Source organism: Nisaea sp. (assembly GCF_040217065.1).
In the GTDB taxonomy this organism is placed as follows: Bacteria; Pseudomonadota; Alphaproteobacteria; order Thalassobaculales; family Thalassobaculaceae; genus Nisaea.
Genome location: NZ_JAVJNX010000004.1, coordinates 112,762 through 170,432 on the forward strand (window position 1 = coordinate 112,762; position 57,671 = coordinate 170,432).

Below are 57,671 nucleotides of genomic sequence, written 5' to 3' on the forward strand. Positions count from 1 at the left end.
GACTGCAATGCCTGCAGGCGGTTGCGCTGCTGCAGCCGGAGCGCGGCACTGCTCGGCGCACCGGGAGCCACAACGAACCCGTCCCAGCGGCACAGCCCGCCGTCCCGGCTGACCAGGCGCTGGCCATCGCGCAGGGCCGGCTGCAGCGCCCGCGCGGCCGCGAAGTCGGCGACCACGCCGATCGAGGCCAGACGCCGAGCCAGCGCGGCGGGGCCTGTGACACGCTGCGCCAGCGGCTCGACGCTGTCCGGTAGCGCATTACCGATATCGGCGCCGGATTTCCCGCTCCAGTACCGCACATGGTCGCCACCCGATTCGGCCAGCGGCGCCGTCAGGTCATCGCCAAGGGCAGCGCCGAGCGCGGCCTCGTAGCCCGGTTCCGCCGACACGGAATCGAGGATCGGCGCGGCGGCCCCGGCTTCGCCGTCACCGGCGAGCAGCTGTTCGAGTGCTCCGGCCTCCGCCGTCAGTTTCGCCAGTCCGGCCTCGACCGCCTGCAGAGCCGCCCGCGCGGCGCTTTCCGCTTCCGTCGCGGCTTCCCGCGCCGCTTCCGTTCCGTCCGCCGCCGCCCGGGCCGCTTCCAGCGCCGCTTCGGCCGCCGTCACCGCCTGTTCCGCCGCCTCGATCTCCCCCGGGCCGGCCGCCGAATCCTGCAGGCGCTGCCGGTCGCTTTCCAGTCCTTCGATCTGCCGGGTCAGGCGCTCCAACTGCTCCCGCGCCATCCGGGCCTGACGCTGCAGGCTGGCCCGCCGCGCCTCCGTCGTCGCGATATGTTCGGTCATCTCGGAGAGTCTGGTTTCCAGCGCATCGGCAGCACGGTTGATCCCGGTAAGCGCCGCGGCGGCCTCCGCCTGGGCTTCCGCCTCGCCTTCCCGGGCCGCCGAAATCCCGGCATGCTCGGCCTTCAGCCGTTCCAGCGCCTCCTCCGCATCGGCGGACAGCAGCTGCTCGCGCTCAAGATCGTCGGCGATCTGGCGCAGGCGCAGCTCCGCCTCGCTCTTCGCGGTGACGATCCGGCGTTCCTCATTGTCGAGTTCCGCCCGGGCCAGGGTCAGGCGCTGCAGTTCGGCCGCCGCCTTGGCCTCATCCTCGCGCAGGGACGGCAGGCTGGCCGCCGTCTCGCTCTGGATCGTGCTTGCCTCGGCCGCCTTCCGGGTTGCTTCCGCCACCGCGTCACTGGCCTCGGCCAGAGCCTTTCCGGCGGCCGCGCGCTCCTGCTTGGTTTCCTCCCAGCGCCGGTGCAGCAGCACCGATTCCGCCGAGCGCATCTGCTCGGCGACCGTGCGGTAGCGCTGGGCCTGCTTGGCCTGCTGCTGCAGACCGTGCAACTGGCCCGCCAGCGCCTTCAGCACGTCTTCCAGCCGGTCGAGATTGGTTTCCGCCGCCCGCAGCCGCAGTTCCGCCTCGCGCCGCCGGGTGTAGAGACCGCGGATATTGGCGGCCTCTTCCAGCAGGATGCGGCGTTCCGAGGGTTTGGCATTGATGATGGCGCCGATCCGGCCCTGGCTGACCAGCCCGGCGGAGCGGGCGCCGGTGCCGGCATCGGCGAACAGAAGCTGCACATCGCGGGCCCGCACTTCCCGGCCATTGACCCGGTAGGCGGAGCCCTTGTTGCGTTCGATGCGCCGGATCACTTCCAGCTCCGGCGCATCGTTAAGGGCCGCGGGCGCCTTGCGGTCCTCGTTGTTCACCAGGAGGCCGACCTCGGCGAGATTGCGGGCCGGGCGGCCGGTCGTGCCGCCGAAGATCACGTCGTCCATCTCGCCGCCGCGCATCTGCTTGGCGGAGGTCTCTCCCATCACCCATCTGAGGGCTTCGACGAGATTCGACTTGCCGCAACCGTTCGGCCCGACAACCCCCGTCATGCCCTCCTCGATGACCAGTTCGGTCGGATCGACGAAGGACTTGAAGCCCGAAAGACGAAGCTTAGAAAGATGCACCCGTTAGACGCTCCTTGCCCGGCCCCAATACGCGGTCAGCGGAGATGCCCTAGAGGGCGTCCGCGATCACCTCTTCGAAGGACTCAAAACTGAACACATCCTCCAGCTTGCGTCCATTCATGACAAAGGACGGGGTGGACTTGATGTCGTGATCCTTCGTCGCCTTCAGCCGTTCGTTCAGGATGAAGTCCAGCAGCTTCTCGTCGGTCATGCATTCCTGCACGCGCTCTTCGGAAAGCCCGGCCAGCCTGGCAAGTTTCACCAGTTCGACAAAGGGATTGTCGCTGCGCGCCCAGTCCGCCTGCTTCTTCATCAGCAGGTCGACCATGGCGACATAGCGGTTGCCCTCCAGGCAGCGGGCCATGGCGGAGGCCCGGAGCGCCCACTGGTCGAGCGGAAAATCCTTGAACTCGATCTTCACCTTGCCGGTATCGACATAGGCTTCCTTCAGCTTCGGAAGCACTTCGGTATGGAACCGGGCGCAATGCGGGCAGGTCATCGAGAAATACTCGGTGATGGTGATCTTGGCATCGGGATCGCCGATCACCCGGGGCGCCATCGCCATCTCCAGATCCACCCCGGCTGCCACGGCCGGCAGCGGCAGGGCGGCCGCGAAGGGCGCAACCAACCCAAGACCCAACACAAGATTTAGTGTTCTACGGCGCAAGATATCTCTCCTGTTACAATATGTTGATACATTAATGCGACTCTGTGCGCGCCGCAACAACCGGACCGACAGCCACCATATCCCGGCCGTCAAACCCACTGGTCCGCAAAGTCTGACGATGAATCATGTCAGGAATGGGTCCGTTTCTTACCGTCGGCGGCGGTCACCGCCTTGCCGAGATCCTCGAGCGCCTGCCGCAAATCGCTCCGCTCGATTCCGGCGACGCTCTCGGCGACCTGCTTGACCTCTTCCGGCTTCAGCACCCGCAGCTTCGGGCGCAGGCTTTCCCGCCGTTTCGGCAGCGGGCCCTGCTTCAGAGAGATGCGGGCAATGGCGCTGTAGCCGAAGACGGCGTTGATGCGTTCGATCAGGACCGGGACCTGATGCTGGATTTCCAGCGCCGCCGCCCCGGCAACGCGCAAATGCAGGGTGCCGCCACCGGTGGCGCCCCTGGCGAAGACAAGCTTTTCGGGGGCGCATTGCAGGGCCAGAACCTCGCCGACGATGGCCGGCCAGTCGCTGACGATACGCGATTCGGCAAAACCGCGGCGGCGCAGCGCCTTGTCGCCGAGCGTCGGCGCCACGGCGGCAAGCCGGGCAAGCCCGCCGATACGGCGGCGCCACGATGCCGTTGGTGCTGTTTTCCCTGCTGCCGTCTTCTCGGACATTGCCGCGCTCCCCATGCGCTCTAATGTAAGGGCTCCCGCGCGAGTCCCAACGGAAAAAATAGACACGTGACCCCGCCCGAAATCCTGCCCGGCCTTCTGCTCGACTGGTACGACCGGCATCGCCGCCGCCTGCCCTGGCGCGCGGCGCCCGGAACACATGCCGATCCCTACCATGTCTGGCTCAGCGAAATCATGCTGCAGCAGACCACCGTGGTCGTCGTCGGGCCTTATTTCACGCGGTTCCTGGAGCGCTGGCCGAGCGTTGTCGCGCTGGCCGATGCGCCACAGGAAGACGTCCTCGCCGAATGGGCCGGGCTCGGCTACTACGCCCGCGCCCGCAACCTGCATAAATGCGCGGGCGTGGTCCGCGATCTGCATGGCGGGCGCTTCCCCGACACCGAGGACGCCCTGCTGGCGCTGCCGGGAATCGGCGCCTATACCGCCGCCGCCATCGCGGCCATCGCCTTCGACATCCCGGCAACGCCCGTGGACGGCAATTTCGAGCGGGTCATGGCCCGGATGCATGCGGTCGAAATCCCGCTGCCGGACGCCAAGCCGGAACTGAAACGCCTGTCAGCCGCGCTCACGCCGCAACACAGGCCCGGCGACTATGCCCAGGCGGTGATGGATCTCGGTGCCACCATCTGCACCCCGCGCAAGCCGAAATGCCTGACCTGCCCGTGGAGCGCGTCCTGCACAGGGCGGATCGCCGGGATCGCCGAAGACCTGCCGAGAAAGAAGAAGAAGGCGCAGAGGCCGACCCGCAAGGGCGTCGCCTTCTGGATCGTCAATGGCCGCGGCGAAATCCTGCTCCGGAGGCGGCCGCAAAAGGGCCTGCTCGGCGGCATGGTCGAGATCCCGTCAAGCGACTGGCGCGAGGAAGACCACCCGCTGCACCGGTCCCTCGCCGAAGCCCCGATCCGGGCGGAATGGACCGCCCTGCCGGGCATGGTCCGCCATACCTTCACGCATTTCCATCTGGAACTGACGATCTATCGCAGCCGGGCCACGGGCACCCGCCCGCCGGACAGTTTCTGGCATCCGGTGGAAAAGATCGGGGAAGCGGGACTGCCGTCGGTGATGGCGAAGATCGCTAAACACGCCCTTCGCCACCAGTGAGCCCTCAATGCCGGAAGTGGCGCATCCCGGTCATGACCATAGCCAGCCCCTTCTCGTCCGCCGCCGCGATCACTTCATCGTCGCGCATGGAGCCGCCCGGCTGGATCACCGCCGTGGCGCCGGCCTCTGCCGCTGACAGCAACCCGTCGGCAAAGGGGAAGAAGGCGTCGGAGGCGACGACGGAGCCAATGGTTCCCGGCTCTGCCGCACCGGCGGCTTCGGCCATGTCGCGGGACTTGGAGGCGGCGATGCGGGCGCTATCGACGCGGCTCATCTGGCCGGCACCGATGCCGACCGTGGCGCCGTTCTTCACATAGATGATCGCGTTCGATTTCACATGCTTGCAGACCCGGAAGGCCATCAGCATGTCGGCCAGCTCCTGCTCGGTCGGCTGGCGCCTGGTGACGATTTTGAGGTCGGCAGCGGTGATGCGGCCATTATCCTTGTCCTGCACCAGATAGCCGCCGGCGACGTTGCGCACGGTACGGGCGGCGGCGGTCACGTCCGGCAGGCCATGGGTCAGCAGGAGACGCAGGTTTTTCTTCGCCGCCAGCACCTTGCGGGCGTCTTCATCCGCGTCAGGCGCGATGATCACCTCGGTGAAGATCTTGGAGATCTCTTCCGCCGTGGCGCCGTCGAGCGTCCGGTTGGCGGCGATGATGCCGCCGAAGGCGCTGACCGTGTCGCAGGCGAAGGCACGCTTATAAGCAGAGACCAGATCGTCCCCGACGGCGACGCCGCAGGGGTTGGCGTGCTTGATGATGGCGATGGCGGGCTGGGCATCGAACTCGGCCACCAGCTCGAAGGCGGCGTCCGTGTCATTCAGGTTGTTGAAGCTCAGCTCCTTGCCCTGGATCTGCTCCGCATTGCCGACGCCGGGGCGTTTGTCGCCGCTGCTGTAATAGGCGGCGGACTGATGCGGGTTCTCGCCATAACGCATGATCTTCGGGGCGGCGCCGGAGAAGGTGATGCGGCGCGGATATGTGTCGCCGATCTCTGCCGCCAGCCAGGTGGAGATGGCGCTGTCATAGGCGGCCGTGCGGGCATAAGCGATCGAGGCGAGCTTGCGGCGCAGCGCGTAAGTCGTCGCGCCCTTGTGCGCCTCCAGCTCGGCGATCAACTCCGCGTAATCTTCCGGATCGACCACCGTGGCGACATGGCCGTGGTTCTTGGAGGCTGCGCGGATCATGGCCGGGCCGCCGATATCGATATTCTCGACGCAGTCGTCATAGTCGGCACCGGAGGCCAGGGTCGCCTCGAACGGATAGAGGTTCACCACCAGCAGATCGATCGGCGCGATATCGTGCTTTTCCATGGCTGCGACATGGTCCGGATTGTCGCGCAGGGCCAGCAGGCCGCCATGGATCGCCGGATGCAGGGTTTTCACCCGTCCGTCCATGATTTCCGGGAAGCCGGTATGGTCCGCGACCTCCTTGACGGGCACGCCCGCCGCGGCCAGCGCCTTGGCGGTGCCGCCGGTCGAGAGGATTTCGACATTGTGCGCGGCCAGCGCCCGGCCGAGTTCGATCAGGCCGGTCTTGTCGGAAACGGAAAGCAGTGCGCGGGAAATACGGACGAGATCGTCAGCCATCTTTCGGGACCCGTTCTCAGAAAGAGTTGCGGAAATTCGGCCTGCTTATGCGCGGGATGGGCGCGCCGGTCAACCGGACGCCTTGTCGCTGGCCGGTACCGCCTGCTTTTTCAGCCGCGACTCGCGGATGGCGATATAGGTGGTGCTGAAGAAGATCATGGCCCCGCCGATCCAGGTATAGAGCCCCGGCAGCTCGCCGAAGATGAAGAAGCCGAGCAGGGCCGCCCAGATCATCTTGCTGAAATCCATCGGCAGCACGACAGAGGCGTCGGCGAGCTTGAGGGACTGGTTCATCGCGGTCTGGGCGATGGTGCCGAGCACGGCGATCAGACAGAGCCAGCCCGCCTCCTCCAGCGTCGGCCAGCGCCAGAAGAAGACGGCGGCGGCGAGAGAGAAGGGCGACAGGAAGATGGAGGCATAGACGGTGATGGTGACGCTGGATTCCGTCCGGGTCAGGAACTTGATGATGATCAGGGCCACCGACCAGACCACCGTCGCCGAGAGGATCAGGATCGGGCCGAGCCCGACCTCGCCGACACCCGGCTGGATGATCACGAGCGTGCCGGCAAAGCCGATCAGGATGGCGATCCAGCGCCGCATCCGCACGACCTCGCCGAGGAACAGCATGGCCAGCAGGGTGGCGAAGAGCGGTGCGGTGAAGCCGAGCGCCGTGGCCTCGGCCAGCGGTGTGATCGAGAGGCCGTAGAAGAACATCAGCATCGCCGCCGCATTCACCGCGCCGCGCAGGAACAGCAGCTTCATGTTGTTGGTATGGAGCGGCCGGAAGCGCTGCCGGATCAGCAGCGGGGCGAGAACGAAGAGGCCGAGGAAGGAACGGAAGAAGGCGATCTCGAACGGATGCAGCTCGGCATTCTTGCCGAGATCCCGGATGATCGCATGCATGCAGACGAACATGGCCGCGGCAAGGGCCATGAGGAGGACGCCGCGAACCGGGGCCGGCAGGCGGGCGACATAAATCTTGAAAACAGCGAGTTTGGACACGGGTTTAGGCTATGCCCGCGGGCTATCTCGCACAAGCGAACAGGCGGCACAGTAATGGTGCCGCGCCGCCGTGAATTCATGCCGCGCCGCAGGACTCAGAACGTCGCCCAGTCCGGCTTCACCGGCAGGATCGTGCTGCCGCCGGCGCTGAGCACGGCATGCTCCAGGTCCTCCAGCACAGCCACCCGCAACATGGCCAGCGCCATGGTTCCCGAACCGGAGCGGATCTCGCCGACCTCGCGCTCGTCCCGCATCACGGGCGTGCCGGGTGCGGGCATTTCGCCGTCGAGGATGCGCACCGGCATCAGCCGCCGCTTCACCAGCCCGCGATACTTGGTCCGGGCCGTCAGTTCCTGGCCCATGTAGCAGCCCTTCTTCCAGTCGACGCCGTTCAGCTCGTCGAACCCGGCTTCCAGCAGCACCGTCTTCTCCAGCTGCATGTCCCGGCTGCCGTCCGGCACGCCGAGCTTGATGCGGGCGAGGTCGTAGGTCTCAAGCGTCCCTTCGGTCAGACCGGAGGCCGCGATGAAACCGGCCAGCTTTTCCGTCTCGACGATGGCGCGGGCGCCGAGCCCGGCATGGCGCGGATCGGTGAAGACCGCGCCGCCATCGACCGCTTTCGCCGCCCCGGCCTCAGCCGCAATGCCCAGCGCTTCGGTGGTGTCATCCCCGGTCATGGCAAGCACGGTGAAGGTCGCGCTCACGTCCTCGACGGTGACGTCGGAGCGCAGCTTGTAGAGCTTCAGCCGCTTCTGAAAATCAACCAGCCGGCCCGCCTCGCAATCCAGCAGCAGGGCGTCGCCGACTTCGGCGATCATGAAATCAAACAGGTATTTTCCCTGGGCGGTCAGGAAGGCGGCATGGATGGCGCGCTCGGGCGAGACCTTCTCGACATCGTTAGAGATGAGCCCCTGCAGGAATTTCCGCGCGTCCGGTCCGGAGACAGACAGCACGCCCCTGCTCTTAAGCTCGATATATTCGGCCATGACCGGTCCCGACTTTCAAAATGAACTGATGAACAGGTGCGTCCGCGCCGCAGCTCTGTCAAGCGGCAGACGCCGCAAGTCGAGGATCTATGAGCCCTGGTCGGCCATCTCCAGTCCGGCGATCACCTCGTGCGACAGCGCGCCAAGCTTCGGCATCAGATCGAGCAGATGCTGTGAGTATTCATGCTGCGGCGACTCGAACAGGGCTTCGGTCTCCGCCACTTCCAGCAATTTGCCGTGCCGCATTACCCCGACCCGGTCGCACATCTGCCGGATCACCGGCAGGTCGTGACTGATGAAAAGCATGGTGAGCCCGAGTTCTTCCTGCAAATCCTTCAGCAGATTTAGGATCTGGGCCTGGATCGAGACGTCGAGCGCGGATGTCGGCTCGTCGCAGATCAGGAAGCGCGGGCGCGTGGCAAGGGCACGGGCGATTGAAATGCGCTGACGCTGACCGCCGGAGAATTCATGCGGATATTTCCGTGCCGCCTCGGCGCCGAGGCCGACATGCTCCAACAGATCCATGACGATCTGCCGGGTCTCTGCCCCGCCCGAAGCCAGGCCATGGAAACGGATCGGCTCTGCGACGATATCCAGCACCTTCATGCGCGGGTTCAGCGATGAAAAGGGGTCCTGGAAGATCATCTGCATTTGCCGCCGGTAGCGATCCATCTCGGTCTCGGTCCTGACCTCGATGAGATCAGCACCGGCGAAATGAATGTGACCGCCAGCCGGCCTGTAGAGTCCCGCGATGGCCCGGGCGATGGTCGACTTCCCGCTACCGCTCTCGCCGACAAGACCGAACACCTCGCCTTGCCGGATATCGAAGGATACCCTGTCGACCGCATCGAGATAGATCCGGTTCTTCTTGAGGAAGGAGAATTTGGTGAGAAAGCGAACGTGCAGATCCTCGACACGGAGCATTGTCTCGCCGCCCGACTCCGTCCGCCCGGCGCCGAGCCAGTGGGTGGCGACATCGATACTGTCCCGACGGTCACCGGCGCTCTCGATATATTCGACCACCGGGAACCGGGCGAGACGCACATCGGGCCGGGGCACGGCGCTGATCAGGCTCTTGGTATATTCGTGGTCGGGGTTTCCGAGGATTTTTTCCGTCGGGCCTTCCTCGACAAGGCGGGAGCGGTACATGACCGCGACCCGGTCGGTCACATCGGCGATCACCCCCATATCGTGGGTAATCAGGATCATGCCCACGGACCGTTCCCGGCAAAGCTCGCGCATCAGCTCCAGGATCTGCGCCTGGATGGAAACGTCAAGCGCGGTTGTCGGCTCGTCGGCGATGATCACTTCCGGGTCCGCGCACAGGGCGAGCGCGATGACAACGCGCTGGCGCATGCCGCCAGAAAACTGGTGCGGGTACTGCTTGATCCGGAGCCCGGGATCGGGGATGCCGACACGATCGAGCAGGCTCACGGCGCTCGCCCGCGCCTCCTCGTCACCCTGCTTCAAATGCAGCTGGATCGTTTCCATCAGTTGCTGCTCGACTGTCTGCAGCGGGTCGAGAGATGTCAGCGGGTCCTGGAAGATCATGCCGATCCGCTTGCCGCGGATTGCACGCAACGCGTCCTCGTCCAGATTGTCGATCCGGCTGCCCTTGAGATAGATCTCGCCGCCCGCGAGACGGCCCGGCGGCTCCAGCAGACCGATGACCGCGTTTCCGATGGTCGATTTTCCGGCACCGGATTCCCCGACCACGCCAAGGATCTCACCCGGATCGACCGAGAGGCTCACGTCCCGGACAGCGGTGAAAACACCCCGCCGGGTCGGAAACTCCACGGTCATATTCTTGAATTCGAGCAGGCTCATCGGGCGATCACCGGAGTTTCGGGTTGAGCGTATCGCGCAGCCAGTCGCCGAGCAAATTGACGGCGAGGACAAGCACGACCAGCGCGATGGCCGGGAAGAAGGTGATCCACCAGAGGCCGGAGAACAGATACTCGTTGCCGACCCTGATCAGCGTCCCGAGCGACGGCGTCGTCGGCGGCACACCCTGCCCGAGAAAACTCAGCGTCGCTTCGGCGATGATCGCGAGCGCGAGACCGATGGTCGCCAGCACCAGCACCGGGCGCATCACGTTCGGCACAATATGGCGTACCATGACCAGCGCCGGACGCAGGCCGATAACCCGGGCTGCCTGGATGTATTCCTTCCGCGCCTCGACCATTGTCGCGCCCCGGGCAACCCGGGCGAACTGCGGCCAGTCACTGAGACCGATGGCAAGAATGACGACATAGATCGCCATTTCGTCGCGCAGCTCCGGCGGCAACACGGACCGTAGAATGCCGTTGATGAGGATCGCGGTCAGGATTCCCGGAATGGTCAGCTGGATATCGGCAAGCCGCATGATGACCGTCTCGAACCAGCCGCCGACATAGCCGCTGATCACTCCAAGCGCGACACCGAGAAACATTCCGAGAAAGACAGCGGCAAACCCGACCATCAGGGAAATCCGGCCGCCATAGAGAATGGTCGAGAGCATGTCCCGGCCCTGATTGTCCGTACCGAGCAGGTAGGCCGGATCCCCGCCCTCTTCCCAGGCAGGCGGTTTCTTGCCGTCCCAAAGCGAGATCTGCGCCGGGTCGAACGGATCGAACGGCGCGATCAGCGGCGCACCGAAGGACGACAGCACGATCAGCGCCGTGACCAGTGCGGCCGCCATCGCCAAGGGCGAGTGGAAGAAGGAATAGAGGATGTCGTTGTCGTTCAGACGCGCCCAGAGGCTTTGTTTTTTGTCGTCCTGTTGAACCGCCATGGGTTAGTGCCCTCCCTCGGCGCGCAGGCGCGGATCGATGATGAAATAAAGGATATCGACCACGAGATTGATGGTGACGAAGATCAGGGCCACGAAACAGAGATAGGCGGCCATGATCGGCACATCGACGAAATCCACCGCCTGGATGAACATCAATCCCGTGCCCGGCCACTGGAACACCGTCTCGGTGATCAGGGAAAACGCGATCAGGCCGCCGATATTGAGACCGATGATCGTGATGACCGGCACCAGCGTATTCTTCAGTGCGTGGTTATAGTTGATCCGGTTTTCCGGCAGGCCGCGCGCACGGGCGAATTTTATGAAGTCGGTCCGCATGATCTCCAGCATTTCGGCCCGCACAAGCCTGAGTATCATGGTCACCTGGAAGAGGCTGAGAGTGATTGCCGGCAGCAGGATGCTGCGCCATCCATCAATGGTCAGCAGACTTGTCTTCCACCCACCGAGTTCAACGGTTCCGGCCCGGCCGGAAGATGGCAGAACGCCCATATGCACGGCGAATATATAGATCAGGCTGATGCCTATAATGAAAGTCGGCAGACTGACCCCGACAAGGGAGATAGTCAGCACCGCCTTGCTGATCCAGCTGGTCCGGTTGATACCCGTAAACACGCCGAGCGGGATCCCCAGGCCGAGCGCAATCAATGCAGAGACAAAGACCAGCTCCAGCGTTGCCGGGATCCGTTCGGCGATCATCTCCGTCACCGACCGCTTGGTCCGGTAGGAAAGACCGAACTCGCCTTGCAGGGCATTCTGCATGAAGCGGGCGTACTGAACGAAGAACGGGTCTTCGAGACCGAGGACCTCGCGGATCCGCTGCCGGTCCTCAAGCGTTGCTTCCTGGCCGACCATATTGTCGACCGGATCACCGACATAATTGAAGAGCGAAAAGGAAATGAAAGACACCGCAGCCATGACCACAAGGGCCTGCAACATGCGGCGCGCGATATAAGTGATCATGCGCGTGAAGCTCGCCTGAAACTGTTTTTAGGTGCCCGGAAGGTCGAGGGCGGCGGATACACCGCCGCCCCCGAAACCCGGCAAGCTGCTACTGCAGTTTCGCCCAGCGGAACTGCGGCGAGTCGTTCGGGGTGATCGGAAGCGAAAGCTTCGTCGACATGCCCCAGCCGATGACCTGATGATGGATCGGAAGATATACGATCTCGTCCTTCACGATCTTCCAGGCTTCCGCGATCATCTCGTCACGCTTTGCAAGGTCTGTTTCGACAGCGAATGCATCTGTCAGCTCATCGACCTTGGCATTGGCGAAGCCGGTCGCGTTCCAGCCGCCATTGCTGTGGAACAGATAGCTGAAGACATAGTGGGAATCGAGCGTCGGCACGCCCCAGCCCAGCATGTAGAAGTCGCTGGCCCGGTTTTTGATTTTCGGGAAATGCTGGCTCTTCGGAATGGCGTCGAGCTTCACCGTGACGCCTATCTTGGCCAGCATGGCCACCGCCGCCTGACAGATTTTCTCGTCGTTGTTATAGCGGTTGTTCGGGCAATCGAGCTGGATGCTGAAACCGTCCGGATAACCGGCGTCGGCGAGCAGCTTCTTCGCCGCAGCAGGATCGAACGGGCGCCGCTTGTCGAGTTCCTTCGTGAAACCGTGCACGCCCGGAGACGTAATTATACCGGCCGGGAAGGAAAGCCCTTCCATGACAACACGCTGGATGGCGGCAACGTCAAGTGCCTGATAGAAGGCCTGGCGCACACGCTTGTCCTGCAAAGGGTTCTTGCCCTTGACGTCCGAACTGCGCAGCTCGGCAATGCCCTGGTCCATACCGAAGAAGATTGTCCGGATCTGGTTCACCGTCACGGTCTTCAGATCGGCGGAGGAATCGATGCGCTTCAGATCCTGCAGCGGCGGGTCGAGAACGAAATCGACTTCACCGGAAAGCAGGGCCGCCACGCGGGTCGCCGCATTCTTGATCGGGCGGTACTCGATCTTGTCGATATTGTGCTCGGCATCCGCCGCGCCCCACCAGTTGGGATTCTTCACCAGAACCGTCAACTCGTCCGGCAGACGCTGGTCTACGATGAACGGCCCGGTGCCGTTGGCATTACGGACCGCGAAGGTTTCCTCTCCAGCAGCGAAGTCCTGAGGCACCAGAACGTTGTTCTTCTCAGCCCAGCCTTTGTCCATCATGTAAAGGTTGGTGATTTCGTTCGGCAGGATCGGATTCGGCCCGTCGGTCAGGAACTGGACCGTATGGTCGTCTACGATCTTGACCTCTTTGATCGACTTGACCTGCTCCTTGAAATCGGAGCTTTTCGCCTGTGCGCGCGTGACACTGAAGGCGACGTCTTCAGCGGTAAAGTCCGCGCCGTCGTGGAACTTGACCCCCTTGCGGAGCGTGAACTCCCAGCCGGTCGCCCCCAGCGGCTTCCAACTCTCGGCAAGTCCCGGCTCCAGAACCATGTCCCGGTCGCGGTTGACGAGCGGCTCGTAGATCTGACCGTTCATGCTGTTGGTCGGGCCTTCATTCTGGCCCATGGGATCAAGCGTGAGGGCATCTCCCTGGCTTGTCCAGCGCAGCACATTCTCTGCGTGGGCGGCGCCGACCAACATCGTCGTCGACATCATCGCGGCAATCGCGATTGTGCGAATACTCATAAGGATAATCTCCCGTCTCTGATGCAAATGCGTCCCTGCGATGTCCGGAATGATTTTTCGTTATCCGCAATGCGGTCTTCCGGATCATCAGAGAGGAAATCTAGCAGGCACCGGACGGAAGAAAAGAGCTAAAGCGCAACCGGGCATTGTCGAACGCCCGGTTGCGATCACATTTCGATCAGGATTTCAGCGCTTCGTTCTCCGGGTCGTACGGGCTTTCCGCGACGATGCGGGCCGGGCGGAGCTGGTCCAGCACACGGACCTGGCATTCGGCGCCGATCACCGCCTTGTCGGTGCGGATATAGCCGAGCATCAGGGACTTGCCGACATAATGGCCATAGCCGCCGGCGGTACCGCGGCCGACAACCTCGCCATCCATGAAGACCGGCTCATTGCCGAACGGATCGGCATCGTCCGCGTCGATCTCGATGGTGCAATAGGTGTTGGGAATGCCCTCTTCCTGCTGCCGCACCAGTGCATCACGGCCGGTGAACTCGCCCTTGTTCAGGCGCACGAAGCGTTTCAGCCCGGCTTCGAGCAGGGAGTTTTCCGCGTTCAGGTCCGTGCCCCAGAGACGATAGGTCTTCTCAAGCCGCATGGAATCCATCGCCCGCATGCCCACGAGGCCGATATCGAACTCCTTGCCGGCTTCCATCAGGGCATCGAACAGGTGCAGTTGGTATTCGATCGGGTGATGCAGCTCCCAGCCCAGCGAGCCGACGAAGTTCACCCGCAGGGCCCGCACGCTCGGGCAATAGCCGACCGGGATGTCCTGCATGGTGAGCCACGGGAAAGCCTCGTTCGAGACATCCGCGTCGGCCAATTTCTGCAACACCTTGCGGGAATCCGGCCCGGCCAGCACGAAGACGCCGTATTGAGTGGTGATATCCCTCAGGAAAACGGAGCCGTCGCGCGGCAGGCGCTTCTGCAGGAAATCGAGGTCGTAATCGTGCCCGGCGCCCGGGCCGATGACGAAGAAGCGCTCGCCATAGAAGCTGTCCGGCATCCTTGTGATGGTGAATTCGGACCGGATCGAGCCCGACGGGTTCAGCGCATGGCAGAGATTGATCCGGCCAAGCCCTTTCGGAATGGCATTGGCGACCATGCGGTCGAGCCATTCCCGGGCCCCCGGTCCCTCGACCTCGTATTTGGCGAAGGAGGACAGCTCCAGCAGACCGACCCGCTCGCGCATGGTGCGGACTTCGTTGCCGACATGCTCGAACCAGTTGGACCGGCGGTAGGAATAGATGTCCTTGCGCTCGACGCCCTTCGGCGCGAACCAGTTCGGCCGCTCCCAGCCGAAGCGCGCGCCCCAGACGGCGCCCGCCTCGTCGAGGCGCGGATAGGCGGGGGTGGTCTTGGCCGGGCGGCCCGCCTCGCGCTCTTCCATCGGGAAGTGATTGAAGAAGACGTGCTCGTAGGCTTCCTCATTCTTGATCTTGGCGAAATTCTTGGAAACGACACCGAAGCGGCGCGGGTCGACGCCGATCATGTCGACGGACGGCTCGCCGTCGACGATCCAGTTCGCAAGCTGCCAGCCGGCGCCGCCGGCGGCGGTGACGCCGAAGCTGTGGCCTTCCGAGATCCAGAAATTCTCCAGACCGAAAGCCGGCCCGACCATTGGATTTCCGTCCGGCGTGTAGGAGATCGGGCCGTTCACGATGTCCTTGATGCCGGCATTCTCGAAGGACGGCACGCGGGCCATGCAGGCCTCGACATGGGGCATCAGGCGCTCGAGGTCGCCCGGGAACAGATCCTTCTCGAAGGAGGACGGCACGCCGTCCACGAAGCAGGCTGGAGCATGACGCTCGTAGGGGCCGAGAATCCAGCCGTGGCGTTCTTCGCGGAAATAATATTGGGAGTCGGATTCGCGCAAGACGGGCAGCTCGTGATTTCCGGCTTCGCGGTATTCCTTCAGAGCCGGGTCGATATCGGTGACGATGTACTGGTGCTCGACAGGGATCGCCGGAATCTCCAGTCCGACCATCTTTGCCGTGGTCCGGGCATAATTGCCGGTAGCGCAGATCACATGCTCACAGCGGATATCGCCCTTGTCGGTCTTGACGATCCACTCGCTGTTCTCGCGCTCAATGCCGGTGACCTGGGTCTGCTGATAGATCTCCGCACCGTGCATCCGCGCGCCCTTGGCCAGCGCCATGGTCAGGTCGACCGGCGCGATATGGCCGTCGGACGAATGCCAGAGGGCGCCGACAAGATCATCCGTCATCGCCAGCGGCCAGAGCTTCTTGATCTCGTCGACACCGACCAGGTGCGCCTCGACACCGATGGTCTCCGCCGTGCACTGATAGTTCCGGTATTCGTCCATGCGCTCCCGGTTGGTGGCGAGGCGCAGGTTGCCGGTCTGGTGGAAGCTGACGGCCTGACCCGTCTCTTCCTCGAGCGTCTTGTAAAGCTCGACGGAATATTGATGCAGCTGGCCGACGCTGTAGCTCATGTTGAACAATGGCAGCAGGCCGGCCGCATGCCAGGTCGAGCCGGCGGTCAGCTCTGTCCGTTCCAGGAGCACCACATCGCTCCACCCCTTTTTGGCGAGATGGTAGAGGGTGCTGACCCCGACCACGCCGCCGCCGATCACCACTGCCCGTGCCTGCGTCTTCATTTACCCAATCCCCCGTAAACCGGCCCGCCGGTTGAATTTCCTTGCCCGAGCATGGATCGCATCAATTCGGTGCGCGCAATTCACGAAAAGCGACCGGGTGATGTCGGATTCGGGACGTTGGGAATCGCGACATTCCGGCGGATTATGTCCATATCGACGCGAGCACTTTGACAAGTGGGAACGAGCGTGGTTAGGGTTATGACCAGATCGTGACAACACGACGCTAAGCCGGTTTGCGAGAGGAACACGCAACCGCAAGGGCAGAACAGGGGCGCAAAATCAATGTCAAACGGCAACCAGCCGTTCGTTCAGTTTAAGAACGTTCAGAAGACGTATGATGGCGAAATTCTCGTCGTCAAAAATCTCAATCTAGATATCGCGGACGGCGAATTCCTGACCATGTTGGGCCCGTCTGGCTCCGGGAAGACGACCTGTCTGATGATGCTGGCAGGCTTCGAAACGGCGACCCACGGCGAAATCTTGCTCGACAACAAGCCAATCAACCGGATCCCGCCGCACAAGCGCGGGATTGGTATGGTTTTTCAGAACTACGCGCTGTTTCCGCATATGACAGTCGCCGAGAACCTCAGCTTTCCCCTTGAGGTTCGCAAAATGAACAAGGCCGATCGCGAGAAGAGCGTCGCCCGCGCACTGGACATGGTCAAGATGGCCGAGTTCGGCGGACGGCGTCCGGCGCAGCTGTCGGGCGGCCAGCAGCAGCGGGTCGCTCTGGCGAGAGCGCTCGTCTTCGAGCCGAAACTGGTGCTGATGGATGAACCGCTGGGCGCACTGGACAAGCAGTTGCGCGAGCACATGCAGTTCGAAATCACCAATCTCGCGCACGAACTGGGCATTACGACGGTCTATGTGACCCATGACCAGACCGAAGCGCTGACCATGTCGGACCAGATCGCGGTCTTCAACGACGGAAAAATTCAGCAGCTGTCAAAACCGGCCGATCTGTATGAAAAACCCGAAAACGCGTTCGTTGCCCAATTCGTCGGCGAGAACAACACGCTGGAAGGCGTGGTCAAGTCGATCAACGGAGAGACCTGTGTCGTCACCCTTGATGACGGCAGCGAGATCGACGCCCAGCCGGTCAATGTCAGCAAGCCGGGTGAGCGGACCCTGGTATCGATCCGGCCGGAGCGCGTGGAATTCAACAAGGACCGGCTGCACGCCGACGCGCATACGCTGAAGGCAGTGGTCAAGGAATTTTACTATATGGGCGATATCTTCAGATTTCGCCTGTCCGTGGCGGGCAATGACGAATTTATCGTCAAGGCACGCAACGCCCCGGATGCCGTTCGCTTGAAACCTGGTGAAGAGATCGAGATCGGATGGCTGCCGGCCGATTGCCGCGCGCTCGACGCGTAACGGAACGGATTGCCGGCATATTTTCGGGATAACAGTAGGCGGGGCCAAAGCCCGTGACACCGACCTGCGAGTTCAAAACAACGGGTGAAGAACAGGAGCAACTATGAAATTCGCCAGAGTTTTGGTCGCCACAACGGCGTTTGGATTAGCCGTTGGCGCTGCCCATGCGGCCGATATGGCCAATGATATGACCCTCGTGAGTTGGGGTGGAGCGTATCAGAAATCACAGAATAGCGCCTATACAGAGCCCTACATGGCCAAAAATCCGGGCGTGAACGTGGTCTGGGACGAAAGCTCCGCAGAGGCCGTCGCAAAGCTGCGGGCCATGAATGAAGCCGGCAATGTCACTTGGGATCTCGTTGACGTCGTCGCGGCGGATGCCATTCGCCTTTGTGACGAAGGCCTGGCAATGGAGATCGATCCGGACACCGACCTGGCTGCGGCACCGGACGGCACGCCGGCCTCGGAAGATTTCGGGGACCTGCTGGTCAGCGACTGCTTCATTCCCCAGATCGTTTATTCGACAACCTTCGGCTATCGCACGGACCTCGTCGGCAGCACACCGCCGACCGATATTTGCGCCGTCTTCGATCTCAAGGCATATCCGGGCAAGCGCGCCCTCGAGAAGCGGCCGATCAACAACATGGAATGGGCACTGCTTTGTGACGGTGTGGCAAAGGACAAGGTTTATGACGTCCTGGCCACCCCGGCCGGACAGGAACAGGCGCTGAACAAGCTCGCCACCATCAAAGATCAGGTGGTCTGGTGGTCTGCTGGCGCCGATACGCCGCAGCTCCTGGCTGATGGCGAGATTGTCATGGGCTCCACCTATAACGGCCGTCTCTTCTCTGTGATCGAAGAGCAGAAGCAGCCGGTCGCCATGCTCTGGGACGCCCAGGTGTTCGATCTGGACGGCTGGATCATCCCTGCCGGCCTGCCGGCTGACCGTCTGGCCCGCATCAAGGACTTCGTGAAGTTCGCGACCGACACACAGCGTCTCGCAGACCAGGCAAAGTACATCTCCTATGGTCCGGCACGTGCCTCTTCGGCACCGCTGGTGGGCAAGCATGCCGATCTCGGGATCGATATGGCGCCGCATATGCCGACAGACCCGAACAATGCCAAGAACACGTTCCTCTACAACTACGAGTTCTGGGCCGACTATCGGGACGACATCGACGCCAAGTTCCAGGCATGGTTGGCTAAGTAATCGACGCATAATGGAACCCGGGGCCGCATCTGCGGCCCCGGCCCCTTTCTTGGCGGAGACAGTGAATGAGTGACGGAGCAACCAATATGTCCGGGCAAGCGATGCCAGAAGAAGGTCCGATATTGGCCTCTGACGGAACACCGCTGAAACAGCGGCTTGCTCGTTCTCTTCGCATGCAGAAGCTCCGTGCACTGGCACTTGTTGCGCCGTTGCTGATCTTCGTGCTGGTTGCATTTATCGCCCCGATCGCGGACATGCTGTTCCGTTCGGTGGAAAACCAGATCGTCGCCGGCACCCTTCCGGATACCGTCGCCGCAGTCTCGGACTGGGATCCGAAATCCGGGACACTTCCCCCCGAGCCGGTTTATCAGGCACTTTATTTTGACATGTTCCTGGCTGCGGAAGCGAAGGAACACACCAAGCTCGGAACGCGTCTGAACTACGAGCAGGTGGGGATATCCTCCCTGTTCCGTACCTCCGGCCGCAAGCTCGACGATATCGGCAAAGTCTACCAGAAATGGGTGGTCGGGCTGAATCCGACCTGGAAGAGCGGGGCATTCTGGAACGCGCTGATGCGCGGCTCGGAGAGCGCTGCTTCCGACACAGCTCTTCTGAAAGACCAGCGCGCACGATTGACTGCGCTCACCGACGACCCCATGACGGAAGATATCGGTTTCGAGCCAGGATCGGAGATCGCCCGTATCCTTCCCCTGACGACGGGCGAATATACGGCCTATGCGCTTTTCACCGCGATCGACAAGAAACGGGATTTCGCCAAGAAGGCTCCCTGGGAGGCGGTCTACGTCGCTCTCGTGGTTGAGCTTGCTGACCCGGATATCCAAAGCGCTCTGACAGACTACAAGGGTCCCGGCGGCGATGAATTGAGAGCCGCCGCAGCGGCGATCGGCACGGCGCCCGCGCGCGACTTTACCGCGGCAATGATCAAGGCCGACAAGGACTGGGCGAACCCGGCGAACATTCAGGCCATCAAGGTCTATTCGTCGAAATACACGATCGGGTATTACCTGAATTCCATCGATATGAAGAAGACCCTGGACGGTATCGCCCAGCGGCCGGAGAACCAGCAGATCTACATGATGCTGTTCGGCCGCACGCTGTTCATGTCGATGATGATTACCGTTTCCTGCATCCTGCTCGGGTATCCGATCGCGTGGATCCTCGCGAACCTCCCGCTTCGGACATCCAACCTTCTGCTGATCTTTGTCCTGCTGCCCTTCTGGACCTCGCTGCTGGTTCGGACCTCGGCCTGGAAGGTCATGCTGCAGCAGCAGGGAGTCATCAACGATACCCTGGTCTGGCTCGGGCTGATCGACGACGCCAGCAGGCTGATCATGATCAATAACCAGTTCGGCACGATCGTGGCGATGACCCATATCCTGCTGCCCTTCATGATCCTGCCGCTCTATTCGGTGATGCAGACGATTCCGCCCTCCTATCTGAGGGCTGCGAAATCGCTCGGCGCGACCAACTGGACGGCCTTTTGGCGAGTCTATTTCCCGCAATCGATCCCGGGGATCGGGGCTGGATCGATCCTCGTCTTCATTCTGGCCATCGGTTACTACATCACGCCTGAAATCGTCGGCGGCACCACCGGGACCTTCATCTCGAACCGGATCGCCTTCCACATCTCCAGTTCGTTGAACTGGGGCCTGGGCGCCGCGCTGGGGACCATCCTCCTGGCGGCGGTTCTGACCCTCTACTGGGCCTACGACAAGATCGTCGGCATCGACAACGTGAAGCTGGGAGGCTGATTTATGGCACAGATCACTTATGTGTCCCGTTCCTTGCCGAGCTTCTATGTTCCGGTTTCCGCCGCTGCCGGCGGTTTCGCCGGCCTGCTCGTCGGCACCGCCCACGGAAGCTCTCTGATCGGCTTGATAGTGGGAGCGGTGCTGTTGGCAATCACCGCCTATGTGGTAACGAAGTTCGTTTCCCAGGAACGCATCGCCCGTTGGGCGATTCTCGGGATCGTCACGCTAGGCGGCCTCTATCTTGCCGGTGTGCCGGGCCTCGTCGTCGGCGCAGGCTTCGGGTGGTTTTTCGGCTGGTTCATCTTCTGGCTCTACGAGTCCAGGTATCGCAAGAAACTGCCGCCCTATCTGACGGCCGCTCAGGTACTCTGGCATTACAGCTTCCGGGTCATCTGCGGGCTGATCTTCTTTTTCCTGATCGCGCCCATCGTGGTGGTCATGCCCCTCAGCTTCAACGCGGAGGACTTCTTCACCTTCACGCCGGAGATGCTGCGGTTTGATCCCGCCGGCTATTCGCTCAAGCACTATCGCGACTTCTTCACCAGTTCCGACTGGCAGCACTCGCTGTGGAATTCCATCACCATCGCACCGGCAGCAACGCTGCTGTCGGTCAGTTTCGGCACCTTGGCGGCCATCGGGCTCAGTTCCGAACATGTACCGTTTCGGCGCACGATCATGGCGATCCTGATCTCGCCGATGATCGTGCCGCTGATCATTTCCGCCGCTGGTATGTTCTTCTTCTACAGCCGCATTGGCCTGCAGGGGACCTATTTCGGCGTGGTGCTGGCGCATGCGGCCCTCGGCATTCCGTTTGTGATCATCACGGTGACGGCGACGCTGGTCGGGTTCGACCGCTCCCTGACCCGCGCGTCGGCGAATATGGGCGCCGGTCCGATCCTGACCTTCTTCAGGGTGCAGATGCCGCTGATCCTGCCTGGTGTGATTTCCGGCGGCCTGTTCGCCTTCATCACCTCCTTCGACGAAGTCGTGGTGGTGCTGTTTGTCGGGTCGGCCGGGCAGAAGACCCTGCCGTGGCAGATGTTCACTGGCCTGCGCGAACAGATCAGCCCGACGATCCTCGCGGTGGCGACCATCCTGGTCGCAATCTCCATCCTGCTGCTCACGACGCTGGAGTTGCTAAGGCGGCGGTCGGAGCGGCTGCGGGGTATGAGCCCGGGTTGAATTTTCGCGAGTCCCCTTTACATCTGCGGCGACTAGCCCCATTTTAAGAATGGCTCGCAAAAACACCACGTGAGGCGAAATATGTACCGCGATAATTCACTGATCCCGAAGGAAGCAATCCGGATGGCGGCGCTGGGTGCGCTGGCCGGTGGTCCGCGGCCATATGCGGATGTCGCTGGTGAAGTCCGGCAGTTTGCGGCCCGGATCGTCGGTCCGTCCCTCGACCTGCTGGGCAGTTCCATCGAGCTGCTGAAGTTCGAGGGACTGATTGCACCGCTTGCCGGTGAAGGTTTCGAGGACAACGCGCGCCTGCAGCTGACCGATGCGGGTTGGGTCGCTCTCAGGGAGTATCTGTCCGCGCCCGTCCGCCCCGGCGCGAACGACCTGAACAAGCTGGTTGTCGCCCTGAAGCTGCGTTTCCTGCATCTGCTGGAGAAAGACGAGCAGGTCGAGCAGATCGAGAATCTGCGCGGTCTGCATCAGGGGGAGCATGCCCGCCTGTTCGACCTGCTGAGCCATGAGGAATGGCAGCATGGGCATCTCAGGGCCTGGATCGAAATGGAAATCGCTCAGGTCGAGGATCGCATTGCCTGGTGCGACCGAATTGCCGCCAGCCTCTGATCTCCATAACCCATTGACATAGTTTGACTTCGCAGACGTGGATGGGGCTGCAGCCCTACAGTACGTCCCATTTATATTGAATTTTATTTACTTTTGATTTACATTTTTCTGGTTAGAAAGAGCGGGGATCAAATCAGCTTTTGCTGAGAAAGGAGGCACATAATGATGGCCTTTCTGAAGCACCGCTTCGAGACACCAGCTCCGGCAAACGCTTCCAGAGCGATGACGACCTTGTCGCCCCGTGGCGATTCCTACGTTCGCATAGACAACCGGGATTATCCCATCCACCAATGGTCGCCCGCCGGTTTCACCTCGGCGCCTTACAACGGGTCCCTGATCCGGCGCCAGAAAGCTCGCGTTTCCATGACCCTGCGCGACATCCAGGATCCCGACGGCCCGCTGCGGGTTGACGGGGAGGTTCTGGTCGACGTGGCCGCGGACGGTATCCTGTCCGCCCGCTGGATCGGCCTGCCGAAATACAAGATCGCCGCGATGGCGGCCTATTTCGCCAGGAAACTTGGCGCCTGAGACAGGCGGAGGGCACCGCCGCACGCCCCTCCGCCGCCCGATCAGAACATGTGCTGTCCGCCCGTCACGAAGATTTCGGTACCGGTCACATAGCCGGAATCCTCCGAGCAGAGATAATGGATCGTCGACGCGACATCTTTCGGCGTGCCGAGCCGGTTCAGCGGTATTCGCGGAATCAGCATCTCGTATTCCGGGGACAGCATTGCGGTCTCGATTTCCCCCGGCGCCACCGCATTCACCCGCACCCCGAGATCCGCGAACTCGTTCGCCATTTCCCGCGTGAGCGAAGACAATGCGGCTTTGGAGGTGCTGTAGGCAGACCCGGCAAACGGGTGAATGAAATGCCCGGCGATTGATGTGATGTTGACGATCGCGCCATTGCCCCGGTGCAGCGCCGCGGCAAAGCCCCGGGCCAGCCGGAGCGGCGCGAAGAAATTCAGCTCGAACACCCGTCGCCACTCATCGAGATCGCCATTCAGACAGCCAAGCCGCTCCTTGAACGGCGTCTTCGGCGACCAGCCGGCATTGTTCACCAGGGCATGCAGAGGCCTGTCACCGAGCAACTCGTTGGCTTCCACGATGAAATTGTCGAGGCTGTCGGAATTCGTCAGGTCCGCGGTGATATGATGGCTCCAGTTCGGGTCGCGCCGGCATTCCTCCGGCGGCGCGTCGCGCGAACAGGTGATGATTTCCCAATTCCGTTCACTGAAGAAGCGGACTGTGGCGTGGCCGATGCCCCGGCTGGCGCCGGTCAGCAGCATGGTTTTCTGGATCGTGCTCATGGCGCCGGAGTGTAAGCAAATACGGCGGCCCGAGAAAGGCCGCCGCACGCATCAAGTCAGTTTGTCACCCAAGCCTATTTTACGCCGACGACCTGAAAGGTGCGCTGCACACCGTCATGCTCGGTAATGGAGACATATTCCCCCTCGACGAAATGGTGCCGGTCGAACTTGAAGATCGGCTCGTCATCCTCTTCGCCGTCCCTGTAGCTGAAGAGCCAGCGCCGGCCCCGGGTATGGAGAAGATGGCCGTTTTCATCCGGCTCTCCCTGCCAGAAACGGCGCACGGTACAGTCGTTTTTTGATTTCTTCCAGGCATCGAGATCGAGGGTGCCATCCTCCGACAAAGGCGCCCTGAACTCATAACCATGGTTGATACTGCCTTCCGGAAAGTCCGGATTTCTCGCCAGTTCAAGACGAACGGTACGCAGACTCACGAGCTTCACTCCTTTGTTCGAACAGGGGGATTCCAATCGCTCAGTGAGCCATCAGAACCGGGATCCTTGCCGCTGACAAAATATCGTCGGTAACACCACCGAAGATCGACTCGCGGAACCGGCTGTGGCTGTATGCGCCAAGCACCAGCAACTGCGCATTCACCTCGCGCGCTTCAGCCTGCAACCGTCCGGAAATGCTGCCAGAGGATGCGTCGAAAGCCTTTGCATCCGCCTTGACACCGTGCCAGCGCAAGGAGTCTACAAATGTTCCAAGCTGTTCCTTGGTCAGATCGTCATCGGTCCCCGACATAACAAGTACTTTATCGGCAGATTCCAGCAGCGGCATGGCATGAGCGACGGCGGCCGCGGCCTCCTTGGACGCATTCCAGCCGATGGCGATGCCGGTGATCTCCGGCATCGTGACATCATGCGGCACCACCAGGGTCGCCTTGCCGCTCTCCAGGATCGCCGCCTCGGCGATCGCCAGCGCGTCATTGCTCTCGCGGTCGGCTGGCGCAACCACACAGATCACGTCAACCATGCGGGCCCGACGCGTGACAAGGGTTGCCGGCTCTCCCACCATGGTCTCGAAGGAAACCGTGACGCCATCTGTCTCGGTCGGCTTCTCGACAACAGGAAGATTGTTGGCCTCGCGCCAGCGATCAAACGCGGCAAGCGACGCAGCCCGCGCCTCCTTCGCTGCATTTTCCGCCTGCTCTACGATCGTTTCGATCATGGACGCACTCATGCCCATGCCGATCTGCGGGACAAGCACATCCCGGGGGTCGCGATGCACATGGGCGACGAAGATGTGGGCGCCGTGTATCGCGGCGATCGAGCGGGCCGCGTTCAGAATTGCCGTGTCGGCATCGTCGCCGAGCAGCGGCGCAAGGACCGTTTTAAGTGACATGGTGTGCACCTCAATGTGATTGGGCTTATTGCATTAACCCTATCCCCCCCTCAAAGGTTCCCACATTGACCTAGGTCAAGTTCTCAAAACGAGCCCCTTGTCGTGCATATGCCTGACACAACACGGATTTACGGGGTCAGGGGAAGAGTCGAGTCACCGACCAGGTTTCGCTCTCGCTGGCGCGGCGGAAACAGAAGCGGTCATGCAGGCGGAACTCGCCATCCTGCCAGAACTCTATGGAGAGCGGCGTAAGACGCCATCCGGACCAATAAGGCGGACGGGGAACCGGTTCGCCCGGATGTGCACGGTCAGCATTCTCCACGGCCGCCATCAGCGTTGCCCTGTCGGCAAGCGGGCGCGACTGCTGCGAGGCCCAGGCTCCGACCCGGCTGCCGCGCGGCCGTGAATCGAAATAGGCATCAGCCTCGGCGTCGCTCACCCGCGTGACCGGGCCGGTTACACGCACCTGGCGGCGCACCGACTTCCAATGAAAGCACAGTGCGACAAATGGATTGATCGTGAGTTCCCGCCCCTTCTGGCTTTCCATGTTCGAATAGAAGACAAACCCCTGCTCATCGAACCCCTTCAGCAACAGGATCCGGGCCGAGGGCCGACCATCTGCATCGGCGGTCGCGACAGTCATCGCGTTGGGGTCGTTCGGCTCGGTTTCGGACGCGGCCTGAAGCCAGCCTGCGAAAAGTTCAAAAGGGTTGTCTGTATCCGGCTCGAACATGGCTTTACCTCAATCTGAAGATGACGAATCACACGGAAAGCGCCTCTCCGGTCTTTTCATTGCCTTATTTGTAGCCAATTAAGAATCGGAGAATAACTATCACTAGCGAGCGGCAGCTTGATCTGTCCAGCGCCGTAAGGTCGCAGCCAGACAATGCGGTGCCGCATGTGAGGAGCATCCGGAACCTTCACGCATGACAGGTGTTTTTGTGTAAGCGACGGATTATCAATCGATGGATTCACCGGCCCCGGAGGTTGTCCTTTCGGGCCGATGTAAAGTGAAGGAACGAGACATGAAAACTCCAGCCGTATTTGTCGTTGTCGCCGCCCTGGTGCTCGGAGCCTGCGCGAACAATGGCCAACAGCTCGGCGCCAAGCAGACCGCTGGCGGCCTGTTCGGTGCTGTCGGCGGTGCCGTTGCCGGCTCCCAGGTCGGTGGCGGTAAAGGAAAGCTCGCAGCTGTCGCCATCGGCACCCTGCTGGGCGCTTTCGTCGGCAGCGAAATCGGCAAGTCTCTCGACAATGCCGACAAGGCGGCCATGGCCCAGACGACGCAACAGACTCTGGAGACACAGCCGGTCGGCACGACGTCGACCTGGCGCAATCCGGACAGCGGTCACTCCGGCACCGTCACCCCGACCAGCACCTACCAGACCCCTTCCGGTCAGCATTGCCGCGAATATTCACAGACGGTGAATATCGGCGGCAAGATCGAGGAAGCATATGGCACAGCCTGCCGTCAGCCGGACGGAACCTGGCAAATCAAGAACTAGGCACAGGCCTCGGGCTCTGCGATGATCGGGTCCGGCGGTTTTTTTGCCGCCGGTCCGATTGCTTTTCCATATACTCCCGAGTCATGAGCGATCCTTACAAGATACTGGGTGTAAAGCCCAACTCCTCGCAGGCCGAGATCAAGAAAGCGTACCGGACGCTGGCCAAGAAGCTGCATCCGGACCTCAATCCCGGCGAAACGAAGATCGAGCAGCAGTTCAAGGAAGTCACGGCGGCCTACGATCTGCTCTCTGACGAGACAAAGCGCGCCAAATACGATCGCGGCGGCATGAATGCCGGCGCCCGTCCGGGCGGTGGGTCAGGCGCGTCGGCCAAGACCTCCAGTGGTTTCTGGAAAGCATGGACCTCGGCGCGCAAGAAGCAGAGCAGCAATTTCTCCGATATTTTCGACGATGACGACGCCGACATGTTCGACGATATCCTGCGCCGGCACGGCCAGGGAGATGGCGGCGCGGGCCGGGGAGGCAACGCCTATACGGTCGGACCGGACGTCAATTACAAGCTCAAGGTCAGCTTCGTCGAGGCCGCTGCTGGGGGTACAAAGCGGGTCACGCTTTCCGACGGCAAGACTCTCGACCTGAAAATTCCGCCGGCAACGGAAAGCGGCAAGACCCTGCGTCTGAAAGGCCAGGGCCGCAAGGGCAGCAGCAGCGGGCCTGCCGGCGATGCCTTTGTCGAGATCACCGTGGAGCCGCACGATTACTTCCACCGTGACGGCCAGACGATCAAGGTCGAGATCCCGGTCACGCTGTACGAAGCGGTCCTCGGCGCCACCATCACCGTGCCGACGATTCACGGAAATGTCTCGCTGAAGGTCCCGCCAAAATCGAACAGCGGGGCAACCCTGCGCCTGAAAGGCAAGGGCATTCCGGCGATGGGCGGAAAACCTGCCGGCGACCAGCTTGTCACCCTGAAAGTGGTTCTGCCCGACAGGGAAGATCCCGATCTGATCAAGCTCATGCAGAAATGGGTCGAGGAAAACGGCTACAATCCGCGTCACAAAATGCGCTTCAGTTGACCGGCTGGCGCCGGAGCGGATTAGCCCTCCCATGATCCAGACAAAGTATATCCGGCGGCATTTTATCGAAAAGGCCGTCCGTGCCTTTGCACCGGCCGGCACCGTCCTGGAAGTCGGCAGCGGCCGGCGCTGGCGCTATTTCGACGGCAGCGTGACGGTAAACCGGGACGACTCGGCAGAAGCGGACATTCTGTGCGACGCGGAAGCACTGACGCTGGCCGACGGGAGTTTCCAGAACGTCGCCTGCATCGAAGTCCTGGAACATACACCCTCCCCCGAGCGCCTGATCGCGGAGCTGCACAGGGTGCTGGAGCCGGGCGGCAGGTTGTTGCTGACGGTCCCGTTCATCTTCGAAATCCATGACAGGCAGGACTATTTCCGTTTCACCCGGATGGGTCTGGAGCATCTGCTGCGGCATTTCTCGGAAGTCTCGATAGAGCCGAACGGCGGCGTGTTCTGCGTCTTCTTCCATTTCATCCGACTCAGCCTGATCGGAAAGCTGCTTTTCCCTGTGCTGAACAATCTCGGCTATGGACTGGACTGCATTTTCCGTCAGGCAGAGCCGCGAATCACCCTCGGCTACACGGTCGTTGCACGGAAGTAATCCGGGCTACGCCTCGGCCGCCGGCAGATCCGGCAATTCCCTGACGCCGCCATTTTCCCCGGTGAGATCCGCCAGTACTTCCGCCGCCGGCCGTGACAGGGCCTCGGATTCGGCTTTCGACAGATCATTGATCACGGCGGCAATCGAGGCCGGCTCCTCTTTTTCGCGCCCTTCCGTCGTGTCCGCCGCGCAGCCGAGCCCCTGATAGAGTTCATAGAGACTGTAACGCGCCGGATCGCGCGCCAGCACAAACCGGCCATCCTCGGATCTGGCGACAAATTCCGCAGCCTGCAACCGCTCCAGGACCAGGGCAACCACATCCGCGGAGGCCACATCATCCAGGGCAGTCTGCGGCACCGGCCCCGCCTTCTCCCGGATCGCGGCAAGGGTCGACAGGGCGACGGAGAACAGGCGGGCCGGACCGAGGTCAGGTGCCGCATCGAGCTGCCGGGAATGCCACCAGTCGGGGAACGACGCCGCAAATACCGCCCCCAGCAGAATCACGGTCCAGGAGAAATACACCCAGACCAGGAAAATAGGGATCACCGCCATGGCCCCGTAGATCGTCTGATAGGTCGGGAAGGCCGTCAGGTACCAGCCGAAACCGAGTTTGAGGATTTCGAAGGCGGTGCCGGACAGGCAGCCGCCGATCAATGCATCCCGCCAGGCGACTGAGCGATTCGGCACGATCATGAAAAGCAGCGTGAACCCGACAGACTGCAGGACAATCGCGATAAGATGGGCGCGGAAGTCGCCGCCGACATCGAGCGAGCCGGCATCCAGCCCGGCATCGGTCCAGGTCTGTCGCAGGACGGAGAAGAAATCGCTCGTGGTCGAGAGGATCAGGCCCATCAGGATCGGACCGAGAGACAGCACCGCCCAGAAGATCAGGAAGCGCACCAGCAGATGCCGCGGCCGCTCCACATGCCAGATCGCGTTGAAGGTGGATTCGATGGTCGCCAGCAACAGAATCGCGGAAACCGTCAGGCCAATGATGCCCGCTGCGCCGAGCTGCGACGCATTGCGCATGAAGCTGTTCAGGTAGGAGCGGACGGGACCGGCGATTTCCGGCACCAGATTCTCGAAAATCGACGTCTCGATCGCCGTCCGGGCCATTTCGAAGGCCGGGAAAGCGGTGAAGATCGCGAATCCGATGGCCAGCAGAGGCACCAGCGCCAGCAGCGTCGTGTAGGTCAGTGCGGCGGCCGCCTGCATGCCGCGGCCACGATAGAAACGCATCAGCGCAAAGCCGATATACTCCGCCACGTCCCGCGCCACGGCGGCCGCCGCGAGCGTTCTCCAGCGATCCAGACGATTGGCTTTCTTGCTCATCTTGTCAGCCTATCATGAATGCCTGTAGAACAGCGCGCGCGCACGATCAGCAAGGCCCGCACCGCAGCGGTTTCTGCGGCGCGGCGGTATCCGCATGCGGTTTGCCGATAACGGCCTTTAGTGTAGGATCGCGCGAATCATGTGAATTATTTTGCAGCAACCTGCATCTAGGGGCATCGAATGAGTGAACCAAGCCCGGTCATGAGTGGCAAAAAGGGTCTCATCATGGGGGTCGCCAACGACCGTTCCATCGCTTGGGGCATCGCGAAGGCGGCAGCGGCCCAGGGTGCGGAACTCGCATTCACCTTCCAGGGCGAGGCGCTGCAGAAGCGGGTCGCCCCACTGGCGGCCCAGCTTGGCTCCAATCTGGTACTACCCTGCGACGTCACCGATGATGCAAGCGTCACCAAGACGTTCGAGGCGATCCGGGAGAAATGGGGCAAGCTCGACTTTCTCGTGCATGCCATCGCCTATTCGGACAAGGATGAGCTGAAGGGCAAATACGTCAACACGACACGGGACAACTTCCTGAAAACGCTGGATATTTCCTGCTATTCTTTTACCCGGATCGCACGCGAAGCGGCGGAAATGATGCCGGATGGCGGATCGCTGCTGACCCTGAGCTATTACGGCGCCGAAAAGGTGATGCCGCATTACAACGTCATGGGCGTCGCCAAGGCCGCGCTTGAAGCCAGCATCCGCTATCTTGCCACCGATCTCGGAGGCGACAACATCCGGGTCAACGGCCTGTCTGCCGGCCCGATGAAGACGCTCGCCGCCTCCGGCATCGGTGACTTCCGCTATATCCTGAAATGGAACCAGTACAACTCGCCGCTGCGGCGGAACGTGACGCTGGAGGATGTCGGCGGCTCCGGCATGTATCTGCTGAGTGACCTGTCCAGCGGTGTCACCGGCGAAGTCCATCATGTCGATTGCGGTTACAACATCGTCGGCATGAAGGCGGTGGACGCGCCCGATATCTCCACGGTCTGACCCGGATAGCAAACACACATGGCCAGCAATTCCTTCGGTGAGGTCTTCCGCTTCTCGACCTGGGGCGAAAGCCACGGACCCGCCATCGGCTGCGTTGTCGACGGCGTGCCCCCGCGCCTGCCCGTCTCCGAGACGGACATCCAGTTCTATCTGGACCGGCGCAAACCCGGGCAAAACCGTTTCACGACACAGCGCCAGGAGCCGGATCAGGTGAAGATCCTGTCCGGCGTGTTCGAGGGCCAGACCACCGGCACCCCGATCGGGCTGATGATCGAGAACACGGACCAGCGCTCGAAGGATTACGGGGACATCATGAGCCGGTTCCGGCCGGGTCATGCGGACTATACCTACGAGGCCAAATACGGCATCCGCGACTATCGCGGCGGCGGACGCTCCTCGGCGCGGGAAACCGCGATGCGGGTGGCCGCCGGCGCCATCGCGCGCAAGATCATCGGTGCCCGTCTCGGCAATGCCTTCCATCTGCGCGGGGCCCTGGTGCAGGTCGGCCCGCACAAGGTGAACCGGGATAACTGGGACTGGGAAGAGGTCGAGCGCAATCCGTTCTGGAGCCCGGACGCGCAAGCGGCGGAACTCTGGACGGACTATCTCGACGGCGTCCGCAAGGCCGGCTCCTCTGCCGGCGCCGTGATCGAGATCGTCGCCGAGGGCGTGCCCGCCGGTCTGGGCGAGCCGGTCTATGGCAAGCTCGACAGCGACCTGGCTGCGGCCATGATGACCATCAACGCGGTCAAGGGGGTGGAGATCGGCGACGGTTTCGCAGCCGCCGAAATTCCTGGCCACGAGGCCGCGGACGAGATGCGGATGGACGGCGACAAGCCGGTTTTCCTGTCAAACCATGCAGGCGGCGTGCTCGGCGGCATCTCTTCGGGGCAACCGGTCGTGGTGCGCTTTGCGGTAAAGCCGACCAGCTCGATCCTTACCCCGCGCCAGTCCATCGACAAGGACGGGAACGAGGTCGATGTGGTGACCAAGGGCCGGCACGATCCCTGCGTCGGCATCCGCGCTGTTCCGGTCGGCGAGGCGATGATGGCCTGCGTTCTGGCGGACCATCTGATGCGCCACGCGGCACAATGCGGCAGCTGACCGGACCTCGCTCCGGATCTGCCTTGGTACTGCCCTCGTTTTGCTCTATCGGAATGCCCATATGTAAAGCGGGCAAGGTGAGGATGCGGCCGGGATGCTGAAATTTCTGAAAGGACTGCTGATCAGTTTCGGGTTTCTGTTCCTGATTCTGGTCGTCGGCGCCGTCGCCGGACTGCACTATGCGTCAGACCGATGGGAGAAGGCGCCTTTGCCCGAGCGCATGGTGCTGTCACTGACGCTGAAGCCCGATCTGCGCGAGACGACCGACCCGTTTCCCCTTGCCAATCTCTTCAACTCCGGCACGCCATCGCTGCTGGATCTCGTGAACATTCTGAAGGTGGCGGGCGCGGATGAACGCGTCCAGGGACTGTTCCTCGACCTCTCCGCCGCCCAGATCCGTCCGGCGGAAGCCCAGGAACTGCGCGCGGCAATCTTGCGTTTCCGGTCGAGCGGCCGGTTCGTCCATGCCTTTGCCGACAGCCTGGAAGGCAATGGCGGGATCTCGACCTACCACCTCGCGACCGGCGCAGAGAGCATCTCCCTGCAGCCGTCGGGCCTGCTCGATATCCGCGGCATCAGCCTGGCCGCCCCGTTCTTCGGCGAAGCTCTGGAGAAACTCGGGATCGAGGCCGACTTCCGCGCCCGCCACGAATACAAGGGCGCCGCAGCCTCCATGACGAACACGGCGTTCCCGGCCCCGATCCGGCAGAACTACCGGCGTCTGGTGGATTCCCTGTATGCCGGTATTGCCGCCGATATCGCCACCGCTCGCCGGCTGTCATCCTCTTCCGTCAACGGGCTCATCGACACCGCTCCTCTGACTGCCGACGAGGCCAAGAGTAACGGCCTGGTTGACCGGATGCTCTATCGCGACGAAGCCGTCGCGGTCGCACAGGCCAAGGCTGACGGCGCCGGACTGGTCTCGCTCGCGGTCTATAGCGATCAGGTGGAGTTCGGATTCGGCGAGGAAGACCCGGCGCGGATCGCCGTGATCGCGGTCGACGGACCGATCGTGCGCGGTCGTGCCCCGCTGTTCGCGCGCGGCCGCGAGGCTGCTGCGCAGAACATCGTCGACGCCGTGGAAGACGCCCGGGCGGACAAGCGGGTCAAGGCGATCATCCTGCGGGTCAGCAGCCCCGGCGGCAGCTATGTGGCCTCGGATACCATCCTGCATGCCCTCTCGGCCGCCCGTGACGGCGGTCTGCCGGTCATCGTCTCGATGAGCGACATGGCTGCGTCCGGCGGATATTTCGTCGCCCTCGCGGCGGACCATGTCGTCGCCCATCCGAACACCATCACCGGCTCCATCGGCGTCGTCAGCGGCAAGCTGAACCTGTCCGGCTTCCTTGCCGAGTACGGCATCCGGACGGACAGTGTGAGCGCTGGCCGCAATGCCGACATGTTCAGCCCGACGCGGCCGTTCAGCGCCGCCGAAAGCGCCCGGCTCGACGCTGTGCTGGACACCATCTATGAGGATTTCACGGCCAAGGTCGCCGCAGCGCGCCGGCTCGGCCCGGTCGAGATCGACGGCGCCGCGCGGGGCCGGGTCTGGAGCGGTGAGGACGCGAAGCGGATCGGACTTGTCGATGTGCTCGGCGGCTATGCGGAGGCCGAGGGTCTGGCGAGGGATGCCGCCGGGATCGCCCCGGAGGCCCACAGCATGCTGGTCGCCTACCCCGAACAGAGCCGGGATCTGGACGCAATCGTGGCCGCGCTCGAGGAAGGCGAAATCGGCGAATCCCTGAGCCGCCTTGAGGCGCTGTTAACGTTTATCCGGTATAGTGATTTTCTGGAGTCCGTACTGAACACCGCCGGGGGCGACCGCATCGAGGCGGCAACCTCCCCCATCTTTGTCCGCTGAGGAGAATCCGATGTCGCGACTATTGCCAATATTCGGTCTGGCACTTGTGCTTGCCATTGGCCCTGGCGCCCAGGCCCTGGCCGCCAGCCACGGCGACAAGGCCAACGCGAGGGTGGAGGCCGAGCGCAAGGAAAAGGACAAGAACCAGCGCAAGAAGGACAAGGCCTTCAATCGCGACATTCAGTATCGGCATGCCATCGGCCCGGACGTGCTGCCGCTCGGCCCCTTCACCATCTCCCTCTATATCGATGGCAGGCTGACCGAACACCGGGTGAAAGTCGCCCTGCAGGCCATCGACACCGCCAAGAAGACCGAACTCGAGAACGCCAAGACCCAGCTCTACGGGATCGTCTATCCGCTCTGCCTGAAGCTCTTCGAGAAGGGCCGGCCAACCTCGTCTGACGTGCTGGCCTTCAAGGCACAGGTCGAGAAGAACGTCTCAACCCGATTCAAGGACACCATTAAAGGTGTCTATATCGAATCACTGCTCTGAGCATAGCGCTGCCGATCAGGGATCAGAGGGCTCTCGCCTGATCCCGCAGCACGAATTTCTGGATCTTGCCTGTCGACGTCTTCGGCAATTCGCCGAACACCACCGTTTTCGGCGCCTTGTAATGCGCCATTTTCTCACGGCAGAACGCGATCAGATCCGCCTCGCTGACCGTCGCCCCTTTCTTCAGGGTAACGAAGGCGCAGGGCGTCTCGCCCCATTTCTGGTCCGGCCGTGCCACCACGGCGGCATCCAGCACCGCCGGATGGCCGTACAGCACGCCCTCAACCTCGATGGTCGAGATATTCTCCCCACCGGAGATGATGATGTCCTTCGAGCGGTCCTTCAGCTCGACATAGCCGTCCTCGTGCCAGACCCCGAGATCGCCGGTATGGAACCAGCCACCCTTGAAGGCCTCGTCGGTGGCCTTCGGGTTTTTCAGATACCCCTTCATGACGATATTGCCGCGCATGAACACCTCGCCCATGGTCTCGCCGTCCTGCGGCACCGGCTCCAGGGTTTCCGCCCCGGCGACCATGAGGCCCTCCTGCACCGGATAGCGCACGCCCTGCCGTGATTTCAGGCGCGCCTGCTCCTCGATCGGCAGGCCGCTCCACTCCTCGTGCCATTCACAGACCACCGCCGGGCCGTAGACTTCGGTCAGGCCGTAGACATGGGTGATCTTGACACCCTTTGCTTCCATGCCCTCGATCACGGAGGCGGGCGGGGCGGAGGCGGCGGTCATCATCTGCACCTGATGATCCCAGTCCCGGCTGTCCTCCTCCGGCGCGTTCAGCAGCATCGACATGATGATCGGCGCGCCGCAGAGATGGGTCACGCCATGGTCGGCGATAGCATCGTTGATATCCTTGGCGACGGTCCGGCGCAGGCAGACATGGGTGCCGCCCAGCATGGTGATGGTCCAGGGGAAGCACCAGCCGTTGCAGTGGAACATCGGCAGGGTCCAGAGATAGATCGGATGATGCGCCATGCCCCAGACCAGTGCATTGCCCAACGCATTCAAGTAGGCACCCCGATGGTGATAGACCACGCCCTTCGGATTGCCCGTCGTGCCGGAGGTGTAATTGAGCGCGATCGCATCCCACTCATCACCCGGAGGCACGGCGGTAAAGTCCGGATCGCCCGTCGCCAGGAACGCCTCATATTCCATCTCTCCGAGACGCTCGCCGGAGGCTGCCGCCGGGTCCTCGATATCGATGACGAGGATGTCCCGCGTCACCTCTTTCAGCGCTTCCCGGATCACCGGCGCGAACTCGGCATCGGTCAGCAGCACGCTGGCCTCGCCATGCTCGAGGATGAAGGCGATCGTCGGCGCATCGAGCCGGACATTCATGGCGTTCAGCACAGCACCGGTCATCGGCACGGCAAGACTGGCTTCGAAGGCGGCGGTGATGTTCGGCGCCATCACGGCGACCGTCCTGCCCTTGCCGATCCCGCGTTTCGCAAGCGCGGAAGCCAGACGGTGACAGCGTTCCCGCGTCTCGGCCCAGGTAAAGCGGCGGTTCCCGTCGATCACGGACGCTCGGGTCGGGAAAACAGCGGCGGTTCTGGCCAGAAATGAAATCGGCGTCATCGGCACATAATTCGCCGCGTTCCGGTCCAGATTCTCCTCGAACGGATTCCCGCTCATGCCGCTGTTCCTCCTGAATTCTGGCCGGTCCGGCCCTTTGACTTTGCCAAAGGCTAACCCTGCCGGGACCTGGCCGCAATGCACTCGGCTCATTAGGTCATTGCGGAGCCGGAGGCGACAGGGTTAGCCTTCGGGTTCATGCCTTCCGGAGCCACTCATGCTGCATCCACTCATCACCCAGGATCAGGTCGATGCCTATTGGCGCGACGGTGCGGTCCTGATCAAGGGCCTGTTCAAGGACCATGTCGACCGGATCGCCGCCGGCATCGAGCGCAATCTGGCCGAGCAGGGGCCGTTCGCCGGGGATAATCTGAAACCCGGAGAGGGCGGCCGCTTCTTCGAGGATTACTGCAACTGGGAACGCATCCCGGAATTCACCGACGTGATCCGGAACTCCCCCGCCGCCGAAGTCGCCGCAGGCCTGATGGGCTCGAAGCGCACGCAGATGTTCCACGAGCATGTGCTGGTGAAGGAGCCCGGCACCTCCAAGCCGACGCCCTGGCATCAGGACAGCCCGTATTACTTCGTCGATGGCATGCAGAATGTCAGCTTCTGGGCGCCGGTCGATCCGGTGACCGAGGCCTCGCTGCGCTGCGTTGCCGGCTCGCACCGCTGGGAAAAAGAGGTTCTGCCGACGCGCTGGCTCTCCGATACCAATTTCTATCCGGGCGACGGGGAATATATGGCTATCCCGGACCCAGACGCCGAAGACATGCCGATCCTGGAATGGCCGCTGGAGCCGGGCGACGCCGTGGCCTTCCACTTCCGCAACCTGCATGGAGCGCGCGGTAACGAGACCGGCAACCGCCGGCGCGCCTTCTCGCTCCGCCTGGTCGGAGACGATGCCCGCTATGTGGAGCGCCCCGGTCCGACCTCCCCACCCTTTCCCGGCCATGACATGAAGCCGGGGCAAGTGCTCCGGGAAGACTGGTTCCCTTTCCTCTACACCGCCTGACCAAAAAGGTACGCAATGACCGAGGCACGCCCGCAAGCCGTCCCGACCACCCTGCTCGACGATGACGTCGTCCGCATCACCCGGTGGGATTTCAAGGCCGGTGCCGAGACCGGCCATCATGTCCACGGCATGGGCTATGTCGTCGTGCCGATGACCGACTGCCAGTTCCTGCTTGAGGAACCGACAGGGCCGCGCCGTGTCGACATGGCTGCCGGTGCCGCTTACCGGCGCGATGCTGGGGTTGAGCACAACGTGGTGAATGGCGGCGATGCGCCGATGGCTTTCATCGAGATCGAATACAAATAGCCAATTGCGCGCCCAGCCGAACCGTGACAGCGTTTTGCATCGGTTTGGAGTCTGAAGCGGATGCACACGGTCATCGGTCGAAATCCCGGCACGCCGCATGCCAAAGCGCATTGGTGGTGGCCACCGCCCGCCACGCGTGAGTTCCGCGGACACGCATGAATGTGCCTGTCCGCTCATTCTCACGACGGACAAAAGGCAAAATCCATGATCACAGCATCGCTTCGTGCCGAGAGCGGCACGGTTCACGTCGCGTGGCCGGAAGGCCTCACGGCGGACTATCCCTATCTCTGGCTCCGGGACAATTGCCCGACCGGTTTCCATCCTCAGACCCAGGAGCGGGAATTCGACCTGCTCTCGGTGCCGGAGAGCATCGCCCCACGGAGCCTGGAAATGGCGGGCGATATCCTCACCATCTCCTGGGCCAACGACAATCACGTCAGCCGTTACGACGCGGCCTGGCTGAAAGCGCACCGTCCGGGCACGCCGCGTCCGGACCCGGCGGCAATCCCTGCGCAACCCTGGCGCGGAGAGCTAGAGGCAGCGTCTTTGCCGCGGATCGCAGCGGATGACATGCTGACACGTGACAGCGCCCTGCTGGAATGGCTCACCGCCCTGAAGCGGACCGGCATCGCCATGGTCACGGAGCTGGCCGACGATCAGGAGGCGGGGCTCGCAGCAGCGCGCCGCATCGGTCATCTGCGGGAGACCAATTTCGGGCTGACCTTCAATGTCGTCTCGAAACCCGATCCGAACAATCTCGCCTACACCGCGCACCGGCTGCCTTTGCACACGGATCTCGCCAATCAGGAACTGCCGCCGGGCTTCCAGTTCCTGCATTGCCTCGCCAATGACGCGGAGGGTGGCGGCTCGCTCTTTGTGGATGGTTACGCCATTGCCGAGGATCTAAGGGCGCAAGATCGGGAAGCCTTCGACATCCTGACGACCACAAAAATCCCCTTCCGGTTTCACGACCGGGAGAGCGACATCAGAAAGCATGACACGGTGATCCGGCTCGGGGCTGGCGGCGCGGTGGCGGAGATCCGCTTCAATGCCCATCTCGCCGACATTCTCGATCTGCCGGCAGCCGCCATGCGGGACTTCTACCGGGCCTACCGGGCCTTTATGGCTCTCTCGCGGCAGGAACGCTATATCGTCAGCTTTCAGCTCGGTGCCGGCGAGATGATCGCTTTCGATAACCGCCGCGTTCTGCATGGCCGCGACGCCTTCAATCCGGCGACCGGACGCCGGCATCTCCATGGTTGCTATGTCGACCGGGGCGACCTCGACAGCCGTATACGCGTGTTGAGCCGCACCTGACAGTCGAACAATCAAGCCCGCTGCCGGGCGGCCGGCAGCGGGCAATCAAGCGCGACCTCTAAACCGCGAACTAGGCGTATACCGCCGACGCCTGCTCCGTCACCCAGGCCATCATGTCGCGCCACGGTCCGGGCCCGTAGCTGATCCGTGCCACGCCGAGTGCCGCCAGGTCTTTCGGTTCCGGCACGTCCGGCATGATCAGAATGTTGAGCGGTAGGGAGATTTGCTCAGCGACACGCTTGATCAGCTCCGGACTCTTCAGCCCCGGCATGAAGATCCCGCTGGCACCGGCTTCCGTATAGGCCCTGGCACGGGTGAGCGCCTCGTCGATCAGGCCTGGATGATTGGCCGTCTCACGGTCCTTCAGGAAGATGTCTGTGCGGGCATTGATGAAGAAGGGCAGGCCCGCATCTTCGGCGGCGGCCCGTGCTGCGCTGATCCGCTCCGCCTGTTTCGCCACCGGGTATAACCCGTCGCCGCCGACTTTCTGGTCCTCGAAATTCACCCCGACGGCACCGGCGGCGATCATCCGCGCGATGTTCCTGCCCACACCGCTCGGGCCCGCGGCGTAGGCCCCCTCGAAATCGACGCTGAGCGGCAAGTCGCTGGTTGCCGTGATCCGCTTCACGATCATCTCCAGCATGTCGAGCGGCAGCGCCTCGCCGTCGCCATAGCCCTGCGCGCCCGCGACCGACCAGCTTCCCGTCGCCAGCGCCTTCGCCCCGGCATCGGCAACCGCCTTGGCGCTGCCCGCATCCCAGATATTGAAGAGAATGACCGGATCGCCCTTACGGTGCAGATCCGCGAATGTCTTTGCCTTGTCCGCCTGCGACATGTGTTTGTCCTCCCTCTTGCCTTGCATAGGCCTGTTCAAGCTCGATCAGTTTCTGTTTGCGCCAGATCCCGCCGCCATAGCCGGTGAGCGCGCCGTCGGCCCCGATCACCCGGTGGCAGGGAATGGCGATGGCGATCTGGTTGGCGCCGTTCGCGCGGGCGACCGCCCGGGTCGCGGACGGGCGGCCAATGGCCTTTGCCAGATCGCTGTAGCTCCGCGTCGCGCCCGCCGGGATGCGCCGCAATTCCAGCCAGACTTCCCGCGTGAAAGGGCTGCCGTGATAGGTCATCGGCGTGTCGAACCGGGCGCCCTCGCCCGCGAAATAGGATTTCAGTTCGGCCTCGATCTGCTCCGTCGGGGCGAAGCGGCCGATACCGATGCCGCCGCGCGTCGCGTCGCGCAGCCGCTTCAATTCGCGCGGCAGCGCCTTGCGGTCGACGAATTCCAGCAGATGCAGGCTGGACCGGTCGCTGACCGCGACCAGCGCGCCGATAGGGCTGTCGATCCAGTCCGCCTTCAGGAGCTCCTCCCCGGTAAAACTGGCGGGCGACTGGCCGAGCAGCCGGGCGAAGGCGGCACGAAACCCGCTCGGCGAGTCGAACCCGGCCTCGAGCTGCGCATCGATCACCCGGCCGCCGTCCGACAGGGTGACGAAACCGTCCCTGAGCCTGCTGAGCCGGGCCATTTCAAGAAAGGTCACGCCGAACTGGCGCTTGAAGCTGCGCCGCACGGTCGAGGGATCGAGGCCGCGCGCAATCACATCCGCCTCGGTCCAGCGCCGGGCCGGGTCGGCCTCGAAGGCGGTAATGAGAGTTTTCACCGCCGGATCGGCCTCCGCCGCCGTCGCCACCGGCTTGCAGCGCTTGCAGGGCCGGAAACCGGATTCGATGCAGTCGCCGACCGTGGCGAAGAAACGGCAGTTCTCCGGCTTCGGATTCCGCGCCGGGCAGTTCAGCCGGCAGAAGATCCCGGTCGAGGTGACGCCGACATAGACCCTGCCGTCATAGGCCGGATCCCGCCGGAGCAGGGCGTCATAGAGGAGGTCATGATTTTCAATGTCGTACAGCATGCCCCTCCTCTATCAAACCGCGCCCGGACCGTCCGCCGCATTTCGGGCGGGGATATTTCTTTTCGTTTTCCCGGGCCTGATCCGGGACCTTCTGATCATGAGTACAGCCCGCCATTGGCAGCTCGATAGGCGCGCCCTACGATCATCCAGGTCCCGGATCGGGGTCCGGGAAGACGGTATGGATGGGGTCGCCTCAGATCTCGATATGCCCCGAAAGATACCGCGCGGCCTTGCCGGCCATCTCCACACGGTCCCCTTTCAACTCGCATTTCAGCTCACCGCCACGGGCCGAGACCTGCCGGGCGGTCAGCGTTGTCTTGCCGAGCCTGTCCGCCCAGTAAGGAATCAGCAGGCAATGGTTCGAGCCGGTCACCGGGTCCTCTTCGATGCCATGGTTCGGCGCGAAGTAGCGGGAGACGAAATCGACCTGCGCGGCCGGCGCCGTCGCCATGATCGAAACGCTCGGCAGCTTTTTCAGCGCGCCGAAATCCGGGCTGAGCGCGCGGACCTGGTCCTCGGTCTCGAACACCGCCATCAGCCGATCCCGTTCCGGTTCCTGCGGCGCGTCGTAGAGCGCCGTCGGCGTTGCGCCGAGGGCTTCGTAGAGTCCTTCCGGCACGGCTCTCTTTGCCGGCGGATAGCTCGGGAAGTTCATGACGTAATAGTCACCGTCCCGCCGCACCTTGAGCACACCGCTGCGGGTCCGGAAGCTGATCTCCGGACGATCCGGCATCAGATCGTCGAAGATCAGCGCGGCACTGGCGAGGGTGGCGTGGCCGCACAGATCGACCTCCACCGCCGGGGTGAACCAGCGCAGGTGGAAGTCGGCCTCGCCCGTATCGTCGGGAACGAAGAACGCGGTTTCCGCCAGATTGTTCTCGGCAGCGATCGACTGCATTGTCGGATCGGTCAGCCAGCTGTAGAGCGGACAGATGGCCGCCGGATTGCCCGCGAAGACATTCTCGGTGAAGGCATCGATCTGGTAAATTGGAACCCGCATTTCCCTGTTTCCTTTTGGTCCGGATGTTTACTCGACCAGCGTCAGATTGATCCGCCGGTTCTGCTTGCCCTTGTTCTCGATCTTGCCGATCTGGATGCTGCCGATCTCCGCCGTGGAGCGGACATGGGTGCCGCCGCAGGGCTGGTAGTCGACATCGCCGATCGTCACCATCCGCACCTTGCCGCTGCCCATCGGCGGCTTGACGGACATGGTGCGGACAAGATCGGGATTTGCCTCCAGCTCCGCATCGGTGATCCAGGAAAGCGAAACCGCGTGGTCGCCCGCGATCACCTGGTTCAGCGCCTCGGTCAGAGCCTCTTTTTCCGGACGCTCGCCCGGAATGTTGAAATCGAGCCGGCCCTTGCCCGCGCCGATCTGCCCGCCGGTCACGCCGCCATCGACGACGGAGCAGAGCAGGTGCAGCGCCGTGTGAACCCGCATGTGCTTGTAGCGCCGGTCCCAGTCGAGCGAGACCTCGACCGCGTCGCCGACTGCTGGCGCCGCCGCGCCCTCTTCCAGCCTGTGCAGGATGCCCTCATCGCCCTTCACCGCCTCGGTGATGACGATTGTCCCGCCCGCACCTGCCAGCGTGCCGCTGTCGCCGGGCTGGCCGCCGCCGGTCGGGTAGAAAACGGTGCGGTCCAGCACCACCCCGTCCGGGCCGGATGCCAGCACTTTCGCGGTGCAGGATTTCAGGTAGGAATCGTCCCGGAACAGCTCTTCGGTCACGTCGCAGTCTCCTCTTGTGTCTTCGCGCCCATCAGCACATCGCGGTAGAGCGCAAGGTCGACATTGGCACCGCTGAGAATGAGCGCAACCTTTTGCCCCGCATTGGAGTCTTTCTCCTTGAGGCAGGCCGCGAGCGGCGCTGCCCCGGCGCCTTCGGCGACATTGTGGGTATCGGTGTAATAATGCCGCATGGCGGCCCTGATCTCGTCCTCCGAGACCCGGACGATCCGCTCCGCGCCTTTCAGGATGACCTCGACCGCCTGCGCCACCGGCACCCGGCAGGCCACGCCGTCCGCCATGGTGTCCGCGCTGTTGGTCGAGACCGGCTTCTTCTGCTCGAAGGACAGCGCATAGGCGGGCGCGTTCTCGGCCACCACGCCGATCACCTCGGTCTTCAGGCCGAGCGCATCCCGGGCGGCAATCACCCCGGAGATGCCGGAGCCAAGCCCGATCGGCACATAGACCCGGTCGAGATCCGGGCAGGCCGTGAACAGCTCAAGACCGTAGGTCGCCACACCGCGCACCAGATCCGGATGATAGCTCGGCAGCAGATGCAGCCCCTCACCCTCGGCCAGCGAGACCGCATGCTCGAAGGCCGCCTGGAAATCCTCGCCATGCTCGACCAGCTCTGCACCGAGCGCCCGCATGGCCGCGTTCTTCTCAACCGAATTGCCATGCGGCACCACGACGACCGCGCGCAGACCGGCCCGGGCCGCCGCGAAAGCGACGCTCTGCCCGTGATTGCCGCGGGTCGCGGTGATCACACCGGGGCAGTCCGGCTCGCGACGTTTCAGATTGTCCATATAGACCAGCCCGCCACGCATCTTGAAGGCGCCAAGCGGCGTCTGGTTCTCGTGCTTGACGTGGATCTCCGCCCCGGCGCGCTGCGAGAGCAGCGGCCAGTGATGTTGCGGCGTCGGCGGCACAAGCTGATGTACCAGCCGGGCGGTCTCTTCGAGTTCGGCGCGTGTGAAAGAAAAAGCCACGATCCATCCTTCCCGGTTGCTGTCATTCAGCCCGCATCATGTCAAAGCCCCCGCCGGCAATCCATGGCGGCGCGCCTCGATTGTCACCATCGCGGATCACATTTATGGATACAATATTACGATTGATGCGATCCAATACCTGCGTAATATCGGTTCAATCATCGATCAATCGGAACATTGTCACAGAGACAAAGTATGCACAGCCACCCGATGGACTGGGTCCCCGACCTGAGCGACCGGCCCGGACCGAAATATCTCTCGATCGCCCGCGCCATGGCGGAAGACATCGCCACCGGCGCCCTGCAGCCGGGCACGCAGCTGCCGACACACCGCGAGCTGGCCTACCAGCTCGGCGTCACCGTCGGCACGGTATCGCGCGCCTATGCCGAGGCCACCCGGCGCGGACTGATCGACGGCGAGGTCGGCCGCGGCACCTTCGTGCGCCGCCGGATCGGCCGCGACATGGGCGAGATACCGGCCGGCGCAAACCGGGGCGGAATCGATTTCGGGCTGAACTTCCCGCCGATGGGGAACACGGAGCGGGATGCCTTCTCCGACGCCCTGAAGGAAATCGCCGACAGCCGCGACCTGATGAGCCTGATGGCCTATGCCCCGCATGGCGGCGCGCCGCGGCATCGCCAGGCGGCGGCGGACTGGATGCGCAGCCTCGGCGTCGAGACCGATGCCGGCCGCTCCATTGTCACCACGGGCGGGCAGAACGGCATGCTGGCCGCCTTCGCCGCCCTGGTGCAGGCGGGGGATACAATCCTTGTCGAGAAACTGACCTATCCCGGCATTGTCCCCCTGGCCGAAATGCTCGGCCTGAAGGTCCAGCCGGTGGATATGGATGAAGAGGGCGTGCGCCCGGACGCGCTGGAAGAAGCCTGCCGCGGCTTCGCGCCGCGCGCGCTCTATTGCATGCCGACCCTGCAGAACCCGACCAATGCAGTGATGGGCGAACGGCGCCGAGAGGACATCGCCGCCATCGCCGAGCGCTACAACCTGATCCTGGTGGAGGACGACCTGTACCGCTTCCTGGTGGCGGACGCCCCGCCGCCGCTGGCCAACTACCTGCCGGACCAGACCATCTTCATCACCTCGGCCGCCAAGCAGCTGGCACCGGGCCTGCGCATCGGCGGGGTCAGCGCCCCGCGCGCCATGGTCCCCCGCCTCGAACGGGCCATGCGGGCCTCGACCTGGATGGCCGCGCCGGCCATGGCGGAAGTCTTCGCACTCTGGGTCGACCGCGGCGTTGCCAGCCAGCTCGCCCGGGAGAAGGCCGCCGAAATGCGGGTACGCCAGACGGCCGCCGCCGAGATCCTGCAGGGCTTCGACTTCAGGGGCCATCCGACCAGCATGCATCTCTGGCTCACCCTGCCCGCCCCCTGGACCGACCGCGACGCGGTGGCGGTGCTGGGCGAGCATGGCGTCATCGCCTCCTCCGGCCAGGTCTTCGCCACCGCCCCCGGCGCCGGCCGCAATCGCCTCCGCCTCTCCCTCGGCAACCCGACCGACCTGAAGATCGTGCGCCACGGCCTCGGTATCATCGCCACAACCCTCGCAGGCATGCCGCAACAGGCAGCCTCCATCGTCTGACTCTTTAATCTTTCTCGCGTGTTGAAGGACCATCCGAAATGAACGTCACCCCCGTCACCCTGACCGGCAAGCATGTCCGCCTGGAGCCGATGAGCGAAGCCGCCATCCCCGCCCTGCAGAAGGCTGCGGAAGATCCCGCAATCTGGAAGTGGACCTGGCCGGGCACGGACCCGGAGGCGGTCGCGGCCTATGTGCGTCTTGCTCTGGAGAACCAGGAAAAGGGCATGGACCTGCCCTTCGTCACAATCGACATTGCCAGCGGCGAGGTCGCCGGCTCGACCCGCTACATGACCATCGACACCAAGAATACGCGGGTCGAAATCGGCAGCACCTGGCTGAACCCGCGCTACCAGCGCACGCCGCTGAACACCGAAGCGAAATACCTGATGCTGACCCACGCCTTCGAGACGCTCGGCTGCATCCGGGTCGAGTTCAAGACCCACCACCGGAACGAGCAGTCCCAGAACGCCCTGAAGCGGATCGGCGCGATCTATGAAGGCACCCTGCGCCAGCACATGATCCACACCGATGGCACGCTCAGGGATTCGGTCTATTTCAGCATTCTCGACAAGGAGTGGCCGGAGGTGAAGAAGATGCTGGAAGCGAAGCTGGCGGCGCGATAGCCCCTGCCGGGCCGGACAGACTCTCAGGAGCTATCCGGCCCGGACATTTTGCCCGATCACCCCTCCACGAACCCAGCCGTCGCCACCAGCGCCAGCAGACCTGCGTTCAACCCGCGCAAGCTCAGTTCCGGCTCCACGTCGATCCACTCGTCCACCGTATGCGCCCGGCCGCCGGCGCCGCCATGGGAGAATTTCACCGCCGGGACACCATGCGCCATCGGGATGTTGGCGTCGGTCGAGGAGGCGGAGAAGGTTGGCTCGAAGCCGTAGGCCTTGATGGCGGCGACGCTGGCTTCGACGATAGTGGTGTTGTGCGCCGTGGTGCCCGCCGGGCGATTGCCGATCTGGGTGAGCGCGACGCTGATCTCCCCGTTTGTGGTATCGCCGCGCGCATTCTCAGCAGCGACCGCCGCCTCGATCAGGGCTTTCACCTCACCATCGACCCGGTCCAGCACCTCGGCGGATTCAGACCGCAGGTCGATCTCGGTCCAGACTTCTTCGGGAATGGCGTTCACCGACGTGCCGCCCTGAAACGTGCTGGCGCAATAGGAGGAGCGCGGGTTCCCCGGGACCTCGATCTGCGCCATGCCGACCAGGAAGCTGCCGAGGGCATAGGCCGGGTTCACCGTGCCGAAAGCGCCGAGGCTGTGCCCGCCCGGCCCCTTGAACGCGACCCTGTAGCGGTAGGAGCCAACGCCTGCGGTGACCAGATCCTGGGTCTCGATACCGTCGAAGGTGAAGAAGGAGGCGATGCGGTCGCGATAGGCATTCTCGGTGAAGAGATAGCGCACGCCGCGCAGATCACCCTTGCCCTCCTCGCCGACATCGCCGACGAAGAGAATGTCCTGCTCGGTCTCGATCCCGCCGGCATCGAGCGCCCGGACGAAGGCCAGCAGCGTCGCCAGCCCGCGCGTGTCGTCGCCGACACCGGGAGCGAACAGCTTGGTGCCTTCGCGCCGGACCGTCACGTCCGTGCCTTCCGGAAACACCGTGTCCAGATGCGCCGCCGCCACCACGATCGGCCCGTTGCCCCGGCCGCGCCGCAGCCCGGTGACATTGCCGATCCCGTCCCGCTGCACATCCTCAAGACCGAGCGCCCGGAACATCGCCTCATAGGCCGCCGCCCGCTTCTCTTCCTTGAAGGGCGGGGACGGGATCTCGGTCAGTTTGATGATCTCGCCGACGAACCTGTCGTGCCCGGCACGCAGGTCGACGGTGGCTTTCTTGAACTGCGCGGAGGCGCGAATGGTCGCGGTATCGTTTGTCATGGCAATCCAGGGTGAGGCTGGTGAGGTGGGGCGCCTATTCGACGACAATGATGTGCGGCTGGCAAGGGGGTGTCTGAACTTGCGCGCCGCGCCGGACTCCCGGCCCATTCGTCTCGAGGGGAACCATTTTTCACACCCGGCGTTATAATTTGGCTCAAAACAGTTCCTGAACGGACACCGACATGACCTTGATCCGACTGATCCTGACCATCCTCCTGCCGCCTCTCGGTGTCTTCCTGACAGTGGGGATCGGCGGCCATTTCTGGCTGAATATCCTGCTGACAATCCTCGGATACATTCCCGGCATCGTGCACGGGGTGTGGGTCATTGCCAAACGGTCGTGACCGTGCCCGGCCGATCAGCCCTGTCCCCGACTGCTCTGGGGGGCGCCGGCGCCCGGATCAGAGCCGGCATCGGCCAGATGCTTCCGCAACAGGGCGACATTGCGGCGATTGACCTTGAAGCCGGCATCAAAGACATCGCCGACCAGCGGGATCGACCCGATCAGCAGATCGGCGATGACATTGCCGGTCATGCGGATGCGCAGGGACAGGGGCGCGCCCATGCGGCGGGCCTGGATGACGATGTAGAGCGAGAGCAACGCCGTCGCCCCGTCGCCGACACCCGGAACAAGACCGGCCACCGCATCCAGCCCGAACCGGAAATCGGTGCCCGGAACCCGAAAGCGGCTGTCCATCCAGTCGGCCAGGGTGTCGAGCCTCTCGATCTCCCGGTCCAGCTCTATAGCAGAGGGCACGGAGCGCCCATCAACCGGCTTTCTATCTGTCATGGTGCACTTTCGGCCTTTGTTCTGCCTTACGTATCAGAGAGGTAAACGGTCTTCCGGGCGAGCGGTTCCAATCTTCCCGGCCAGGGACAAGTCAGCTTTGCCAGGCCCCCGGCAATGCGTTACCGTCCGGGAAAATCACCTCCCCACAAGATTGGATCAGGCCAGATGCGGAACAAGCTAAACCCTTGGGCGCCGACAATTCTCAGCATCACCCGGGCGGTCGCGGGACTGATCTTCCTGGCGCATGGCACGAAGAAACTTCTGGCCTTTCCGGCCGGCGGGAATGTGCCGGCGACGTTTTCCCTGTCCTGGACGGCGGGTGTCATCGAGCTGATCTGCGGTTCGCTCATTGCCGTCGGCTTCCTGACCCGCCCCGCCGCCTTCCTGGCCTCCGGGCTGATGGCCTTCGCCTACTGGATCGCGCATGCCCCGCGCGATTTCTATCCGGTGAACAATGGCGGCGACGCCGCGATCCTGTATTGCTTCCTGTTTCTCTATCTGGTGTTCGCCGGCCCCGGCCCGCTCAGCATCGACGGCATGCGCCGCCGCGCCTGACCGGAACGGGCGCGATGGAAAAGCATCGCCTGTCGACAACATAACCGTGCAAAAGGCAAATCCGTATATACTGCTCCTTCGACTTTCAAACGAAGGAGCTGATGATGCGGATCGCCTCACTTGTCCTGGCACTTGCCCTCGGGCTCGGCGCCTGTGCCGGCATATCGTCCGATAGCCCGGAAAGCCGGACCAGCGCGGACTTCGACTCAATCCGCAACGACCGGACGCTGACCCGCTCCTTCCTGCAGGCCATGCCGAAGGGCGCGGATCTGCACACCCATCTCTCCGGTGCCGTCTATGCCGAAGCCTATATCCGCTGGGCCGCCGACCCGGACCTGCAGCTCTGCTACGATCCGGGCGCCCGCTCGATCCTGGCCTGTGCCGCCCATGTCCCGCCGATGGCCAAGCCGGATTGCCAAAGCGCGACGCAGGTGCGGATGAGCGACGCCGCCGGCAGCGACAGCTGCATCGCCGCCATCGTGGACGCCCTGTCCATGCGGAATTTCCGGCCCAACCCGCTCTGGGGCCAGCGCTCCGGCCATGACCAGTTCTTCGCCAGTTTCGCCCGGTTCGGGGCGATCTCCGGGCAGAGCGACGCGGAAAGCCTGGCCTGGTTGGCACGCAACGCGGCCCTGCAGAATATCGTCTATGTCGAGCCGATGTTCACCCTCGGCTGGGTCAATCCGGCCGACCTCGGCGTCACGCAGAAACTGGCCGGCGGCAGCGACGCCGACCTCGCGGCCTTCGAGCAGGCCCTGCTCGCTCAGGGCTTCTCGAAGGTCGTCGATGCCGGCGCCCGGAAACTGAACGACGCCATGGCCGGCGCCCGGAGCATGATGGGCTGCGACGGCGCGAACCCGGAGCCGGGCTGCAATGTCACCCTGCGCAATCTCGGCCAGAGCATCCGGACCCAGCCGCCGGAACATGTCTTCGCCCAGGTGATGATGCATTTCATGGTCGCTGATCGGGAGGATCTCAGCGTCGGCGTGAATTTCGTCGCACCCGAGGACTATCACGTCGCCCTGCGCGACTATTCCCTGCACATGAAGATCTTCGGCTACTTCAAACGAAAATACGGCGCGGTTGGCCTCGCCCTGCATGCGGGCGAGCTCTGGCTCGGCGTGGTCGAACTGAAGGACCTGACCTTCCATATCCGCGAGGCGGTCGAGATCGCCGGCGTCCAGAGGATCGGCCACGGCATCGATATCGGCTTCGAGACCGGCAGCGACGCCCTGATCGAGCGGATGGCGCGGGACGGCATCGCGGTGGAGATCAACCTCTCCAGCAACGAGCAGATCCTCGGCGTCGCCGGCAAGGACCACCCCTTCCCGACCTACCTGAAGGCCGGCGTGCCCGTGATGCTCTCGACCGATGACGAGGGCGTCGAGCGCATCGACCTTACGAGCCAGTACCAGCTCGCGGCCGAGCGCTACGGGCTGGACTATGGCGTGCTGAAGACGCTCTCGCGGCAAAGTCTGGAGAAGAGTTTCCTCAGCGGGAAATCGATCTGGTTCGACTTCCGCCTGTCCCAGTTGGCCGGGGACTGTAGCAACGGCTTCGACACGGCTGCCTGCAAGGCGCTTGTCCGCCACAGCGACAAGGCGCGGGCACAGGTGAAGCTGGAGAAGCTGTTCCAGGCGTTCGAGGCACGCTGATGAGAAGCCCCGCCTTGAACTGTCCGCCACTCTCTTAGCGATCTCAAAAATGCTACATATGGGAGTAAATTTAAATATTTTTCTTTATAATCGGTTGAATATTTCATACTCAACCACTACAAAAACCGATTGCTGGGCGGCATCTCAAGCGCAGACGATCTTGCCGCGCAGTTCATTCCATCCGGTGGAGGGATGTCTTGAGCGGTTTGAGAGAAGCCAAATTGGGGCCACTCGTTGGCCACACCAGTCATGAAAGCAGCCGGATCTGGATACGCGCGGAAGATAGTGAAACTGGTGCCGGCTCCGAAGAGCGCACCTTGGGCGTCATCGCCATCGTTCCCGCCAAGGATCTAGAAAACGCGCCGGAAAAGACGCAAGCCTACTATTTCCGCATGCACCGTGAAAATGACCGAACCGGTGTTTTCACTTTCGGCGTCAGCAGTTGCCTGACCGGGAAGAAAAGTGCCGAACTAAAAGCCGGGACAGACTATGTCGTGCGCGCCGGGACCCTGATTGTCGATGACCCGTTTGGTGATGACGAAAATGTCAGCAGTGGAAAGCTAAGCGACAAGTTGCCGGACCCGAATGTCTGGATAAACGACCTTCTGTCTCTCAGGCCGAAATTCTCCGAGGCACGGTTCAGGACCTTTCCCGATCCGGCACAAGGTGTCTCTCCATCACTTGCCTTTATCGTCGGCTCCTGCCGTTATCCCGGTGTGCTCTGGAAGATCAAAGACGCGGATCGGATTTTCGGGCCCTTGGCCAAAGAAGCCATAGAAGGCGCTCCGGCGAGCGGACTGGAGAAAGCCCGCCGTCCAACCGATCTGACCTTGATGGTCGGGGACCAGATCTATGCGGATATGCTGAACCGGCATATTCCTATCGGGCTGGCAGACACATTCGAAGAATTCCAGGAGCGCTATCTGACGGCATTCGGCTCACGCAAGATGCGCCGATTACTAAGGCATGTGCCGACCTACATGATCCTGGACGATCACGAGATAGCCGACAATTGGCACCAGGACAGGATCAAGAAGGCGGAAGCACGGCGGGTTTTCAATCTGGCCATTAATGCCTACAAAAATTACCAATGGAGCCATAGCCCCGACTCGTACAACGGCCGCCTCTATTATAAATTCGATTGCGGGGGATATCCCTTCTTCGTGCTCGACACCCGTACACAGCGATATTTCGAGGATGTGGAAGACAGTCTCGAAGACAACCATCTCCTTGGTCGCCCGGCACTGCCCGGCGATGAGCCAAACCAGCTAGACCGTCTTCTTCACTGGCTCCGAGAACAACAAAAGACAAACGGAAACGTTCCGAAATTCGTCGTGACCTCCAGCGTCTTCGCACCAAACCCCATGAGCGCACGAACCGGACGGAACGGCACTCCTGAACAGAAAGTCAAATGGGCGGAGGATAGCGATTCCTGGCCGGCGTTCCCCAATACGCGCAGGGCAATTCTGAAAACGATCATCGAACAGAAGATTCAGAATGTCGTCTTTCTGGCAGGGGACATCCACTGCGCAACCGTCGCCGAGCTTTCCTTTAACGGGCCTGGTTCCGCATCGGACATCAAAGCTTTCTCGATCGTATCCTCGGCCTTCTACTGGCCGTTCCCCTTCGCGGATGGTGAGCCGTCCAATTTCGTTCACAACTCGACCACGAATGGCCAGGAAGACTGGTTCGACATAGATGAGCATCACGTCATGAACTACACGGCGCGGAACTTCACTCAGGAAGACAATTATTGTCGGGTAGATGTGGATAAGGAGAGCCATTCCATCAAGGTTATGCCCTTCGATAACGAGGGAAAGCTGATCCACGACCGCGACTTCTTCGGCAACTCGAAAAGCCCCCTGGATTCCCGGCTCCTGCTCGCACCCTGGTGATGCTTTCCATCGACGACGAGGGGCGATGTCTCATGCCAGACTAGCCGACAAGGTCCATGCGCAGGTGGACCTTGAGAAACGGTTCCAGGCGTTCGAGGCCGGGTCGTAGGCCGCCCAGCAGCGCGGCAGGACACACATCTGCACCGGCCCCGCCGGCAGGGATGACCAGCATGATTGGCCGTCACTTCGCCAATCATTCATTCCCTTTTCGAACTAATAATGTCATTTGCGGGTTGCTCCCCGGCAATTCGTTATCTATCGTTTCCTAGGACCGTCGTTCGACGGAAAACCGACAGCAGATAAAAACAGGGGGGTAAGAATGGCTGATCTAAGCAGACGGTCGATTCTCAAGGGGATCGGCGGCACGGCCGGAGCTGCGGCAATGACGCCGCTTTTTGGCGGCGATGCCCATGCGGCCGGCAAGATTTATCAATGGGGCTCCTCCAGCCTCGGCTCGACCGGCTACCAGATCATCACCGTCCTGTCGGCGGCAGCGTCGAAATTCTCCGAGGGTCGCCATGCCTCTCTGTCGACCGCGGGCGGCGCCGAGAACATGGCTCTGATCGGCGAAGGCGTTCTCGATTTCGGCCAATCCACAACGACCGACTGGTATCCGGCGATCAACGGGCTCGGCCGCTTCGAAGGCAATCCGGTCAAGGCGGTGCAGATGTTCTCCTACACTGTATGGCAGTGCACGCCGATGGTCCGGGCGGATTCCGGCATCGAAACGCTTGAAGATCTCGCCGGGAAAAGGGTCATGCCGGCAACCGCCGGCGGCGCGACCACCGGTCTCTGGAACACCCTGTTCGAGGCTGCCGGAATCAAGGACAAGGTCGAGTGGACCTATGGGTCCTGGAGCGAGTCCTACGACGCGCTGGCATCCGGCGCAGTCGACTGCATTCCGTCGCTGCTGACCGCCGGGAACCCGTCCGGCCTGATGCAGCGCCTGGAAACGACGCACGCGTTGAAAATCCTGCCTGTAAGCGAAGATCTGATCGCCAAGGCGGCCGCGATGAATCCGGGCGTGAAGAGCGCAATGGTCACCCCCTCGACCTGGGCCGGCCTCAAGGAGCCGACCCGGATGGTCTCGTTCGGCGGTGTGCTCGCGGCAAGCCCGGACATTTCTGAAGATGTCGGCTACGCCGTGACGAAGGCGATCTATGACAATGCCGAATTCGTGCGCAAGCGCGGTGGCGTGAAACTCAAGGACATCACACCGGAATTCTCCATGGAGTTCCTGATGCCGGCCTACCCGGTCAATGCCGGCGCCGCAAAATACTTCAAGGAACAGGGCGTGTGGCGCGACGATCTTAAGATCCACGGCTGATAACGGCCGAAACGAGGACATCTTGACCCAATCAAACCAGACGCGCCGGCGGCTCGAGGCGGTTGCCGGCGCTCCGGACTCGCGGTCACGCCCGGCCACGATCCTTCTGCTCGTGGCCGCGCTCGCGATGCTCGGCATCCACTTCATGCAGCTCGCGACCTTCTCGCTCCCGTCAGGACAATTCCGGAACTTCCACCTTGGCTTCGCCATTGTGATCGGCTTTCTGACACTGATCGAACAGACCGACATCGCGCTGCGGGCGCGCCGCATCGCCTTCTGGGGCCTTGCCGCGCTGACCGTGGCGCTGATGGCCTATATCCATATCGAGTATCAGGCACTGACGCAGGTCCGCAGCTTCCTGCCCAACCCCCAGGACATGGCCGTCGGCGTCCTGCTGCTGCTGACCGCCCTGATCCTGTCCGGCTTCCAGTGGGGCTGGACCATCCCGGCCATGGCGCTGATCGGCATCGCCTACGGACTGTGGGGATATCTGATACCAGGCGAGATTTTCTTCCATGCCGGCATCGCGCCGAAGCGGCTGCTCGGCTACACCTCGATCCCGTATTTTCAAGGCCTGCTCGGCGGGCTGACCAGCCTTTCGGCCGGCACGATCTTCATGTTCATGCTGTTCGGCGGCGCCCTGAAGGCGACCGGCGCCATCGACTTCATTGTCCAGCTCGGCTTCTCCGTTGGCCGAAAATCGCGGGCCGGGCCCGCCCTGGTCGCGGTCATCTCCAGCGGCCTGATGGGCACGGTTTCGGGCTCGACGGTTGCCAATGTCGCATCGACCGGCGCCCTCACCATTCCGTTGATGAAACGCTACGGCTTCAAGGGTGAGTTCGCCGGCGCGGTCGAGGCCGTCGCCTCCACCGGCGGTCAGCTGATGCCGCCGGTCATGGGCCTCGCCGCCTTCCTGATCGTCGGCATGACCGGCCTTCCCTACAATTCAATCATGCTGGCCGCCATCGCGCCGGCACTGATCTACTACGCCTACCTGATGTTCTCGGTTCACCTTCGCGCCATCAGTCTCGATCTGGACGCCCGCGATTCCGATATCCTGGAAAGCACACAGAGCCTGGGTCAGGCGGCGCGGGCGCAGTGGCATCTGGCGGTTTCCATCGCCGTGCTGGTCTGGCTGCTCGTCACCGGCATGCCGGCGGGCAGTGCCGCCATGATCTCGGTTCTGCTCCTGCTCGGTCTGGATGTGGTCGTCACCGTGACCCGGGGCAGATTCTCACGCGACGCCATCCGCGAGGCGGTGGCCCGCGTGGTCAACGGATTGGTCGAGGGCGCCCGGGCCGGTGCCATGGTAGCGACGGTAATCGCCGTCATCGGCGTGCTGATCGAACTGCTGACCGTGACCGGTTTCGCTCAAAAGCTGTCCTTCGCCATGCTGGACCTGTCGGACGGCTCGCTGTTCACGCTGTCGATCATCGTCGCCGTCTCCTGTCTGGTCTTCGGGCTCGGCCTGCCGACATCGGCATCCTATTTCATCGTTGCACTGTTCGGCGCCCCCGCGCTGGTGGAAACCGGCGTCCCCCTGCTGGCCGCCCATATGTTCGTGTTCTATTTCGCCAACCTGTCGGCGGTTTCCCCGCCGGTGGCGGTTGCCGCCCTGGTTGGCGCGAACATCGCCAAGGCAAGTTTCTGGGGCACCTCCTTCAACGCAGTGCGGCTGGCGCTGCCGGGTTTCCTGTTGCCGTTCCTGTTCCTGTTCGAGCCGGAAATTCTCGGCCTCGGTGCCGGCTTCGGCGCGCAGATGCTCGCCGTCTCCCAGGCGCTCATCGCCACGGCCGCCCTGAATTGCGCGCTGGAAGGCCGGATCTTCCAGCGCATCTCCGTGATCGAACGGGGTGCCCTCGCACTCGCCGCGCTTGGACTGCTCTACTGGGATCCGCGCATCGAGCTGGTGTCGCTCGCGGTGATCGCGGCGCTCGCCGGCTGGAGCGGTATCCGGGCCCGCGCCGCCAAGCGGAACATCGCCTAACCCCCGTTCCAGGAGAGACGAGATGGCAAAGCTGGCCTTCACCACCCGCCCGGAACTGCAGGGTACGTTCGGCATGGTGACAACCACCCACTGGCTCGCCTCCGCGGCCGGCATGGCTGTGCTCGAAAAAGGCGGCAACGCATTCGATGCCGCGACCGCCGCCGGCTTTGTGCTGCAGGTCGCCGAGCCGCATCTGAACGGTCCCGGCGGTGAGCTGCCGGCGGTGTTCTTCGCAAACCGGGACGGCCGGCCGCGGGTGCTTTGCGCCCAGGGGACGGCCCCCGCCGGCGCGACCATCGGGGCGTTCCAGAAACTGGGCCTCGAGCTGGTACCGGGCAGCGGACTGCTGCCGGCGGTGGTGCCGGGGGCGTTCGACGGCTGGATGCGCCTGCTCGCCGATTACGGCACCATGTCGCTGCGCGACGTGCTGTCCTACGCGATCGGATATGCGGAAACCGGGATTCCCGTCCTGCCGAAGATCGCCGAGTTCACGCGCAGGGTGGCACCCTTGTTCCGCGATCACTGGCCGACTTCGGCAGCGGTCTATCTGGACGGCGGCAACCCGCCGGAGTCCGGAGACTGGATCACCAACCGTGCGCTCGCGGCCACCTATCGCCGTATCCTGGACGAGGCGGAGACCATCTCCGGCGACCGGCAGCGCCAGATCGAGGCGGCACGGAACATCTGGTACAAGGGCTGGGTCGCGGATGCGATCGACCGGTTCTACCGCGAGCAGACCCTGCTCGACTCCTCCGGGCGCGCCCATGGCGGGCTGATGACCGGCGACGATCTCGCGAATTGGCAGGCGCATTACGAGGATCCCGTTACCCTCGATTATGGCCGCTATACCGTCTGCAAATGCGGTTTCTGGAGCCAGGGCCCGGTGCTGCTGCAGCAGCTCGCCCTGCTGCGCGATCTCGGACTCTCGGAGATGGCCGCGGACGGCCCCGCCTTCGTGCATACCGTCGCCGAGGCGGCCAAGCTCGCCTTCGCCGACCGTGAAGCCTGGTACGGCGATCCGGACTTCATCGATGTGCCCGCCGCGACCCTGCTGTCAGATGCCTACGCGGCCGAGCGGCGCGGGCTGATCGGCGAGGAGGCGTCTCTGGATCTCCGTCCCGGCAGCCCGCTGGGCCGCAACCCCAATATCGCAGCCGCCCTCGCCGCCGACGGCGACCCGGGCGAGATCGGTCATTACTGGAGCCTGGGCGAGCCGACGGTCACGCCGCTCGGCGAGGCGCGTGGCGACACCGTGCATATCGACGTGATCGACCGTGACGGCAACATGGTCTCGGCCACCCCCTCCGGCGGCTGGCTGCAGAGCGCGCCGGTGGTGCCCGAACTCGGCTTCTGCATGAGCGTCCGCGGCCAGATGTTCTGGCTGGACGATGGCGCGGCAGCCTCGCTGCAGCCCGGCAAGCGCCCGCGCACGACGCTCTCCCCCTCGCTGGCATTGCGTGACGGCGAGCCCTATATGGTCTGGGGCACGCCGGGCGGCGACCAGCAGGACCAATGGTCCCTGCAGCTGTTCCTGCATCATGTCGAACACGGCATGAACCTGCAGGAGGCGATCGACACCCCGGCTTTCCATTCCGAACATTTCCCCGGCTCTTTCTGGCCGCGGGGCCGCGCGCCCGGCAAGCTGGTCATGGAGGGCCGGTTCGCTGCGGCGACCATCGAAAAACTCCGCGGCCAGGGCCACAAGGTGCAGGTCGGCGCGGACTGGAGCGAGGGGCGTCTGACCGCGGCGGCGAAGGACGGCGATGTGCTCAAGGCAGGCGCCAATGCTCGCGGCATGCAAAGCTACGCGGCCGGACGTTAGGCGTCGCGGTCTCGGCTATGCGGCGGCCTGCGAAGCATTTGAGGCGCGGTGCAAGTACATCCACGGCCACGCCACCGAACGGCATGAGATCAGGATTGACGGCATGGTTCAGTCGTCCGGGTCTGGCTTTTCAAGCCGGGTCTCCGGCGTTTTCCTGACCTTGTCGCGTAATGTCTCGAGCTGCGCGCGAAAGCCCTCGGCATCGCCATACTCCACGAACTGCCTGTACCGCGAATGGCGCCCCCGGACGCGCAGCGCATGCTTGATCGGGCACCAGTACTGCTCCGTCCGGCTGGCGACTTCTCGGGCAAAACCGATAACGCCGTTCGCATAGCCGCAATACCAGCAGTTCAGTTTCTCGATGCCATTGAGATAGGCCAGACGGTGGCGATCCACGATGACATGGTCCGCGCGCCGGACCCGTTCCATCCCCCAGGCGGTAAAGCAAACCAGCTGAAAGATGCAGACCGCGAGGTCCAGAAGCGCGACCGGTATGATCAGCCCGTAGACCGCCGGGGCCACGACCAGGCTGGCCAGCGGCGACCGCCGCAAAAATGTGACGATGCCGGTCTTCAGCAGTCTGTGCTGGCGATCGACACTCTCTTCGAAGACGGCACGTTTCTCTTCCAGGCGGTACCGGAACCGGTCACGTTGCGCCTCGAGCTTTCGCTCCAGCTCATCCTCCAGTCGGACCAGACGCCGGACCAGATCGTCGATCTCCTCTTCCATGGCGATACCTCTTCCAGCCGGCTCGATGGAGCTGGAAATCAGCTACCCCATCGCTCTGTCTGTTCGATCCTACACCACAAGGGCGTTAGCACCGCGATCGCAGAGGGAAAGATGGAGATCGTCCTTGCGCGCTGTAAGCGGATCTTCGGCGCCGTCATCCGGGAATGCCGTCGAACCGGACAATCGATCTTTGAAGTGGTGGGACCGGAGGGCGGCGCATCGAGCATCCACGTGGGTGGGAAGATATCTCTAATATTCAGGCCAAAATCTTTCGGCGGTTGGTCCAGCAAAACATCGCCAAATCAACCGACCGCGTCATCAGCAATGAGAAGCAAAGAACGGCCCCACCGTGTGGCTGGCTTTTCTTGGATCCGGGATTAGCGCGTCTTGGATCCTGGATTAGCGCGCAGCACTCCCAATGCGGGTGAAATAATTTTCCATAAAACGTGGTGTTTCCCACAGTTTTGCTTTGCGCAGCCTGCACACTGCATAATCATCGGACATTATCGAAGACAGCGCGTATTCGGTGAAAAACAAATTGGAGGCGTGGGGCTATGGCTAACGGGGGACATGAGGGCAATGCAAGCGGATCCGGATCCGGCGAAGGGGCTGCCGACTTTGTTATCGGAATTCGATCTGGCGACAGCGCAACGCAGAAACTGATGGGCCACGGTCATGGACATGGTCACGGCTATGGCGGAGGACTGAGTAGCCAAGGAATTCTTCCGACCCACGCGCAGCCTGGATTGGACGTGCTGGGCGATAACGAATGGCGGCATACGGTGCTTCGTCTTGAGTTTCTTCTGAAGACTCGGTGGCAATCCACCATCACA

The 57,671-nt window shown here is 62.9% G+C and carries 52 protein-coding genes (2 of these 52 only partly in view); 27 read left to right on the forward strand and 25 right to left on the reverse strand.

Going from position 1 to position 57,671, the window contains the following annotated elements; all coding sequences use genetic code 11:
* From smc to RH950_RS02095, 3 genes are all read right to left on the reverse strand, one after another.
* A protein-coding gene (smc, locus tag RH950_RS02085) for a chromosome segregation protein SMC (RefSeq protein WP_350053210.1) crosses the window boundary here: on the reverse strand, positions 1–1,940 show its 5' portion. It extends 1,534 nt beyond the left edge of the window; 1,940 of the gene's 3,474 nt are visible here — the first part of the coding sequence; it begins with the start codon at positions 1,938–1,940; its stop codon lies beyond the left edge, outside the window.
* 49 nt (positions 1,941–1,989) lie between these two features.
* Positions 1,990–2,607 (reverse strand): DsbA family protein, encoded by a 618-nt coding sequence (locus tag RH950_RS02090; RefSeq protein WP_350053212.1) that lies wholly within the window; start codon positions 2,605–2,607, stop codon positions 1,990–1,992.
* Positions 2,608–2,735: 128 nt separating this feature from the next.
* Entirely contained in the window at positions 2,736–3,275 is a 540-nt protein-coding gene (locus RH950_RS02095; protein ID WP_350053214.1) for a DUF721 domain-containing protein, read from the reverse strand.
* A 66-nt stretch (positions 3,276–3,341) separates the two neighbouring features.
* Between RH950_RS02095 and mutY the strand changes: the two genes are divergently transcribed.
* Positions 3,342–4,394, forward strand: coding sequence for an A/G-specific adenine glycosylase (mutY, locus tag RH950_RS02100; protein WP_350053216.1), 1,053 nt, complete (start codon positions 3,342–3,344; stop codon positions 4,392–4,394).
* A 4-nt stretch (positions 4,395–4,398) separates the two neighbouring features.
* Here the strand turns inward: mutY and purH are convergent, their stop codons facing one another.
* The 8 genes from purH to RH950_RS02140 form a co-directional block, all read right to left on the reverse strand.
* A complete protein-coding gene (gene purH, locus RH950_RS02105; RefSeq protein WP_350053218.1) occupies positions 4,399–5,985 on the reverse strand; it encodes a bifunctional phosphoribosylaminoimidazolecarboxamide formyltransferase/IMP cyclohydrolase in 1,587 nt (528 codons plus the stop codon).
* Positions 5,986–6,054: 69 nt separating this feature from the next.
* Positions 6,055–6,987 (reverse strand): DMT family transporter, encoded by a 933-nt coding sequence (locus RH950_RS02110; protein WP_350053220.1) that lies wholly within the window; start codon positions 6,985–6,987, stop codon positions 6,055–6,057.
* Between the two features lie 95 nt (positions 6,988–7,082).
* Entirely contained in the window at positions 7,083–7,973 is an 891-nt protein-coding gene (gene ygfZ, locus RH950_RS02115; protein ID WP_350053222.1) for a CAF17-like 4Fe-4S cluster assembly/insertion protein YgfZ, read from the reverse strand.
* 87 nt (positions 7,974–8,060) lie between these two features.
* Complete coding sequence (locus RH950_RS02120; protein ID WP_350053224.1) at positions 8,061–9,800, reverse strand: ABC transporter ATP-binding protein; 1,740 nt, start codon at positions 9,798–9,800, stop codon at positions 8,061–8,063.
* A 7-nt stretch (positions 9,801–9,807) separates the two neighbouring features.
* On the reverse strand, positions 9,808–10,746 hold the full coding sequence (locus RH950_RS02125) for an ABC transporter permease (RefSeq protein ID WP_350053227.1): 939 nt from the start codon (positions 10,744–10,746) through the stop codon (positions 9,808–9,810).
* A 3-nt stretch (positions 10,747–10,749) separates the two neighbouring features.
* Entirely contained in the window at positions 10,750–11,724 is a 975-nt protein-coding gene (locus tag RH950_RS02130; protein ID WP_350053229.1) for an ABC transporter permease, read from the reverse strand.
* An 88-nt stretch (positions 11,725–11,812) separates the two neighbouring features.
* Positions 11,813–13,381, reverse strand: coding sequence for an ABC transporter substrate-binding protein (locus tag RH950_RS02135; protein WP_350053231.1), 1,569 nt, complete (start codon positions 13,379–13,381; stop codon positions 11,813–11,815).
* 178 nt (positions 13,382–13,559) lie between these two features.
* Positions 13,560–16,001 carry a GcvT family protein gene (locus RH950_RS02140; RefSeq protein ID WP_350053233.1) on the reverse strand — a complete coding sequence of 814 codons (2,442 nt, stop codon included), beginning with the start codon at positions 15,999–16,001 and terminating at the stop codon, positions 13,560–13,562.
* 282 nt (positions 16,002–16,283) lie between these two features.
* On the opposite strand from RH950_RS02140, the gene RH950_RS02145 reads away from it, so the two are divergent.
* The 6 genes from RH950_RS02145 to RH950_RS02170 all read left to right on the forward strand — a co-directional run bounded on the left by RH950_RS02145 (position 16,284) and on the right by RH950_RS02170 (position 22,691).
* Positions 16,284–17,378 (forward strand): ABC transporter ATP-binding protein, encoded by a 1,095-nt coding sequence (locus RH950_RS02145; protein WP_350053235.1) that lies wholly within the window; start codon positions 16,284–16,286, stop codon positions 17,376–17,378.
* A 103-nt stretch (positions 17,379–17,481) separates the two neighbouring features.
* Positions 17,482–18,588: an extracellular solute-binding protein gene (locus RH950_RS02150; protein WP_350053237.1), complete on the forward strand. Its 1,107-nt coding sequence runs from the start codon at positions 17,482–17,484 to the stop codon at positions 18,586–18,588.
* A 65-nt stretch (positions 18,589–18,653) separates the two neighbouring features.
* Positions 18,654–20,360, forward strand: coding sequence for an ABC transporter permease (locus RH950_RS02155; protein ID WP_350053239.1), 1,707 nt, complete (start codon positions 18,654–18,656; stop codon positions 20,358–20,360).
* A gap of 3 nt (positions 20,361–20,363) precedes the next feature.
* Positions 20,364–21,542: an ABC transporter permease gene (locus RH950_RS02160; protein WP_350053241.1), complete on the forward strand. Its 1,179-nt coding sequence runs from the start codon at positions 20,364–20,366 to the stop codon at positions 21,540–21,542.
* A gap of 81 nt (positions 21,543–21,623) precedes the next feature.
* Positions 21,624–22,163 carry a hypothetical protein gene (locus RH950_RS02165; RefSeq protein ID WP_350053243.1) on the forward strand — a complete coding sequence of 180 codons (540 nt, stop codon included), beginning with the start codon at positions 21,624–21,626 and terminating at the stop codon, positions 22,161–22,163.
* A gap of 162 nt (positions 22,164–22,325) precedes the next feature.
* A complete protein-coding gene (locus RH950_RS02170; RefSeq protein ID WP_350053245.1) occupies positions 22,326–22,691 on the forward strand; it encodes a hypothetical protein in 366 nt (121 codons plus the stop codon).
* A 41-nt stretch (positions 22,692–22,732) separates the two neighbouring features.
* On the opposite strand, the gene RH950_RS02175 is transcribed toward RH950_RS02170, so the two are convergent.
* From RH950_RS02175 to pdxH, 4 genes are all read right to left on the reverse strand, one after another.
* Positions 22,733–23,473, reverse strand: coding sequence for an SDR family NAD(P)-dependent oxidoreductase (locus tag RH950_RS02175; RefSeq protein ID WP_350053247.1), 741 nt, complete (start codon positions 23,471–23,473; stop codon positions 22,733–22,735).
* A 74-nt stretch (positions 23,474–23,547) separates the two neighbouring features.
* The gene (locus tag RH950_RS02180; protein ID WP_350053249.1) at positions 23,548–23,907 is read right to left on the reverse strand and encodes a hypothetical protein; all 360 of its coding nucleotides are present in this window, start codon (positions 23,905–23,907) and stop codon (positions 23,548–23,550) included.
* A gap of 40 nt (positions 23,908–23,947) precedes the next feature.
* Positions 23,948–24,817 (reverse strand): universal stress protein, encoded by an 870-nt coding sequence (locus RH950_RS02185; RefSeq protein WP_350053251.1) that lies wholly within the window; start codon positions 24,815–24,817, stop codon positions 23,948–23,950.
* 136 nt (positions 24,818–24,953) lie between these two features.
* A complete protein-coding gene (pdxH, locus tag RH950_RS02190) occupies positions 24,954–25,550 on the reverse strand; it encodes a pyridoxamine 5'-phosphate oxidase (protein ID WP_350053253.1) in 597 nt (198 codons plus the stop codon).
* 292 nt (positions 25,551–25,842) lie between these two features.
* Between pdxH and RH950_RS02195 the strand changes: the two genes are divergently transcribed.
* From RH950_RS02195 to RH950_RS02205, 3 genes are all read left to right on the forward strand, one after another.
* Positions 25,843–26,322 (forward strand): RT0821/Lpp0805 family surface protein, encoded by a 480-nt coding sequence (locus tag RH950_RS02195; RefSeq protein ID WP_350053255.1) that lies wholly within the window; start codon positions 25,843–25,845, stop codon positions 26,320–26,322.
* 83 nt (positions 26,323–26,405) lie between these two features.
* Positions 26,406–27,359 carry a DnaJ C-terminal domain-containing protein gene (locus RH950_RS02200; RefSeq protein ID WP_350053257.1) on the forward strand — a complete coding sequence of 318 codons (954 nt, stop codon included), beginning with the start codon at positions 26,406–26,408 and terminating at the stop codon, positions 27,357–27,359.
* A 31-nt stretch (positions 27,360–27,390) separates the two neighbouring features.
* Positions 27,391–27,963 carry a class I SAM-dependent methyltransferase gene (locus RH950_RS02205; RefSeq protein WP_350053259.1) on the forward strand — a complete coding sequence of 191 codons (573 nt, stop codon included), beginning with the start codon at positions 27,391–27,393 and terminating at the stop codon, positions 27,961–27,963.
* Between the two features lie 6 nt (positions 27,964–27,969).
* On the opposite strand, the gene RH950_RS02210 is transcribed toward RH950_RS02205, so the two are convergent.
* Positions 27,970–29,295: a YihY family inner membrane protein gene (locus RH950_RS02210; protein WP_350053261.1), complete on the reverse strand. Its 1,326-nt coding sequence runs from the start codon at positions 29,293–29,295 to the stop codon at positions 27,970–27,972.
* 180 nt (positions 29,296–29,475) lie between these two features.
* On the opposite strand from RH950_RS02210, the gene fabI reads away from it, so the two are divergent.
* From fabI to RH950_RS02230, 4 genes are all read left to right on the forward strand, one after another.
* Positions 29,476–30,288 (forward strand): enoyl-ACP reductase FabI, encoded by an 813-nt coding sequence (gene fabI / locus RH950_RS02215; RefSeq protein WP_350053263.1) that lies wholly within the window; start codon positions 29,476–29,478, stop codon positions 30,286–30,288.
* Positions 30,289–30,306: 18 nt separating this feature from the next.
* The gene (aroC, locus tag RH950_RS02220) at positions 30,307–31,392 is read left to right on the forward strand and encodes a chorismate synthase (RefSeq protein ID WP_350053265.1); all 1,086 of its coding nucleotides are present in this window, start codon (positions 30,307–30,309) and stop codon (positions 31,390–31,392) included.
* Between the two features lie 94 nt (positions 31,393–31,486).
* Positions 31,487–33,253, forward strand: coding sequence for a signal peptide peptidase SppA (sppA, locus tag RH950_RS02225; protein ID WP_350053267.1), 1,767 nt, complete (start codon positions 31,487–31,489; stop codon positions 33,251–33,253).
* Positions 33,254–33,263: 10 nt separating this feature from the next.
* Positions 33,264–33,746 carry a hypothetical protein gene (locus RH950_RS02230; protein WP_350053269.1) on the forward strand — a complete coding sequence of 161 codons (483 nt, stop codon included), beginning with the start codon at positions 33,264–33,266 and terminating at the stop codon, positions 33,744–33,746.
* A gap of 22 nt (positions 33,747–33,768) precedes the next feature.
* Here RH950_RS02230 and RH950_RS02235 read toward each other — a convergent pair whose 3' ends face one another.
* Positions 33,769–35,394, reverse strand: coding sequence for an acyl-CoA synthetase (locus RH950_RS02235; RefSeq protein WP_350053271.1), 1,626 nt, complete (start codon positions 35,392–35,394; stop codon positions 33,769–33,771).
* A gap of 157 nt (positions 35,395–35,551) precedes the next feature.
* On the opposite strand from RH950_RS02235, the gene RH950_RS02240 reads away from it, so the two are divergent.
* From RH950_RS02240 to RH950_RS02250, 3 genes are all read left to right on the forward strand, one after another.
* Positions 35,552–36,349 (forward strand): phytanoyl-CoA dioxygenase family protein, encoded by a 798-nt coding sequence (locus RH950_RS02240; RefSeq protein ID WP_350053273.1) that lies wholly within the window; start codon positions 35,552–35,554, stop codon positions 36,347–36,349.
* A gap of 15 nt (positions 36,350–36,364) precedes the next feature.
* On the forward strand, positions 36,365–36,655 hold the full coding sequence (locus RH950_RS02245; RefSeq protein WP_350053275.1) for a cupin domain-containing protein: 291 nt from the start codon (positions 36,365–36,367) through the stop codon (positions 36,653–36,655).
* 204 nt (positions 36,656–36,859) lie between these two features.
* Positions 36,860–37,972, forward strand: a complete 1,113-nt coding sequence (locus RH950_RS02250) for a TauD/TfdA family dioxygenase (RefSeq protein ID WP_350053277.1) — start codon at positions 36,860–36,862, stop codon at positions 37,970–37,972.
* Positions 37,973–38,042: 70 nt separating this feature from the next.
* On the opposite strand, the gene RH950_RS02255 is transcribed toward RH950_RS02250, so the two are convergent.
* The 5 genes from RH950_RS02255 to RH950_RS02275 all read right to left on the reverse strand — a co-directional run bounded on the left by RH950_RS02255 (position 38,043) and on the right by RH950_RS02275 (position 42,591).
* Positions 38,043–38,807, reverse strand: a complete 765-nt coding sequence (locus RH950_RS02255) for an isocitrate lyase/PEP mutase family protein (RefSeq protein ID WP_350053279.1) — start codon at positions 38,805–38,807, stop codon at positions 38,043–38,045.
* On the reverse strand, positions 38,761–39,876 hold the full coding sequence (locus RH950_RS02260) for a bifunctional transcriptional activator/DNA repair enzyme AdaA (RefSeq protein WP_350053281.1): 1,116 nt from the start codon (positions 39,874–39,876) through the stop codon (positions 38,761–38,763). Before RH950_RS02260 ends, RH950_RS02255 begins: the two co-directional genes overlap by 47 nt.
* A 193-nt stretch (positions 39,877–40,069) precedes the next feature.
* Entirely contained in the window at positions 40,070–40,876 is an 807-nt protein-coding gene (locus tag RH950_RS02265) for a PhzF family phenazine biosynthesis protein (RefSeq protein WP_350053283.1), read from the reverse strand.
* 27 nt (positions 40,877–40,903) lie between these two features.
* Complete coding sequence (locus RH950_RS02270; RefSeq protein ID WP_350053285.1) at positions 40,904–41,605, reverse strand: alanyl-tRNA editing protein; 702 nt, start codon at positions 41,603–41,605, stop codon at positions 40,904–40,906.
* Complete coding sequence (locus RH950_RS02275) at positions 41,602–42,591, reverse strand: threonine dehydratase (protein ID WP_350053287.1); 990 nt, start codon at positions 42,589–42,591, stop codon at positions 41,602–41,604. The genes RH950_RS02270 and RH950_RS02275 overlap by 4 nt, the downstream gene beginning before the upstream one ends.
* Positions 42,592–42,786: 195 nt before the next feature.
* On the opposite strand from RH950_RS02275, the gene ehuR reads away from it, so the two are divergent.
* Together ehuR and RH950_RS02285 are read left to right on the forward strand one after the other, a co-directional pair.
* On the forward strand, positions 42,787–44,187 hold the full coding sequence (gene ehuR / locus RH950_RS02280; protein WP_350053289.1) for a MocR-like ectoine utilization transcription factor EhuR: 1,401 nt from the start codon (positions 42,787–42,789) through the stop codon (positions 44,185–44,187).
* 38 nt (positions 44,188–44,225) lie between these two features.
* The gene (locus tag RH950_RS02285; RefSeq protein ID WP_350053291.1) at positions 44,226–44,810 is read left to right on the forward strand and encodes a GNAT family N-acetyltransferase; all 585 of its coding nucleotides are present in this window, start codon (positions 44,226–44,228) and stop codon (positions 44,808–44,810) included.
* A gap of 56 nt (positions 44,811–44,866) precedes the next feature.
* Here the strand turns inward: RH950_RS02285 and RH950_RS02290 are convergent, their stop codons facing one another.
* Positions 44,867–46,078, reverse strand: coding sequence for a M20/M25/M40 family metallo-hydrolase (locus RH950_RS02290; protein ID WP_350053293.1), 1,212 nt, complete (start codon positions 46,076–46,078; stop codon positions 44,867–44,869).
* 182 nt (positions 46,079–46,260) lie between these two features.
* Here RH950_RS02290 and RH950_RS02295 point away from each other — a divergent pair, with 182 nt between their 5' ends.
* Positions 46,261–46,422: a YqaE/Pmp3 family membrane protein gene (locus RH950_RS02295; RefSeq protein ID WP_350053295.1), complete on the forward strand. Its 162-nt coding sequence runs from the start codon at positions 46,261–46,263 to the stop codon at positions 46,420–46,422.
* 14 nt (positions 46,423–46,436) lie between these two features.
* On the opposite strand, the gene RH950_RS02300 is transcribed toward RH950_RS02295, so the two are convergent.
* On the reverse strand, positions 46,437–46,868 hold the full coding sequence (locus RH950_RS02300; RefSeq protein WP_350053297.1) for a DUF4112 domain-containing protein: 432 nt from the start codon (positions 46,866–46,868) through the stop codon (positions 46,437–46,439).
* Positions 46,869–47,033: 165 nt separating this feature from the next.
* On the opposite strand from RH950_RS02300, the gene RH950_RS02305 reads away from it, so the two are divergent.
* From RH950_RS02305 to RH950_RS02330, 6 genes are all read left to right on the forward strand, one after another.
* Positions 47,034–47,423, forward strand: a complete 390-nt coding sequence (locus tag RH950_RS02305) for a DoxX family protein (protein ID WP_350053299.1) — start codon at positions 47,034–47,036, stop codon at positions 47,421–47,423.
* A 104-nt stretch (positions 47,424–47,527) separates the two neighbouring features.
* A complete protein-coding gene (locus tag RH950_RS02310) occupies positions 47,528–49,078 on the forward strand; it encodes an adenosine deaminase family protein (RefSeq protein WP_350053301.1) in 1,551 nt (516 codons plus the stop codon).
* 197 nt (positions 49,079–49,275) lie between these two features.
* Positions 49,276–50,973, forward strand: a complete 1,698-nt coding sequence (locus tag RH950_RS02315; RefSeq protein WP_350053303.1) for an alkaline phosphatase D family protein — start codon at positions 49,276–49,278, stop codon at positions 50,971–50,973.
* A gap of 319 nt (positions 50,974–51,292) precedes the next feature.
* Positions 51,293–52,300, forward strand: a complete 1,008-nt coding sequence (locus RH950_RS02320; RefSeq protein WP_350053305.1) for a TAXI family TRAP transporter solute-binding subunit — start codon at positions 51,293–51,295, stop codon at positions 52,298–52,300.
* 22 nt (positions 52,301–52,322) lie between these two features.
* Entirely contained in the window at positions 52,323–54,287 is a 1,965-nt protein-coding gene (locus tag RH950_RS02325) for a TRAP transporter permease (protein ID WP_350053307.1), read from the forward strand.
* Between the two features lie 22 nt (positions 54,288–54,309).
* Entirely contained in the window at positions 54,310–56,109 is a 1,800-nt protein-coding gene (locus tag RH950_RS02330) for a gamma-glutamyltransferase family protein (protein WP_350053309.1), read from the forward strand.
* Positions 56,110–56,217: 108 nt separating this feature from the next.
* Here the strand turns inward: RH950_RS02330 and RH950_RS02335 are convergent, their stop codons facing one another.
* Positions 56,218–56,838: a hypothetical protein gene (locus RH950_RS02335; RefSeq protein WP_350053311.1), complete on the reverse strand. Its 621-nt coding sequence runs from the start codon at positions 56,836–56,838 to the stop codon at positions 56,218–56,220.
* A gap of 554 nt (positions 56,839–57,392) precedes the next feature.
* Between RH950_RS02335 and RH950_RS02340 the strand changes: the two genes are divergently transcribed.
* Positions 57,393–57,671, forward strand: the start of a protein-coding gene (locus RH950_RS02340; protein WP_350053312.1) for a phosphatase PAP2 family protein. The gene runs 642 nt beyond the window's last position; 279 of the gene's 921 nt are visible here — the first part of the coding sequence; the start codon lies at positions 57,393–57,395; the stop codon falls past the right edge of the window.

Bases quoted from the DNA above. Each gene is read 5' to 3' on its own strand.
- RH950_RS02210 (WP_350053261.1), bottom strand. From the start codon at position 29,295: ATGAGCAAGAAAGCCAATCGTCTGGATCGCTGGAGAACGCTCGCGGCG.
- pdxH (WP_350053253.1), bottom strand. From the start codon at position 25,550: ATGTTCGAGCCGGATACAGACAACCCTTTTGAACTTTTCGCAGGCTGG.
- RH950_RS02330 (WP_350053309.1), top strand. From the start codon at position 54,310: ATGGCAAAGCTGGCCTTCACCACCCGCCCGGAACTGCAGGGTACGTTC.
- RH950_RS02170 (WP_350053245.1), top strand. From the start codon at position 22,326: ATGATGGCCTTTCTGAAGCACCGCTTCGAGACACCAGCTCCGGCAAAC.
- RH950_RS02290 (WP_350053293.1), bottom strand. From the start codon at position 46,078: ATGACAAACGATACCGCGACCATTCGCGCCTCCGCGCAGTTCAAGAAA.
- aroC (WP_350053265.1), top strand. From the start codon at position 30,307: ATGGCCAGCAATTCCTTCGGTGAGGTCTTCCGCTTCTCGACCTGGGGC.
- RH950_RS02245 (WP_350053275.1), top strand. From the start codon at position 36,365: ATGACCGAGGCACGCCCGCAAGCCGTCCCGACCACCCTGCTCGACGAT.
- purH (WP_350053218.1), bottom strand. From the start codon at position 5,985: ATGGCTGACGATCTCGTCCGTATTTCCCGCGCACTGCTTTCCGTTTCC.
- fabI (WP_350053263.1), top strand. From the start codon at position 29,476: ATGAGTGAACCAAGCCCGGTCATGAGTGGCAAAAAGGGTCTCATCATG.
- ygfZ (WP_350053222.1), bottom strand. From the start codon at position 7,973: ATGGCCGAATATATCGAGCTTAAGAGCAGGGGCGTGCTGTCTGTCTCC.
- RH950_RS02320 (WP_350053305.1), top strand. From the start codon at position 51,293: ATGGCTGATCTAAGCAGACGGTCGATTCTCAAGGGGATCGGCGGCACG.
- RH950_RS02135 (WP_350053231.1), bottom strand. From the start codon at position 13,381: ATGAGTATTCGCACAATCGCGATTGCCGCGATGATGTCGACGACGATG.
- RH950_RS02285 (WP_350053291.1), top strand. From the start codon at position 44,226: ATGAACGTCACCCCCGTCACCCTGACCGGCAAGCATGTCCGCCTGGAG.
- RH950_RS02165 (WP_350053243.1), top strand. From the start codon at position 21,624: ATGTACCGCGATAATTCACTGATCCCGAAGGAAGCAATCCGGATGGCG.
- ehuR (WP_350053289.1), top strand. From the start codon at position 42,787: ATGCACAGCCACCCGATGGACTGGGTCCCCGACCTGAGCGACCGGCCC.
- RH950_RS02255 (WP_350053279.1), bottom strand. From the start codon at position 38,807: ATGTCGCAGGCGGACAAGGCAAAGACATTCGCGGATCTGCACCGTAAG.
- RH950_RS02140 (WP_350053233.1), bottom strand. From the start codon at position 16,001: ATGAAGACGCAGGCACGGGCAGTGGTGATCGGCGGCGGCGTGGTCGGG.
- RH950_RS02185 (WP_350053251.1), bottom strand. From the start codon at position 24,817: ATGTCACTTAAAACGGTCCTTGCGCCGCTGCTCGGCGACGATGCCGAC.
- RH950_RS02260 (WP_350053281.1), bottom strand. From the start codon at position 39,876: ATGCTGTACGACATTGAAAATCATGACCTCCTCTATGACGCCCTGCTC.
- RH950_RS02150 (WP_350053237.1), top strand. From the start codon at position 17,482: ATGAAATTCGCCAGAGTTTTGGTCGCCACAACGGCGTTTGGATTAGCC.
- RH950_RS02145 (WP_350053235.1), top strand. From the start codon at position 16,284: ATGTCAAACGGCAACCAGCCGTTCGTTCAGTTTAAGAACGTTCAGAAG.
- RH950_RS02310 (WP_350053301.1), top strand. From the start codon at position 47,528: ATGCGGATCGCCTCACTTGTCCTGGCACTTGCCCTCGGGCTCGGCGCC.
- RH950_RS02130 (WP_350053229.1), bottom strand. From the start codon at position 11,724: ATGATCACTTATATCGCGCGCCGCATGTTGCAGGCCCTTGTGGTCATG.
- RH950_RS02335 (WP_350053311.1), bottom strand. From the start codon at position 56,838: ATGGAAGAGGAGATCGACGATCTGGTCCGGCGTCTGGTCCGACTGGAG.
- RH950_RS02240 (WP_350053273.1), top strand. From the start codon at position 35,552: ATGCTGCATCCACTCATCACCCAGGATCAGGTCGATGCCTATTGGCGC.
- RH950_RS02300 (WP_350053297.1), bottom strand. From the start codon at position 46,868: ATGACAGATAGAAAGCCGGTTGATGGGCGCTCCGTGCCCTCTGCTATA.
- RH950_RS02120 (WP_350053224.1), bottom strand. From the start codon at position 9,800: ATGAGCCTGCTCGAATTCAAGAATATGACCGTGGAGTTTCCGACCCGG.
- RH950_RS02195 (WP_350053255.1), top strand. From the start codon at position 25,843: ATGAAAACTCCAGCCGTATTTGTCGTTGTCGCCGCCCTGGTGCTCGGA.
- RH950_RS02160 (WP_350053241.1), top strand. From the start codon at position 20,364: ATGGCACAGATCACTTATGTGTCCCGTTCCTTGCCGAGCTTCTATGTT.
- RH950_RS02235 (WP_350053271.1), bottom strand. From the start codon at position 35,394: ATGAGCGGGAATCCGTTCGAGGAGAATCTGGACCGGAACGCGGCGAAT.
- RH950_RS02095 (WP_350053214.1), bottom strand. From the start codon at position 3,275: ATGTCCGAGAAGACGGCAGCAGGGAAAACAGCACCAACGGCATCGTGG.
- RH950_RS02305 (WP_350053299.1), top strand. From the start codon at position 47,034: ATGCGGAACAAGCTAAACCCTTGGGCGCCGACAATTCTCAGCATCACC.
- RH950_RS02205 (WP_350053259.1), top strand. From the start codon at position 27,391: ATGATCCAGACAAAGTATATCCGGCGGCATTTTATCGAAAAGGCCGTC.
- RH950_RS02155 (WP_350053239.1), top strand. From the start codon at position 18,654: ATGAGTGACGGAGCAACCAATATGTCCGGGCAAGCGATGCCAGAAGAA.
- sppA (WP_350053267.1), top strand. From the start codon at position 31,487: ATGCTGAAATTTCTGAAAGGACTGCTGATCAGTTTCGGGTTTCTGTTC.
- RH950_RS02265 (WP_350053283.1), bottom strand. From the start codon at position 40,876: ATGCGGGTTCCAATTTACCAGATCGATGCCTTCACCGAGAATGTCTTC.
- RH950_RS02200 (WP_350053257.1), top strand. From the start codon at position 26,406: ATGAGCGATCCTTACAAGATACTGGGTGTAAAGCCCAACTCCTCGCAG.
- RH950_RS02250 (WP_350053277.1), top strand. From the start codon at position 36,860: ATGATCACAGCATCGCTTCGTGCCGAGAGCGGCACGGTTCACGTCGCG.
- RH950_RS02125 (WP_350053227.1), bottom strand. From the start codon at position 10,746: ATGGCGGTTCAACAGGACGACAAAAAACAAAGCCTCTGGGCGCGTCTG.
- RH950_RS02295 (WP_350053295.1), top strand. From the start codon at position 46,261: ATGACCTTGATCCGACTGATCCTGACCATCCTCCTGCCGCCTCTCGGT.
- RH950_RS02230 (WP_350053269.1), top strand. From the start codon at position 33,264: ATGTCGCGACTATTGCCAATATTCGGTCTGGCACTTGTGCTTGCCATT.
- RH950_RS02175 (WP_350053247.1), bottom strand. From the start codon at position 23,473: ATGAGCACGATCCAGAAAACCATGCTGCTGACCGGCGCCAGCCGGGGC.